Origin of the sequence: Micromonospora sp. NPDC048935, assembly GCF_043197875.1 — a bacterium.
Taxonomy (GTDB): Bacteria; Actinomycetota; Actinomycetes; order Mycobacteriales; family Micromonosporaceae; genus Micromonospora.
Window position 1 is genome coordinate 1 of the sequence record NZ_JBICTZ010000003.1, and the last position, 56,807, is coordinate 56,807.

The window sequence follows — 56,807 nt, forward strand, 5'->3', positions numbered from 1 at the left end:
CAACAAAAAATTAGTTGAACAGCTATCCCGACAACAAACAAATGTTGCCAAAGGAATCCCAACCAACCAGACACAAAGCCTGGCCAGTCCGGGGTATAAATCATAATTGGCACTGGCTTTACAAGCACCCTGTTGAGTTCTCAAAGAACAACCACACACCGACTCAAAGCCCCACCTCAGTGGAACCCGTTTCGGGGCAACCGCTCAAACCTACTTGGTCGAACTTTCATTGTCAACCTCATGTTCGAGGCGATCAATCTGGTTCGTCCGGACCCACGATGACGCACGCCGTATCCGGCGGTCGTTACTGTCGTGGGAAGCCGCAGACCGGCCGATCGCCGCTTCGCGGCTCTCCGCCCGGCTCCTGCCGGCTCCAAAACCTTACTCGGTCGGCTTCGCGTTCGCAACCCCGTATCCGGAGTGTTCCGCACCGCCCGATCCTCAGTCTCGCTCGGCGTCTCCGCCACGAGCCTGGCGCCCGTTCTCGGCCGGTTTGTCCGGCCTCCCCCGTGCAGAGAGAAAGTTACGCGGACGGCCCGGAGAAGGCAAATCAGGGTTCATCACTGGTTCGGATCGGTCGGAAGACAAGGCTGCCCGGCGGCACCCGGCGACGCGGGTCGTCTCGACGTGCCAGAGTGTCAGACATGGATGAGTCCGGGGTCGGCACCAGGGTGCTCGCCGAGGAGTCGCTACTCGGCCTTCTACTGCCGTTCTGGCAGGTGGTGATCGGTGCGGTCGTACTCGTCGTGCTGGTGCTCTCGGTGGGACGACTGGCCCGACGGGGCAAATCCCGAATGACCACCGCGCTGCTGGTGACCGCCGCGGTCATCGCCGGGTTCGCCGTGATCGGCGTCCTCCTCGAGGGCTGAGGCTCAGAGCCGCCGGTTGGCCAGGCTGGGCAATTCGGCCCGGATCGCGGCGAGCCGGTCGAGGTCTAGGTCGACGACGGACACCCCCGGGCCGTCCGGCAACTGGGTGAGGACCGTCCCCCAGGGGTCGACCACCATGCTGCGTCCGAAGCAGGTGCGACCCGGGTCGTGATCGCCGGTCTGGCCGGCCGCCGCCACGAAGCACTGGTTCTCGATGGCGCGGGCTCGCAACAGAACCTCCCAGTGATCTCGACCGGTGTGCATCATGAACGCCGCGGGGACCACCAGCAGGTGTGCGCCACCATCGGTGGCGAGCAGCCGGTACAGCTCCGGAAAGCGCAGGTCGTAGCAGATCGACAGGCCGACTCGCAGGCCCTCGATGTCCACCACCACCGGCTGGGCCCCCGGCGCGACACTCGCCGACTCGCGGTAGGAGACCCGCCCGGGGATCTCCACGTCGTACAGATGGATCTTGCGGTAGCTCGCGGCAAGGTGGCCGGCGCGGTCGAAGACAAGCGACGTGTTCCAGGTGTGCTCCGGGTCCGGGCCGGCTTCGTGGAAGGAGCCCGCCACCACCCAGATCCCGAGCCGCCGGGCGATCTCGCCGAAGAACGTGCCGACCTCACCGTCCACCGGCTCCGGCTCGGGCATCCCGGTGGCCGGGCCGAGATAGTCCACGTACTCCGGCAGGACGGCGAGGTCCGCGCCGCCGGCGGCCGCGCGGTCCAGCAGGACCTCCGCGGCGGCCAGATTGGCCTTGCGGTCTTCCCGGGCGTTCAGCTGGCAGACGGCGACGCGCATGAGCACAGGGTACGGCGGGAAGGGCCGCTCGGACAGCGTCAGAGGCTGGCCAGCACCAGCGCACCTGCGGCGAAGCCGAGCCCGGCGATCTGGACCGCGCGCAGCCGCTCCCGGTCGACGGCCAGGGCCAGCAACACGGTGCTGGTCGGGTAGAGCGCCGCGACCGCAGCGACGATGCTCAGGTGACCACGGGCGGCGGCGGCCAGGAAGAGCGCGTTGGCACCACTGTCGAGCAGACCGGCGACCGCGGCCCAACCCAGCACCCGTCGCCCGAGCCGCAGCCGCACCCCGGTGCCGACGGCCAGCGCGAGGCCGAGCGCGATGGAGCTTGCCCGCACCGCGGCCACCGGCCACATGCCGGCGCTCTCGTCGGCCTGACCGAGGAGGGTGTAGAAGACGCCGAACAGCGCCCCGGCGGCGAGGGCGAGCCCGACCAGCCGTGCCGGGACGGCGCGTCGGCCGCCGCTGTCCCCCAGGCTGACCAGGGCGATCGCCAGCACCGCGAGGCCCGCACCGGTGAGCGCCAGGGCACCCGGGAAGGACGCGGTGAAGAGGCCGGCGATGATCGGCACCACTGCGGCGGTGATCGCGGTGACCGGCGCCACCACGACCATCATCCCGCTGGCGAGAGCCCGATAGAGCAGCACGACACCGCCCGCGCCGGCGAGCCCGGCGAGAATCCCCCAGCCGATGTCGCCGACGTGCGGGGTGCCGGGCACGACCAGCACCAGAACGGCGAGCAGCGGGACACTCAGCAGTTGGGAGATCACGGTGACGGCAATCGGGTCGGCCTGCCGGGACGCCTTACCGCCGGAGAAGTCGGCCGTGCCGAACGCGACGGCGGACAGCGCGGCCAGGACAATGGGTAGCATGCATCTGTCGTACCACAATAGTGACCGCGAAGGATAGTTTAATGACCGAGGCGGGATCGGATCGAGTGGGCGCGGTGACCGCCGCGGTGGCCCGACAGGTACGCGAGCTACGGGCCCGCCGAGGCTGGTCCTTCGACGAGTTGGCCGGCCGCTCCGGGGTGAGCAAGGGCATGCTCGTGCAGATCGAGGGCGCGCGCACCAACCCGAGCGTCGGCACGCTCTGCCGGGTCGCCGACGCGTTCGGCGTCAACATCGCCCAGCTCCTCGAACCGACCGAGGAACGGGCCGTGAAGATCACCTCTGCGGACGAGGCGCCGGTGCTCTGGCAGGGCGAGCACGGCGGCACGGCCCACCTGTTGAGCGGGTTGGGCGAGCCGGACCTCGTCGAGCTGTGGGACTGGCGACTCGTGCCCGGGGAGGCGCACCGGTCCCTCGACCACCCGCGCGGCACCCGTGAGGTGCTGCACATCCTGGACGGCACGGTGATTGTCCGGGTCGACGGGCAGGACCATCCCGTCCGCTCCGGCGAGACCATCGAGATCCGCGCCGACCGAGAGCACGGCTATCGCAACGACGGCGACGAGCCGGCCCGACTGATGATGGTGGTCGTCACCCCGTCGGGCGAATGGGATCGCCGGACGCGATCACGCCGGCCGCGTCAGGAGTAGTGCCTGGGGTCGAAGCCCTCGGTCGAGCCAAGGGCTTCGACACGGGCCCTGAGCGGCCGGCGTGACGTCGGGAGGATCAGGCCGACTTCTCCTCGCGGTCCCGCCGGGCACGACGCCCGGTGAACTCGCGCGGAACGATCGTCGGGTTGACGTTTTCCAGGACCACCTCACGGGTGATCAACACCCGGGCGGCATCGGGGTTGCTCGGCACCTCGTACATCGCGGAGAGCAGCACCTCCTCGATGATGGCCCGCAGGCCACGGGCACCGGTGCCCCGCAGCATCGCCTGGTCGGCGATCGCCTCGAGCGCCGGATCGTCGAACTCCAGCTCGACCCCGTCCAGCTCGAACAGACGCTGGTATTGCCGGACCAGGGCGTTACGCGGCTCGGTGAGGATCCGCACCAGGGCGCTGCGGTCCAGGCTGCGCACGTTGGTGATCACCGGAAGCCGGCCCACGAACTCGGGAATCAACCCGAACTTGAGCATGTCTTCCGGCATGACCTGGCTGAAGATGTCGTCGGTCGACCGCTCCGACACCGACCGGAGGCGGGCACCGAAGCCGGTGCCGCCCTGCCCGGTGCGGGACTCGATGATCTGGTCGAGGCCGGCGAAGGCGCCACCGCAGATGAACAGCACGTTCGTGGTGTCGATCTGGATGAACTCCTGGTGCGGGTGCTTACGGCCGCCCTGCGGCGGCACGTTGGCGACCGTGCCCTCCAGCATCTTGAGCAGGGCCTGCTGGACCCCCTCGCCGGAGACGTCCCGCGTGATCGACGGATTCTCCGACTTACGGGCGATCTTGTCGACCTCGTCGATGTAGATGATGCCGGTCTCGGCGCGCTTGATGTCGTAGTCCGCGGCCTGGATCAGCTTGAGGAGGATATTTTCCACGTCCTCGCCGACGTAGCCCGCCTCGGTCAGTGCCGTGGCGTCGGCGATGGCGAACGGCACGTTCAACATCCGGGCGAGGGTCTGCGCCAGGTGGGTCTTGCCGCAACCCGTCGGGCCGAGCAGCAGGATGTTGGACTTGGCCAGCTCGACGGCGTCACTGCCGGAGCCGGGCGCGTTGGCCGCCTCGGCCTGGATCCGCTTGTAGTGGTTGTAGACCGCGACCGCGAGCGCCTTCTTGGCCTGGTCCTGCCCCACGACGTAGTTGTCGAGGAACTGGCAGATCTCCATCGGCTTGGGAAGCTCTTCCCACTTCACCTCGCCGGACTCGGCCAGCTCCTCTTCGATGATCTCGTTGCAGAGATCGATGCACTCGTCGCAGATGTAGACCCCTGGGCCCGCGATGAGCTTCTTGACCTGCTTCTGCGACTTGCCGCAGAAGGAGCATTTCAGTAGGTCGCCGCCGTCACCGATCCGTGCCACCTACGTTCTCCCTGCACTCATCGGCCGGAGACCCGGCCCTGACCTGCGGACGCTGCGCGCCGCCCGGCTTGGTTCGCCCCATCGGACCCACCGACGAAGCGGTACGGACCCGACGTTACCCGCTGGCGGGGCATTCTCCGACCCCCAAAACGGGTGTGTCAGAGGTCGGCCGGGAACTCCACGCCCCGGCCAACCTCTGACCCGGTACTGCTCAGCTGGCGGAGTGGGTCGCCAGCAGACCCTTCTTGCGGCTGGTCAGGATCGTGTCGACCAGCCCGTACTCCTTGGACTCCTCGGCCGTCATGATCTTGTCACGGTCGATGTCCTTGCGAACCTGCTCGATCGGGCGGTTGCAGTGGCGGGACAGCATGTCCTCCAACTGCGTCCGCATCCGCAGGATCTCCCGGGCCTGGATCTCGATGTCCGAGCCCTGCCCGTAGCCGCCCTCGGTGGCCGGCTGGTGGATGATGATCCGCGAGTTCGGAAGGGCCATCCGCTTACCCGCGGTGCCCGCCGACAGCAGGACCGCCGCCGCGCTGGCGGCCTGCCCGAGGCAGACCGTCTGGATGTCCGGACGGACGTACTGCATGGTGTCGTAGATCGCCGTCATGGCGGTGAACGAACCGCCCGGCGAGTTGATGTACATGATGATGTCGCGGTCCGGATCGGTGCCCTCGAGCGTCAGCAGCTGGGCCATCACGTCGTTTGCCGACGCGTCGTCCACCTGGACGCCGAGGAAGATGATCCGGTCCTCGAAGAGCTTGTTGTACGGGTTGGACTCCTTGACCCCGTACGACGTGCGCTCGACGAACGACGGCAGCACATAGCGGTTGTGCACGGCCGCGAACTGGGGCGGCAGGCTCAGATCGGTCATCGTCAGCTCCTCAGCTCAGGGTCCCGGCGCCATCCGGAACCTGAGCGGCCCCGATGATCACCTTGTCGATGAAGCCGTAGTCCATGGCCTCCTGGGCGGTGAACCAACGGTCCCGGTCCGAGTCGGCCTCGATCTGCGACTGGCTCTGGCCGGTGTGGTGCGCGACCCGCTCCTGGAACATCCGCTTCGTGTAGAGCATCTGCTCCGCCTGGATGGCGATGTCGGACGCCGTGCCGCCCAGACCACCGGACGGCTGGTGCATCATGATCCGGGCGTGGGGCAGGGCGTACCGCTTGCCCTTGGTGCCCGCGCAGAGCAGCAGCTGGCCCATCGAGGCAGCCATGCCCATCGCCACGGTCGACACGTCGTTGTCGATGAACTGCATGGTGTCGTAGATCGCCATGCCGGAGTAGACCGAGCCACCCGGCGAGTTGATCCACAGGTTGATGTCGCGGTCCGGGTCCTCCGCGGCGAGCAGCAGCAGCTGCGCGCAGATGCGGTTGGCGACCTGGTCGGTCACCTCACTGCCCAGGAAGATGATGCGTTCCTTGAGCAACCGGTTGTAGACCGAGTCGTCGAGGTTGCCAATGGAGTCGCCACCGCGCGCGTCAATCGCCCGGAGCGACTTCTTGGGGATGTGCATGTCGGTCATGGCAGCCCTTCGCTCTCCGTACCGTCTTTCCCGACACTAACCGCTGTGCGGGGCGGCAGAGTCCCGGTCGGGGCACTGTTCGCTCTCAGCGCAGCAGTGTCGGGGTACCCGCGGCGCGGGCTTTCGGGCGTACCCCGGCAGTGTTTGCTGCCCGGGCTCACCCGCAAAGGGAAACGGCCGCCGTCCACCGCACAGCGGCGGACGGCGGCCGCACCCGACGATCAGTGGTCGTGGTTGTGCTCCGCCTCGTTGGCGGCACGCAGCGCGTCGAGGGTGACCTCGTTGCCGGCCGAGTCCTTGATCGTGATCCGCTCCATGACGGCGGCGAGCGCCTTGCCCCGCCGCACGTCGCCGAAGACCGCGGCGGCCGCGCCGGAGCGCACCAGCTGGTCGTAGTACTGCTGGGGAGCCATCCCGGCGCGCTGCGCCCGGTGCACGATCTCGTGCCCGAACTCGTCGTCGGAGACCTGCACGTCCTCCGCGTCGGCAAGCGTGTCCAGCAGGAGCTGGACCTTGACGCCCTCGGTCGCCGCCTCGGTCAGCTCGGCGTCGATCTGCTCCTCGGTCTTGTCCTCCGCCGCGAGGTATTCCTCCATGGAGGCGCCGATCCGCTCCAGCTGGTCGACCATCGCCTGCTTGCGGCTCTCGACCTCCTCGCGGACGACACCCTCCGGCGCCGGGATGTCGGCGGCCTCGACCAGCTGGGCCAGCGCCTTGTCCCGAGCGGCGTAGATCTGCTCGACCTGCTTGCCCTGGGTGACCCGGCCACGCAGGTCGCCGCGCAGCTCCTCGATCGTGTCGAACTCGCTCGCCATCTGGGCGAACTCGTCGTTCAGCTCGGGCAGCTCCTTCTCCTTGACCGTGCGCACGGTCACCGCCACCTCGGCGTCCCGACCGGCGAAGTCGCCGCCGACCAGCTGGGTGGTGAAGGTGGTGTCCTCGCCGGCGGCGAGGCCGACGACGGCCTCGTCGAGGCCGGGCAGGAGCTGCTTGCTGCCCACCTCGTGGGAGATGTTGCTCGCCTGGCCGCCCGGCACGTCCTCGCCGTCGACGGTGGCGTTCAGGTCGATCTGGACGTAGTCACCCTCGGCCGCGGCCCGCTCGACGGTCTTGAGGGTCGCGAAACGCTCCCGCAGGTTCTTGACCTGCTCGTCGATCTCGCTCTCGTCGATCTGCAGCTCGTCGACGGTCACCTCGATGGAGGACGCGTCCGGGATGGTGATCTCCGGACGGACGTCGACCTCGGCGGTGAAGTTGAGCGAGTCACCGTCGTTGAACTCGGTGATCTCGACCTCTGGGCGCCCGAGCGTCTTGAGGTCGTGCTCGCGCACGGCGGCGAGGATGTTCTCCGGGATGGCCTCCTGCACCGCCTCGTTGAGGACGGTGCCCCGGCCCACCCGCTGGTCGATGACCGCGGTCGGCACCTTGCCCCGGCGGAAGCCCGGGACCTGGACCTGCGAACCGATCTCCCGGTACGCCTTCTTGAGGCTCGGCTCGAGCTCGACGAACGGCACCTCGATGGCGAGCCGCACGCGCGTCGGGCTCAGAGTCTCGACGGTGCTCTTCACAGGCGTACTCCTTGACGGATCTCAGTTGAGTCTGGGCGTGATTCAGCCCATCGAGTGTAGGCGAGCCGGCCTGACGCTCCGGCAGCGCCCGGGAACCGCAGTGTGCGGCACCCGGGGCGGCCCGGCCGCGGACGACAGTCGGGGTGGCGGGATTTGAACCCACGGCCCCTCGCTCCCAAAGCGAGTGCGCTACCAAGCTGCGCCACACCCCGTGGCGACGTGCAGTCTATGCCGTCGGCGCTACTCAGGCGGTGCCGGGGCACCCACCACTCGGACACTTCCCCCGAAATACCCCAAAAGTCCGCCGACCCGTCCGCCCCGGCCCCCTCGGGCGGCCTCACGAGCCTCAGGGGCCTCGCGGGCCTCGCGGGCCGCGGACCTCGCGGGTCGCGGGCCTCGCGGGTCGCGGGCCTCGCGGGTCGCGGGCCTCGCGGGTCGCGGGCCTCGCGGGTCGCGGGCCTCGCGGGTCGCGGGCCTCGCGGGTCGAGATCCACTCGACTTTCCGGAAGTCGCGGCGTCCCGGGCGCGCGGAGACCGCGACTTTCCGAATGTCGAGTGGATCTTCGCCGGGTGTAGGCGCGACGCGCGGGCAACGCGGTGCCGCCGGGCGGTGGCGTGGCTGCGCGGGCGACAACAGCATTGGGTACGCTGTCCGCGCGCCCTGTTTCGGCGGGGTGCACGCGGGCGTAGCTCAATGGTAGAGCTTCAGTCTTCCAAACTGACTACGCGGGTTCGATTCCCGTCGCCCGCTCCACGCACGAAGGCCCAGGTGAACGCATGATCGCGAGCCCGGGCCGAGCCTTCCCGTCCTCGGCGCGGGTCGCGTCCCCGAGGAACCGGCTCGCACGTGTCATGACGGGCGCGGTAGCGCGAGCCACTCCTGCCAGGTGATGTCGCGGCCCGGATAGCGGGGCTGCCGGAAGGGCCAGTCGGCGGCGATCCACCGGGGCACCAGCGCGTCGAGCGCGCGTTCCGCCTCGCCACCGACGAGGTCGTTCACCACCCACCAGGAGATCTCGGCGTCCGAGCCGATGCGTTCGGGCGGGTCGACGTAGACACAGCCGAGCAACGCCGTCTCGTTCTCATCCAACAGCGCGTAGTTGAACGACTGGTGTGCGGCGATCTCCCTCTCGTGCCGCAGCAGGTCGACGCGGTCCTCTTCGGAGGTCATCGTCGCCGGGGGCCACGCCCACGCCGGGCCGAAGATCTCCCACAGTCGTTCCCGGGAGCCCATCACGGCCGGGTAGTCGAGCGCGGTGTCCGCCTCCCGGATCGGCCGCAGGTGCAGCGTGGTGGTGGGTACGGAGACACGGACGGGGTGGACGAAGTCGTCGGGTAGCCAGCTCACCGGCCGAGGCTACCGCCGGTGCCGAATGCCCCGGGGTGGTCGTCGCGGCGGGCCTGCTCGCGGACTGTCGTCATCCAGGCAGGACTTCCTCGGCTCCGGGACTATGCCGGGCCGGACCGGATGGGTCGGCATGGATATCATCACGTGGGCAAGCGGAAGAGGTCGCACATGCAGCCAATTGGTCCGTACCAACGGATCCGGAGACTGGGCGTCTGCCAGATTGGCAGCATCTGGTCCGCCGTGGACGGTGGGCAGCAATCTCTCGTGGTGGTGGTGCTGGACGTCGGCATCGCCGGCGAGTCTCGGTGGCGGGACGCCTTCGCGGCCACCACCCACGCGATCGCTCACTCGGAGGCGGGCAGTCCGCTGTGGGTCGGCGCGGACTTCTTCGCCGCCACCCCCTGGGTCGCGTACCCGAAAGACCTCCTTCCGACGGCCGAACGCACCTTCGCCGCACTCGGGATGACCTACCAGCCGGATCCGGCCGAGCCGGACGATCCACCCGCCACACCGGAGCGCACCCCGACGACACCGGTGCCGCCGCGCCAGACGCCGCGGGCCGAGCAGACGCCCCCGGCCGAGGCCGTACACACGCCACGAACCGAGGCCGTACACACGCCACCAGCCGAGGCCACACACACGCCACGAACCGAGGCCGTACACACGCCACCGGCCGAGGCCACGCAGACGCCACCGGCGGACCGGCGGCCCCCGGCCGAGCAGGCGCCGGCTCCGCGCGCCCAGCAGACGACGTCGACGGACGACCGACCGCCGGCCGTCGAGCCGACGACACCAACGCCGACGACACCGACACCGACGGAGCAGGCTCCGATGCCGGTGTGGGCGGTCCCGTCGCGACCGCAGGACACCCGGCCTCGCCCGGCTCCCGCCACCCCGGAACCAGAGCCGGAGCCAGAGCCGGAGCCGGCGGCGACGTCGGCCCCGAAGCAATCCCGCGCCGGCCGGTGGGCGCTGCCGGTCATCGGTCTGGTCCTCGGTCTCGTCGCCGGTGGTGGTCTGGTCCTGCTGCTCGACCCGGGCACGGATCCGCCAAAACCGCAGCCCACGGCGGGCCCGTCGGGCCTGCCCGCACCGGCCCCCGCCTCCGCGCCGCTGAGCCCCGGGCTCGAACCGCCAGCTCAGGGCGAGTGGCCTGCCCTGTGGGTGCGGTTCGCCGCCACCGACCGGATTCTCACCCTCAACGAGTTGGACGGTCTGCCGTTTCCGATCAAGGTGCCGCCGAGCTGGCAGTGCACCTCCGTGGAGCGGGCCGAGGGGCTCAGCAAATATCAGTGCGGCGCGCCGGCGGGCAGCGAAGCCGAACTCGGCGGCGAGTTGGTCGTGCGCGACTGCCCGGCGCCCTGCGACGGGCCACGCCAGACCGCGATGCGTACCGCTGAGGAGGCCTGGGGGTTGCAGTGGGTGCGCAGTGGCCCCTCCTCCGCGTACGCCGAGACCAGCAGCCTCACCGTCGACGGTGAGCAGCGGTACGGCCTGGTGGTGGTCGCGTACTGGCGCAGTGACAGCGGCGACATCGACAAACAGTTGGTGCTGCGGATGACGGCACCGGTCGGTGGCGCCAACCAGCTTCGCCGGGTCGCCAATTACCTACGGGACGTCCTGATCTTCTGACCTGGTCGTCTGTTCGGGTGCGGGGCTGGGCAGCCCGGCTCGCGCGATCAAAGCGAGCGGCAGCCAGGTCAGATACCCGGCGAGGGTGACGGCCAGGTGCGATGCCTCCAGCCAGGAGACCCAGAGCAGCGCGATCAGGAACAGCGCCGGGCCCGGACTGCCGGCACCGGCAAGGAGCATCGACCGCCGCCAGACCTGGCACAGCAGCACCGTGAACAGCACGACGGCGAGCAGGCCGCCGACGGCGAGCAGGTGTACGAGCACGTTGTGCCCGTGGGTGTAGCGGCCGCCGAGTGCCGCGGCCAGGTCCGGCTGCCGCTCGAAGTATTCCGGGCCGTGGCCGGTCAGTGGCCGCTCCGCCCATCGGCTCAGCAGGGCCCGCCACGTCCGGCCCCGGTTGGTGAAGCCCGCCGGGTCGGTCGTGAGCAGTGGACTGAAGATGGTCAGACCGAGCGCGACGACAAGCGGGATGCCGATCAGCATCGACAGTTGCCGGCCGCGGCCCCGTTCGAGCCGGTCGGCCTGTCCAGCGGTGCGCCAGCGCAGCAGCCCCCAGGTCAGCAGGACGACGATGGCGGCGAGTTGGCTGGTCCGGGAGCCGGTCCAGAGCAGCGCGACAAGGATCAGTGTCAGCGTGACCCGACGCGACGTCGTGTGCCGGATGCCGAACGCGAACGGCAGGCTGAGGGCGAGGATGATCCCGAGTACGTTCGAGTGTGCGTACGGGCCGGCGAGCAACCCGCCGATCGCCCAGCCCTTGTTTCCCGCGTCGGCTCCGGTGAGCAGCCCCAGGTCGGGCCACCCGGCCGCCAGCAGCATCGCGACGACAGCGGTTGCCGCCCCGAGCACACCGATGGTGGCCAGTGCCCGCGCCCCGGGTCGGAGCACCCAGATGGCGACGACGGCGATCGGGAGGGCCAGGGACACCGGGCCGGGGGGTTGCCCGTTCAGCAGCCCGGCGAGGTGGATGGCTGCCAGCGGGGCGAGGACCACGAGGAGCGCCCACAGGCGATCCGGGCGTCGGTGCCGCAGCCCGTACGCGGTGAGGAGGAGGGCCAGGCCGATGAACGCCGCGGTGGTGACGTCTCCCAGGATGCGACCGGCCAGCGGCATCGACTCCACGGCGGAGTTGAAGGCCGGCCGCCCGTTCTGCAGGATCTGGACGGTCGGGGGGATGGTCACCCTCATCCAGGCGAGGATCAGCAGGGCGACGACGCCCGCGGTGCCGACCCACTCGGCGCTGCCCGGGTCGGCGCGGATCAGTTTGCCGGCCCGAAGGAGGGCACCCTTCGTCTGGCCGCCGGACAACGCACTCATCGGACTCCCCCGCCTGTGCCTGCTGACTGTGCTTGGGCAGCATCCCCTGCCTCGGGAGGACCGGCCCGGCGAGCCCGCCACCGCCGCCTGAGCCAGGCGTGCAGGTGACGAAGATCCGCGGCGTACGGCACGGTCACCGCCCGTAGGGACGGCACCTCCGGCAGCCTGCGCACCGACCGGGCGGCGATGCCGGCCGCCACGGCGTACCCGATCAGGCTCGCGAGGGCCGCGCCGACCGCGCCCTGCGGGGCCAGCACGACCAGCAGCAGTACGCCGGTGAGTGAGCCGACGACGAGGGCGACCGACGATCGGGCCGCCCTGTCGTTGACGAGCAGCAGGGCGCTGAAGATCTGCACGCAGGTGAACACGACGGTGGCCGCGCAGAGGATGACGGTGGGCAGCGTGGCGGGGGCGAATGCGGCGCCGAAGAACCGGGGCACCAGCAGACCCGCGCTCGCGGCGAGGACCGCGCACCCGAGCACCGCCACCGGCACGGCGACCCGGGCCACCCGCAGCACGGATTCGTGGTCGTCGCCGCCCGCCCCGCCCATCAGGACGGTCCGGGCCGCCGTCGCGACGACGGTCGGCAGTTCCGCCACGCTGACCGCCACCGCGTAGAAGCCGAGTTCGCGTGCGCCGAGCAGGGGTAGGCCGATGACCTGGTCGAGCCGGGCGCTGGAGGTCGCGGCGAGCACCCCTGGCAGGCAGGTGAGCGAGTACCGGATCAGTGAGCGGACAGGGATCGGTGCGGCCCGGTCGGCCGGCTCGGCGGGTCCGGCCGGCTCGGCGGGTATAGCCGGGTCGGCGGGTGCGGTGCGACTCGGTGGCCCTGCGCGGCGGCGGAGCCGGGGCAGCCCGACGAGCACTCCGCTGGCCGTCGCGGTCAGGAAGAGCGCGGCGGCCCAGAAGGCGCTCAGGTCGACCGTCACACAGGCGATGACCAGCAGGATCGTCCGCAGCGCCGCCGGCACGACCTTCATCAGGTTGACGCCGTTGAGGTCCGAGGCACCGGTGAGGGCTCCGATGACGAGGTTCGTCAGGATGTGCAGTGGCGCGAGTAGCGCGAGCACCAGGAACTGCTGACGGTCGACCTCCGCCCGGTCGAAGACGAGGAAGCCCAACACGCCGAGCAGCAGCACGGCGACCAGACCGAGTGGCAGGGCTGCCACCAGGCTGACCCGGGCGGCGTCCCGTCGGGACAGCCGGCGCTGGCGGAGGTGGAAGGTCAGCGCGTCCTGGAGACCGTAGGTCCCCAGCCAGCCGCAGATCACGATCGGCAGGGTGAGCGCGGCGTAGAGCCCTCGCCCCTCCGGCCCGAGTTCACGGGAGAGGAAGGGGCTGACGAGCAGTCCGCTGACCGGGATCAGGAGGTTGGCCGCGGTGGAGGCGACCAGCCGGTGGACGGCCATCACCGTGCGGGTTCGGCGCCGGCGGCGCCGCGATCGGCGAGGTAGCCATCGTCGCGCAGCGCTGTGCGGAGGCGCTCGGCGAACCGGTCCTCGGAGAACTCCCGCTGCACCAGCCGCGTCGCCGCCGCGGCCATGGCGTCGAGAGCGGCAGAGGTGGTCGCGAGGAGTTCCGCGGCCATCGCCTGTGGGTCCGCGGCGATGCGGACGGCGGGGCTCGCCGGCACACCCTCGGCGCCCACCGCCGTGGTGAAGACCGGAACCGCGTGGGCCAGCAGGGTGAGGGTCTTCAGTTTGACGCCGGCCCCACTCCACACCGGCACCACACCGGCGCGGGCGGTGGCGAGTGCGGCGCGCAGGTCGTCGACGTAGCCACGCACCCGTACCCCGGGGTGCCGGTCCAGTTCGGCGTGGACCGGCGCGGTCAGGCCCGAGCCGATGAGGGTGAGGGTGTAACCGGACCGGGCCAGCGCCGGCCAGCCCTCGGCCAGGAAGCGCCGCAGGCCGGTCAGGTTCGGCGCGTACGCGAAGCTGCTCAGCCAGACCAACTCCCGCTCCCGTGGCCGGGGCAGATGACCGGACGGGAGCGGGACGCTGCTGGGCAGCACGAACGTGGCTGCCCGGCCGTGGTGTCGCCGCAGCCGATCCGCCTCGTCGTCGCTGGTCACCGACACCGTCGCGCAGGCGGCCAGCGCCCGCCGCTCGAAGCGGGTCGAGACGGCGGTCAGGTAACGGGCGCGCAGCCGGTACGCGAGGTTGCCGGCCGCCTCGATCTCCTGCGGGACGCTGGCGGCGAGCACGTTGGCCTTGTCCCAGTGCCAGCGCAGCCCGGTCCCGTGGAAGTAGGCTCCGGCCGCCTCGCCGAGGGCTATCGCCGCACCGTCGCGTCGCCGGAGCTCGTCGTGCAGTTCGGCGCTGTAACGGCTCCGGATCCAGGGCGGCAGACCGTACGCGAGGGCCTGCGTGTATCGGCCCGCCGGGCCCAGGCGGTCGTAGCGGAATGGTGTGGCCGCGAAGGTACGGACGCGCATCGGGTCCAGCATCCGGCGCAACTGCTCCACGTGGTCGGCCGTGGTGTCCGGGCGGCGGACCACCAGCAGGGTGCAGTCCGGCACCTGGGCCAGCGCCCGCAGCGTCATCGACACCCGGACGGGATCGCCCCGGTCGAGCGGGATCGGCAGGTACGACGAGACGACGCTGAGGGTCACCGGTACCCACCTCCGGACGGCGCGGTCGGTCGGGTCGGAGTCGACCCGGCCAGGCCCCGCCAGACCGACAGCAGCCGGTCGGCCTGCACCGCCGGGGCGAACTCCGACCGGAGCCGGAGCAGCAGCGCCTGGGCACGCCGCTGGGCCGTGGCCCGCTCGGCGACCACCGTCCGGATCGCGGTGGCGAGGGCGGCCGGATCGTTCGGGGGAACGAGCCAACCGCAGTCCGGACCGACGAGTTCGGGGATGCCCGAGACGGCAGTGGTGACGACGGGGACGCCCTGACTGGCGGCCTCCATCAGGAACACCGGAATGCCGTCCAGGTCGCCGTCCGGGGCGGGCCGGCAGGGCAGCGCGGCGACCTGCGCGCCGGCGAGTGCCGCCGTGGCCACCGAGTGCGGCACCGCGCCGTGCAGCACCACGGCGTCGGCAAGCCCCGCCGAGTCGACCTGACGGCGCAGGTGATGCCGCAGTGGACCGTCGCCGTAGATGTCGTACCGGATGGCGTGCCCGGCCTGGACGAGCCGGGCCACCGCGTCGACGGCGGTGTCGATCCCCTTCTTCGGGATCAGCCGGGCGACGGTGACGATCCTCGTCGGCGTGCCCGGCGCGGGGGCGGGCACCGTCGGCGGCGCGGCCAGGAGCCGGGCGTCGACGCCGGCCCGGACGACCCGGTGGGGAATCGTCGCGATCGGCACTCCCCGGTCCGCGAGTTGACCGGCGGTCGCCGTGGAGACGACGAAGAGGTGCCGTAGTCGGGCCAGTCGCCGGCGCAGGGCAGCCGGGTCCGGGTCGAGCAGGAAGTCGGCGGCGTGCGCCGTCGCCGTCACCGGCCGACCGAGTCGACGCCCGAGCAGCAGGGCGACCGCGGTGGGCACGTTGACGAAGTGGGCGTGCACGACGTCCGGGTCGAAACGCGCGACGCTGTCCGCGAGGGCGCTGGCGGCGGTGCTGGCCAGCAGGCCCCGCGCCAACCCCCGCCCCCCGGCGGCCCGCGACGGCAGCCCGAGCAGGCGCAGGTCGGCCGGGAGCCCGGTGGGACGGCGGAGCAGGTGGACGGCGGCCCGGCGCGGCTCGGCCCGACGGTTGCCGTCCGGGTTGGCCACGAACACCTCGACCCTCGCCCCGGCCGCCCGCACGGCCTCGATCTCGGCGGGAATGAAGGTCTCGGTGAGCCCGGATGGGCGGACCTGGACGTACGCGATCCGTAGTGCCGTTGGGCTCACGCGGCGTCCCGCGCGGGGGCCGGCCGGTGGGCGCGGCGGACGGACTCGAAGAACCCGGCGTGCCGATCGACGCAGTCCGCGTCGGACAGCAGGCCCGGGGTGCCGGCGGCGCCGGTCGCCAGCTCCTGCCGCAGCCGCTGTGAGGCCACCAGGGAACGCAGCACCGAGGCGAGCGCGTCCGGCTCTCCGGGCGGGACCAGCATGCCGTTGACGCCGGAGCGGATCCACTCCCCCGGCCCACCGCCCTCGGTGGCCACCACCGGCAGCGCCCGCGCCAACCCCTGGAGCACGGTCTGGCCCAGTGGCTCGGGCCCCAGCGACGAGTGCACCAGGATGTCGATCGAGTCGAGGAACCCGTTGATGTCGTCGACGTGCCCGAGAAACGTGACCTGCTCGCCGATGCCCAGCGTGGCGGCGAGTTCCCGGAGCTGCGTCTCGTAGGCCTCCTCGCCGAAGAGCGGGGCACCGCAGAGGTACGCGCGCACGTCGGTGCCGCGCAGGCTGGCGGCGAACGCGCGGAGGAAGATGTGCTGGCCCTTCCAGTGCTGAAGCCGGCCGACCATCCCGATGGCCCTGACCTGCGGCCCGACCTCGGGGTGCGGAAGCCGCTCGGAGATCCCGCTGGGGCTCTGGATCACCGTCCGCTGGGCCGGGCCCGGCGGGACGCTGGCGAGGGTGAACCCGGAGTTGGCGATGAGCCCGTCGGCGCGTCGCATGGCCAACCCGCGGAACGCGTGCAGACCGATCGGGCCGAGGCTCTCGACGGTCAACGGGCCGCGCAGGTGCACCACGAGCGGGCGGCTCCGGGCCCGGTCGGCGAGCGCGCAGATGATCGCCGCGGCCGCGGTGTTGGCGTGCACCAGGTCGGCCTGCTGGAACAGCGGGCTGCGCCGCAGCACCCGGGCGCCGTCGCGCAGTGCCGTCAGGTAGCGGGCCGCCAGCATCGGCGCGCGACTTCGGGTGCCGCCGGTGGGCAGCGTCGGCAGATCCCGCGCCTGCGCCACCTCCTCGGCGGGAAGCTTGTCGAAGGCACCTCCGGTGGGCGGGGCGTACAGGGACGCCTGCCAGGGGTGTCGCTGACCGAGCAGGCGGGCCAGGGCCAGCTCGGCTCCACCGGGTTGCGCGGTGTGGGTGACGTGCAGCACCCGCATCGGGTCAGTCACACTCATGATCGACCCACTCGGTCACCCGGCGGGCGAAGGTCTGCGTCGAGAACCGCCCCGCCTGGACGGGCATCCGCGCCGGGTCCAGCTCGTCGAGTCGGCTGGTCGCCGCCGCGTGGTCACGGGGGTCGAGCGAGTCGACCAGGACACCGGTCTCCTCGTCGACGACGGTCTCCAGCAGCCCACCACGGCGCAGCCCGACGACCGGGGTACGACAGGCCTGCGCCTCGACCGGAACGATGCCGAAGTCCTCGTGGACCGGAAAGAGCAGGGCGCGGGCTCCCCAGTAGAGCTGCCGCAGCCGGAAGCGGTCCGGGTGGACCTCGATGGTGACCGGCACACTGGCATCGTGCGCCAGGCGCCGCAGTCGGGCCTCCTCGGGCCCGGAGCCGGCGATGACCAGGGGAAGGCCGGCCTCCTCGGCGATCGCGATGATCAGGTCGAAGTTCTTGTAGCGCACCCAACGCCCGACGCCCAGCAGGTAGTCGCGGGGTTGCGCCCGGTCGGCGGCCGGGGCGTCCGAGAAGAAGTCCACGTCGACCGGCGGGTTGATCACCCAGGCGTCGCGCCCCCAGTGCCGCTGGATCCGGTCGCGCACCTCGACGGAGTTGGCCGCGTAGCTGTGCACGTGGTGACTGAGCCCGACGTCGAGCGCCCGCATCAGTCGTCGGGGAACAGCCAGCATCGGGCCGGACGCCCGGTCGTCGACGCTCGGGTTCCACAGATAGCGGGCGGGCGCGTGGACGTAGCTGAGGTGCCGGGTGTGGTCGGGTTTCCCGAGCCGGACCGTGTGCGCGAAGGCGTGACTGGAGGAGATCACCACGTCGAAGTGGTCGCGGGTGAGGGTCCGCCAGACCAGCGGCATGAACGGCAGGGCAACCGCCTTGTTGCCGCGCAGCGGCGTCCGGGCCAGCCATGACACCCGCAGTGGTGGCGGGTCCGCGTCGTCGTCACTCCACAGGGCGAAACGCTCGGCGTTCGGGAAGACCTCGGCGAGCTGCCGAAAGACCTGTTCCGCGCCGCCGGTCGCGGTGAACCACTCGTGCACCAGCGCGACCGAGCGGCCGGTCTGGGCGGGCGGGGTCGGGCGGAGTGCGCCGGACGGCCCCGGCTGGCCCGGGATGCCCTGCCAGGTGCCGGCGTCCGCCTCGGCACCCGCGAGCGCGACAGGCGACTGCCCGGGCGGATGGTGCAGTTCGGGTGGAACAGGCTGATCCATCACCTCGTACCCCCGTAAGAGTGTGGACGATCGGCGACGCAGCCGCCGATGATAGCGAACATATTGAGCGAATTACATACCACAGCCGACACACGTCAGTATTCGGACATCCGATCGGCGCCGCCATTACCAATCGTCCACACTCTATGCTGTACGTCCATCGAGGACGTATCGTCGGGGCGCGGCTCGACCCGTCGCCGACGGGCGGAAAATTCCGGATGATGGTGAAACGCCGCTTCCCTGTTGAGGGTCCCACCATGGTGTCGCTATGACCGACGACGTGGCTCTGCTGCTACGCCGAACGGGGTTCGGACCGACCGCCAACGAGCTGGAGGCAGCGAGGCGGGCCGGCTTCACCGCCACCCTGACCGCACTGACCACCCCGACGGGGCCCGACATCGGAGCCACCCGGGCGCCGATCCCCCCGCTCGGCCCCGACCCGTACGTCGGCACGCCCGAGCCCACCGCGGCGCAGCGGGTGGAAGCCGACGGGCAGCGTCGAGCGCAGGCGACCAGCCTCACCCAGTGGTGGTTGGACCGGATGACCGTCGCCGACCACCAGGCCGTGGAGAAACTGCTCTTCTTCTGGCACGGCCACTGGGCCACCTCGATCGTCAAGGTCAAGAGCCCACAACTGATGCTGGCCCAACACCTCGCCTTACGGGAATCTCGCGACTTCCGCGACATGGCGCACCGGATGGCCGTCGACCCCGCGCTGGTCTACTGGCTGGACGGCCAACTGAACAGCCGGGAAGCACCAAACGAAAATCTCGCCCGGGAGCTTTTCGAGTTGTTCACCCTCGGCCTCGGTCGCTACACCGAGTCCGACGTGCAGAAGGCCGGCCTGGCGCTGACCGGCTGGCGGATCGACCTCGCCGGGCAGCGATCGGTCTTCGACCCTCGGCGTCACCACGACGGCGCGTCGAGCATCCTCGGCGTCACCAGACACTTCACCGTCGACAGCCTCGTCGACCTGGTGCTGGCACAGGATGCCTGCCCCCGGTTCGTGGCCGCCAGGCTCTGGCACCGCTACGCGTCCAGCACCCAACCGATCCCGGAAAAGACAAGCGAGGAGATGGTCGCCGCCTTCCCCGAGCCGCTGCCGATGCTGCGGGCACTGCTGGCCGACGAGACCTTTCCGACCACCCGAGCCACCATGGTCAAACAACCGGTCGAATGGCTGGTCGGCGCGCTGCGGCAACTCGGGTTGCGACCGGCCACCCTCCCGGCGGAGACGGTCGTCGGGCTGCTCGACGGGCTCGGTGGCCTCGGGCAACGCCTGTTCGCCCCGCCCAGTGTGGGCGGGTGGCCCGCCGGGGTGGCCTGGCTGACCTCGGCTGCCGCCCGGCTGAAGCTGTCCCTGGCCGGCAAACTCGCCAGCCAACTCAGCCCGGAACGGCTCACCCCGGAGGAGGTGGCCCACCTGCTCTGCGTGGACACCTGGACCGACCGCACGTACGAGGTGCTGCGCGGCACCACCAACTCCCGCCTGATGCTCACCCTCGGGCTGGTCAGCCCGGAATACCAGGTGACCTGAGATGGACCGACTCACCCGACGACGGTTCCTGCTCGCCTCCGGCGTGGTCGGCTGCGGTGCCGTCGCCGCCGGCGCCGGCGCGGTCACCCTGTCCCGGCTGCTCGACACCGCCGACCCCGAGCAGCCTGTCGCCCGGCGTCCGGTGGACACCGTCGTCCTGGTCACCCTCTACGGCGGCAACGACGGGCTGAACACCGTGATCCCGTACGCCGACCCCGCCTACCGGGCCTCCCGGCCCGAGCTGGCGTACCCCGAGGAGCAGATGCTGCGGTTGGACGGCGACCACGCTCTGCACCCGGCGATGCGCGGCCTACAGGGGCTCTGGTCGGCGGGCCGGCTCGCCATCGTGCACGGGGTCGGCTACCCGAAACCGGACCGCAGCCACTTCCGGTCGATGGACATCTGGCAGACCGCGGCACCGAACGGCCCGGCCGACACCGGCTGGGTCGGGCGCTGGCTGGACGAGACACGGGCCCCGGTCGAGGCCGCGGTCAGCTTCGAACCGGTGCTGCCGCCACTGCTGGTCGGCCGGCGGCGGGTGGGTGCCTGCGTCAGCTACCAGGGGTTGGAGTTGCCCGACTGGGTGGCCCCGGCGATGGTGGCGTCGCTCGGCCGGGTGCAGGCCGGTGAGTCGGCGATGCAGGCGCGGGCCGCCTCCGCGTACGCCGACCTGGTCGACATGGGCCGACTGGTCCGGGAGGCGGTGGCCCCGACCGCCAGCCCCACCGACGCGACCCCGGTCGCCACCGCCACCGGCACCGGCGGCGGTGGCGCGCTCGGCGCACAGCTCGCGCTTGTCGCCCGCTGCGTCGAGGCGGGAGTGCCCACCCGCGTGTACTCGGTGAGCCTCGGCGGCTTCGACACCCACGCCGGAGAACGCACCGCCCAAGACGTCCTGCTCGCCCAACTCGACGCGGCCGTGACCGGTTTCGTGGACCGCATGGCCGGCACCGACGCCGGCCGCCGCGTCGCCGTGGTCGTCTACAGCGAATTCGGCAGACGGGTACGCGCCAACGCCTCCGACGGCACCGACCACGGCACCGCCGGACCGGTGCTCGTCGCCGGAGCGCGGGTGGCCGGCGGCTTCCACGGCCAACCACCAAGCCTCACCGACCTGGACCAGGGCGACCTGAGAGCCACGACCGACTTCCGCGACGTGTTCGGGGCGGTGCTGGGCACGGTGCTCGAAGCGGACCCCGAGCAGTACCTACTCGGTTACCAGGGCGCGCCACTGCCGCTGTTCCGCACCGGCTGACCGGGTTTGCTCGCGACCGGAGGCCGGGGACGACATCGGAGCGAATGCCGACTCCCGGCACGCCGGCCGGAACGACCATCGCCGGCTGCCGACGCCGGCGGCCGATGCCGGCTGCGGGTGCCGGCGCTCGCGGCGAAGGTCGCCAGCTTCGAAGAAGCATCGGTGCCGCCGACGGAAAGACTCCCGCGACCAACGCTCGCGGTGGGGCGGTATCACCAAACGTCGATGATGATGTCGGGCCAGAATCCAGAATCAGCTTCCAACTCCGGGTCAATTTTGCGAAAACGGGACAGCACATAGCGACAGAGTTCTTGATAGCCGGCGTACGGGTCGACCATGTCCTGGACAGGCTGGCCCGCCTTCAAGGCCGACACCTCGGCTTCGCCGGCACGCTCCTGCTCGTCTGCCAACAACGGCAGCAGCCGGTGCCAGCGCCACGCACATTCCACGAACGCGCCCAGGGTGGAGTTGACCGGAGTGAGGCTCATCCCGGACGGGTGCAGATGGGCGAGATCCGGATGGACCTGGGAACCGGCCGGTACCGCCACGACCTGCCCGGTCCATTCGACGGCGGCAAGCCGAGAACGATCATACGAGCCGAGGACGTACCACGATCGACCGTCGACACCCTCGTGGGGCTCGGTGGACTCCTGAAGGTCACCGACGACTCCCAGGTAGTCGTCGTCTCTCGGCGCGGGCAGGCCGTAGGAACCGAGGATCACCCGCCCGTCCTCGGGTAGCCGCCAATCCGCCACCTGGGGTGCCGCGCGTCCCCGAGCATCAACCCCGAGAGCCAGATCGTCCAGGCTTGCATCGAGGATTCGGTCGACGCCTCGCCAGGTCTCCTCAGTTCCCACGCTTCTCCTTCTTTGGGCATCCGCCGACTACGAGCCGAAGACCGCTGCCCGGATCGCCGCCGCAGCATTATCTCCGCGCTCGAAACTCCAGGAGAGCGCCGCCTCGGTGAATCGAGCCATCCGACCAGCACATTCATGATCTTTCACCGTACAGAAGTTGCGTTCCGAGTAGATCGCCTTTACCGAAGTCGGATCGATGCCGAGACTGTCCAGGAAATCATCGGCATGAGCCTCGGAGCGGGCCCCCCGGACGGTGTTGGTGAAAGCCAGGTTCGCAATCTGACCATTAGGGAGTTCCACGCTGTAGATCGCCACGTTCTGGCCTGACGGGATTCCGGCCTGACGTCGGTGTTGGATTACGATCTTGCTCAGGTCGGTTGACCCATACCGCCCTGGGCCACACGGGGTCAATCCGAACGGGTCAATCAGATGAAGCGGATTGACCACGTAACCGTACGGGTTCGGACCGGGTGCAAGACCAAGAGGATCAAGACACAGGTAACGGGCGGTGCCAGAATCGTAGTATCGGAAGTAGTTGTACGAGAGGCCCGTCTCCGGATCAAAGAACTGGCCGGGAAAACGTAGCGGGCAGTCCACCCCGGCTGCGCTTCCGTGAGTCCGGATCCCCCAGAGGGTGGTGCGCTGCTGCCAGGCGATCTCGCCGCCCTGGCTGACCAGTTCCGTTGGCGAGCCGACCAGGTCACTCACGATGGCGTAGAAGCGGCGGTCGATCTCGTCCTGGTCGATCCAGGAGTCAGTCTGGCTGATCGGGCGGAGGGTGCCGGGTTGGTACTCCCAGGTACTACTGCGCGGTCCCGAGGTGTGGTGCTGGGTCTGCTCGACCAGCCGAGGCCCGTCCCAGGCGAAGTCGATGTGCTCGACCACCCCGCCGTCAGCGTCGAGCCGCTGCTTGGCCACTCGGCGGCCGAGCGCGTCGTACCGATAGCGCCAGCGGGTGCCGTCCGGGGTGGTGACGCCGGTCAGCCGATCGTCGCTGTCCCAGGCGTAACGCCAGGTCAGAGGCTTGCTTGAACGCTGCTTGACCTGCCGCAGCGTGACGCGTCCCGCATCGTCGTGCTCATAACGTACGTCCCCGGCACGCCTGATGAGGGCGCCGGTGTAATCCCATTCACCGTCAGCCGCACCGGGCCAGGTGGCGGAGGTCAGGTTGCCGGCCTCGTCGTAGGCGTACCGCTCGATCCAGTCCGCCGCCTGCACGGCGGTGACCCGGCCGGCCCGGTCCAACTCCAGCCGACGGGTGCCGGTGAATTGGTCGGCGGTTTCGGTCAGGTAGCCGTCAGCGCGGTACTGGTAGGTCCGGTGCGCAAGGAGATTCGGCACAGCACCCGGCATCGCCGGGTCATGTTCCGCGACCGGGGCGTCCACGACGAGAATCTGGGAGAGCAGCCGATGGTTGGCGTCCCAGGTCTGGGTGAGGGCGACGTCACCGACAACTCGGCGGGTTTCCCGGCCGGCAGCGTCATAGGTGAAGCCCACCGCGGCACCGCCGGTGTGCATCGCGACCGGTCGGTGACCGGCGTCGTACTCCCAACGGGTCTCCACTCCCGATGGAGTCCGGCGGTGAGTGGGACGGCCGAGCCCGTCGTAGGCGAAGGTCACTGCCTTCCCGTCCCGGATCTCGGCGAGCACCTGGCCCAGCGGGTTCCTCTCGAGACGGAGGTCGGCGTCGGGTGAGCTTGCGCGCACCAGTCGGCCAGCCGGGTCGTACTCGAAGGTGGTGGATGCCTCCGCGGTGCGCTTCTCGACCACGTTGCCGAGCGCGTCGCGGACCAGGTCGATTGTCTGTCCGGCGCCGTTGGTCCGAGTCACCACCTGCCCTACGGCGTCGAGGCGATAGCTTTGCGTACGCCCGTTGAAGTCGGTCTCGGCGACCAACCGCCCGGCCGGGTCGTAGTCGTAGCGCCAGACCAGACCCTGCGCGTTTGTTACCGATGTCAGCCGCAGTTCGGTGTCGTAACCGAAGGCCAGCCGGGCACCGTCCGGGCCGACCCGGGCCACCGGCAGGTCGAAGGGGCCAACCTCGATCTCGGTGGTCGCGCCGGCCGGGTCGGTGTGTTTGACCAGGTTGCCTTCCGGGTCGTAGGCCCACTCCTCGCTCGCCCCGTCCGGGGTGCGCCGCCAACTGATCAGACCCTCCGGGGTCCAGCCAACGCGAGTGGTGCCGCCAACCGGGTCATGCACCTCGGACACGCGGCCTGCCCGGTCCCGCCGGTAGCTGGTGATCGCGCCAGTGGGATCGACGACCCGGCTGACAAGACCGGCCGCGTCCGTGTCGGTCCGCATGCTGTTGCCCAAGGCGTCGATCACCTCGGCGAGATGGCCCGACGCCTCCCGCCGGTAGCGGGTGACAGCACCAACCGGGTCGACGGCCACTGTCAGGTTGCCGCGCTCGTCATAGTCGTATCGCCAGGTCGCGCCGTCGACGTCGGTGACCAGGACCGGCTGACGCAGGTCGTTGTACGACGCTGTCGCCCGGCTGCCGTCCGGGCGGGTGACCTCGACCAGGTTGCCGTCGTCATCGTAGGACCAACGAGTCGTCCGGCCGAGAGCATCGGTCTCGGACAGCTTCCGATCGAAAGCGTCCCAGGTGAAGGCCGTGACATGGCCCAGCGGGTCGGTGACCCGTTCGGTCTGCCCGCGCTCGGTCAGCTCGTAGACCGTGGTGTGGCCGAGCGAGTCGTCCACCGCGGTCTTTCGGTCGGCCGGGTCGTAGTGCAGCCGCGCGGACAGGAAGCCGCCCGAGCCGGTCGCGGCGACGCAACGGCCCTGTTCGTCGTAGGTGTAGTGATACTCCTGCTCGTTGCGATCCTGCCAGCGGACCAACCGGCCGTCGTCGTCGTACGCGAACCGCAACGGCAACCCCGATGCGTTGACCACCTCCGTGAGGTGACCGGCCTCGTCGTAGCCGAACCGCACGAGCGTCCGGGCCTCACCGGCAGGTTCCGCATCGAGCAGGCTCAGGGCCGCTACCTGGCCGTGCAGGGTGTCGACGGCGATCCGGTAGCCACCACTGTGCCGGATCTCGGTGACTGCCCCGTCGCGCCAGTCCAGGTCGATCCGGTGACCGTTGCGGTCGGTAACGGCAACCAGGGGCAGCACCCGAACGGGGCCGCCCTCGCCCGCCGGCTCCGGCAGGCCAGGCACCGCCTGGAAATGCAGCGCACGACCGACCTCCGGCTGGTCGACCCGGAATCCCTCCACGGTCGGGGTGAGCGGCCATCGGGGACCCGTCTCCGGCATCGTCGGCGCGTCGACATCGGCCGGAGTCGGGTAGGTGAGGACCATGCCGTCGTCGGCGACGAAGCAGGTCCCCTGCTCGTCGATCTCGACCCGCTGATCCAGGGTGGACGCCCAGGACGGCCCGAAACACCGACCAATCTGGTACGACGACAGGTGACTACGGCTCAGGACCAGCGGGAGCAGGCCGGGCAGTTGGGCGTCGGTCTGGGTGAGCACCACCTCGCCGCTGGCCACGTCGATCGGGTCAGCCGCGCACTTGCGCGCGCCCGCGGGAATGCTCGGGCGGGGCATCCGCGGCAGCGCCGCACGCACCTTGGGAAGGGCTCGGGCGAGGGCGGGCAACCCCCGCTTGGCGAGGGCCAGGACCGGTCTGCCGAGCGCCGCGAGCCGGCCGATCGGCACGACGGTGAGCACCGTGTCGATCAACAAACTGGTCAGACTGCCCTTACCCGTCGCCGCATACAACGACGCGTCGATCAGCAACGCCGCCGCACCAGCCGCGATGGCGATCGGCCCCATGATCGGCGCAAGGATCGGAATGAACGACAGCAGACCCGCGACCAGGGAAACGATCTTCAACGCGCTCGACAGTTGCGCCAACAACTCCTGGTTGTCGCGCACGAAGTTGGTGAACTGACCCTTCAGATCCCACCACTTCGGATTTTCCTTGAACCGCAAACCCTTCGCGTCGTTCACGGCCCGCACGCAGTCACGCACCGCCGTGGCCAACTCACCCCGCAACGCACCCGCCTGCGCCACGCACTCGTCCCAATCGCGCTGCGCCTGCGACAACGCCGAACCCGCCGCACCCGCATCCGACCGATACGAATCCGGCTCCGGCTCCGCGTCCGGCGGCCGGTCGGCGACCTCCCGCTCATGACGCTCATCAGCCTGCTTCGCCCGATCAGCCCGCCCCCGCGCCGCCTGCAACGCCGCCCACAAACCCGGAGCACGCTGCCCCAACGGACGCATCCGATCCTGCAACGACGACAACGACCCCGCGAACGCCACCAACCCCGACGACACCCGACCAAACGCATCACCGGTCACCCGCAAATGCCCCGGCATCTGCGCGTTCAGACCCTCCCGGAACAGATCACCCTCCGGACCCACGAACTGACTCGTGTCCAAACCCGTGATCTGCCCCGCCGCCTGCGACGCCGCCGAACCAAAACCCTGCCACCGCCCCGCCGACGACCTAATCGCCGACGGATCACCATCCATCCTGAACAAGTGCGCCGGAAACTCAGCCATCGCGCCGGACCTCCCCGTGTCCACGCCAACCAGCCTGTAGCCCTCGCAACACCCGATGTGGGGCAGCTATCCGCCCGGCACCGCGTAGCACGACGACGCGCCCGGACTTCGATCGATGCCCGGACGCGGTCGCACGAATGGATCAGCCCTGCAGAGTCCCCCGCACCTGACCGCGCATCTCCTGCACGGACGTCGTGGTCTGACCCAGGGCACCCTTCACCGAGTCGAGGATCTGCTTGACGGTGTCCGCCGCAGTGTTCCACTGCGTCTGGATACCGTTGTAGATCTCCATTTCGTCGCCCTCCCAGTTGGCCTTGACCCGGGTGACGAAATTGGTCAGATCATCGAGACTTGCCTGGACCCCGTTGGCGACCGACGCAATGTCGCCCTGTGCCGACCCGGCGGTCGACTCGTCGTAACTGAAGACGTCACCCATGATCCCCGTAACCTTCCCGTCAGCCCCGGAACTTCGCGCTGTCCCAGTTGGCCGACCCCATGGTCGACTGCAACTGGCTGGTCTGCTCCGAGTGGTAGGTGTCGTAGAGCTGCCCCGCCGAACCGACCCGGCTCGTGATGTCGGTCAACGCCTTGTTGAGATCGGCCATCGCCGTGTTCCAGCGCTGGGTCAGCTGGTCCCAACTCTGGAACGCAGAACCCTTCCAGACCGCCGGCAGCGGCTCGATCGCACTGATGAACGACCGCGCCTGACTGTTGAGCGCGGCGACCGAAGTGTCTAGGTTTGACGAGTGTTGGTTGACCGCATTGTCGGTGATCGAAAACTTCGCGCCCATCCGGAGCCCTCCCGTGAACTCGACCCACAGTTATTCGAACATAGACACGCAACTACCTTTGTGCGCTAGCTGAGTCGCATATCTCGCACAATCTGCGCGGCAAGGTCGAGAATGATCTCCTGCGTGCCGCTCGCGAGATCGGCCCAGCGCAGCGCGTCGGCGGTCCGCAGCGCCGGGTCGTACGGCAGGACGAAGGTCGGCAGGTCACCGGGTGACCGCTCGACAGCGGCATCGGCCGGCTGCACGTCCTGGCCGACCAGCACCTGCACGCCGACCTGGTCGAACGGCTCGCGCAACAGGGGGGCGATCCAGGACCGGCAGTCGGCGAGCCAGCGGGGGCCGCGCTCGTCGTTCGGGGCCACGAGCACCACCCGGTCGGCCCGGGTCAGCACCGCCGGCACGACCGGATCGTCGGTCAGCGGCGGGGTGTCGACGACCCGCACGGGAAACCACCGGCTGAGGGTGGCCGAGACCGTGCCGTACTCGGCTGCCGTCACCGGCGGCTCGGCGTCGTCCGGGGGGCTGGCCAGCAGCATCGCCCGCTCGGCCAGCGCGAGGCGCTCCCGCAGCCACCGTTGACCCACCGCCGGCCGGCGACCGGCGGTGGCACCGCGCAGCCCGAGACCGGCGAGCACCACCTCGGTGGACCCACCGGCCCGGATCGCCAGCCGGGCGTGCAGGCCGCCGCCGCGGCCGGTGTCCACGGCAAGCACCCTACCGCCCTGGTGGCGGGCCAGTGCCGAGGTCAGCAGGGCGGCCACGGTCGAGCGGCCGGTGCCCGAGCCCGGCCCGACCACGGCGATCACCCCCGGCCGGAGCCGGGCGCCAAGAATCTCGTCGCGCTCCCGCTCGGCCCGCAGCCGTGCGGTGATGCGGGGGTCGAGGGCTCGCACCATCGTCCGGCCGATCTGTCGGTACTCGGTCATCGGGGTCCCCCCGCATAGACGTGAGTTGTTAGCCTTGATGAGCGATGACGGGGAGGCGGAATGACGTACGTTCAGTATCCTTATGCGACGCTTGTCAGCCTAGGTGGAAACTTGACCACCCTCGCCGACCAGTTGGAGACCGATCATCGCGGGGTGGTCGACTGCGATGGTCTGACCGATGATCATTCCGATATTCAGGGCGCGATCTCCGATTTCCGCGACGAGTGGAAGACCAGCCTGCTCGAGCTGATGAACAACATCGGCGAGTGGGGCGGGCTCTCCAGCGCGATCGGCAAGATGGTCTCCGACTTCGACACCCAGACCGCCGCCGCGCTGCGTCCGACCGAATCGTAGGGGTGCCGCGTGAGCGACGTCTCCATGCTCGACCCGCTGCCCTCCCACGACCTGAAGCTCAACCCCCATGCCCCGCACCCGGATTTCCCGTGGTTCATCGGGGTTCCCTCGGACTGGGCGCTGCTCGACACCAATCCGGATTCCTGGCAGCGCAGCGCCGCCCGGATGGTCGACGACCGGTTCTTCGGGCAGCGCCTGCGCGCCGCCGAGCGCCGGGGGGTTCTCCAGTTCGTCGAGCAGCTCGTCGCGGACTGTCAACGGGCCGGCGCGTCGCTGAGCCTGGTGCAGCTGGGGCGGATGTCCACCGGTGCGGTCGGCAGCGCCGGCCTGCACCTGGGCTGGTTCAACTCGGCGCCCCAACCGGCCGGTCTCGCGTTGGTCCGGCAGACGCTGCCGCGCACCGGCACGACGGAGGAGGTCGAGACGCCGATCGGGCCGGGGGTGCTGCACCGTGACGTCGCGTCCACGGTGCCGCCGGGCGGCCTGACCCGGGTCCGTTCGATGGTGTTGCAGCTGTTCCTGCCGTTGCCCGGCACCACCTGGACGGCCCTGCTCAGTGCCGCGACACCGCACCCCGAGATGGAGCAGGTGCTCGCCGACGTGATCGTGGCGGTGGCGCAGAGCATCAGGCCAGCCGATGCGGACGACGTGGCCGCCGCCACCGAGGCCACGCGCGACAACGAGGCCAACCGGGCCGACGACCATGACTGACCACCGGGGCGGGCGCGGCCATGACTGACGACGGGGCCGGGTCGGGCCGTGGCTGACGGACGGGACCGGGTGGTGGTCGAGGCGCACGCACTGCGCACCGCCACCGCCAAGGCCGCGCTCCTGCACGGGTCCCGGCGGGGTCCACGCGACCTGCGCCGTCCCTACGCGACGGTGATCGCGAGCCTGGTCGTCGGTGCCCTGCTGCTGGTCGCGGTCTGGGCGATCACCAGCATCGGCGGGCTGCTCGCCCAGCAACGCCAGAAACGCGGGCTGGCCCCACCCGTCGCCACGCAACAGGCATCGGACCTGGCGCGCCCCATCCTCGTCCGGTCGACCGGGCCGGCGGACCGGTCCGGGCCGACCACGGCGATCGTGCCCCGCAGCACACGGATCGGCTGATCAGCGGATGCGCTCGGCCCTCGGGTCAGCGGGCCGCCCAGTCGAAGCCACCGAAGACCGCGATCACCAGTGGCGCGAGACTGACCACCGCGAGCACCTCGGCCAGGTCGAAGAGCTGCCGCAACCGGGCGGCACCGACGTCGTCCAGCCGGGGACGGCCGGCCCAGAGCACCGCACCCGCCACCACCAGGACACCGACCACGGCCAGCCAGGCCCGCACCGCCTCGTCGGCGTCGGTGAGGCGGACGGCATCGAGCACCGCCACGGTGGCCGCCGTCACCGGCGGGACGAGCATGGGCAGCACCTGACCGAAACGGGTGAAGACCCGCGACCGCAGCGCGAACACCAGCCCCAGCACCGCACCGAGCAGCACGCCGATGCCGGCCGGGCCGGTCAGCAGCACGACGCACGCGGCCGTGGCAGCCAGCGCGACGCCGACCACGGCACCGGACAGCACGGTCTGACCCCGGCGGACCGCCGCCGCGACCAGGTGTCGGCCGACCCACTGGCTCTCCTCCTGCCGGCGCAGCAGATCGACGAGGCGGGCCGAGCTGAGCGCGAGCTGCGGCGCGAGCCCCACCGCGAAGACGACCACGACCGAGCCCACGGCCGCCGTCCGCTGCGGATCGAGCCCGGCGACGAGCAGCGCGGTGCCGAGCCCGCCGAGGACCGTCACCGCGAGACCGCCGGCGGCAACGCCATACCACCGTTCGCCCGCCAGGACGAACAGGGCAGCACCGAGACCGGCGCCCAGTGCGCCGGCGGTGAGAAGGGCCGGCTCGGGCCAACCGGCCGCCCGGGCGACCGCGACGCCGGCAACCAACCAGGCCGGCACGGCGGCGGCGATCAGCAGCGTGCCACCGGGCGCGCCGAGCATGCGGCCGGCCAGCACCGCCAGTGCGGCCACGGTGAACAGCATGGCCGGGGCCGCGGCCACCGGCACCGACATGGTGGTGAGCGCGTACGTGAGGGTCAGCACCACGACACCGGCCAGTGCCGCGCTGCCCGTCATCCGGGCGGCGTCACGCCATTCGCTGCCGTTGTCGTCCAGAGTGGTCTGCACCTCGTCGACCACGTCATCGACGAACGGCGGCAGGGGCGCCTGCTCGGGCGGGGTCAGGTAGAGCGTCTCGGCGTCGATGATGCCGGCCTCGTCCAGGGAGCGGCGTGGGTCCAACCCGCCGGCCGCCACTGTGGACAGCTTCCAGCGGCCGGCGGCCTCGGGCGTGAGCGAGAGCAACTCGCAGACCTGCGGCACGAACTCCAGCACCGGCCGGGCCGCCGGCAGGCTGATATCGAGGCTCCGCCCGCCGGCCACCACTGTCACTCGGGTGAATCGGGTTGCCATGACCCTCCGTCCCCGCACGGTCGGCTCAGTGTGTCGACCGGTACTACTCTAGGCAGTCGGAGCACTACCGGTAACCCGGCCGAGGCACTGATCGGTTCGGCCCGGAGGGGGTCGCGATGACGCAGCGGGTGATTCACCGACCAGCCCGGGTCCCACCACCGGAGCCGGAGTCGACCGCGCTCGACGTGGTCTCACCACCGGCGGTGCCCGACGGCGGCGGTGGGTTCGCGGGCGTCATGCAGGTCTTCCTCCCGATCATGGGCGGGGCCGGCATGTTGCTCATGATGATGGCCAACCAAAACCCGATCATGATGATCGCCGGGCTCGGCATGCTTGTCGCCACGGTGTTCGGCGGCATCGCCGCGTACGTCACCCAGCGCACCGGCGCGGCCCGCCGCTTCTCCCGACAGCGGCAGCGCTACCTGGAGTACATCGACCGGATCCGCGACCAGATCCGGGCGGACGCGGTCACCCAGCGGGCCGCGGCCCAGCACCGGCACCCGGCCCCGGAGGTGCTGCCGGACCTGCTCCGTGACCCGCACCGGCGGTGGGAGCGACGGCTGGCCGACCCGGACTTCCTGGTGCTGCGCGTCGGGCACGGGCAGGATCGCCTGTGGCGCCGGGTCACCCTCCAGGCCGACGAGAACAACCCCATGGTCGACCTGGACCCGGTCACCCTGGCCGCCGCCCGGTTGGTGGTCGACCGGGACCGCCTGCTCGACGGCATGCCGGTCGCGGTGCCGGTCACCGGTGTGGTCTCGGTGGTGGGCAGCCCAGGCGCCACCCGCAACCTGGTGCGGGTGCTGGTGGCGCAGCTCGCCACCCTGCACGCCCCGGACGACGTACGTCTCGCGTGGCTGCTCGGCGGCACCGCCGGGCCGGAGTTCGACTGGTTGAAGTGGCTTCCGCACTGCCTGCACCCGAGCGAGTTCGACGGGCCGGCCCCGCAGCGGCTGGTGGCGGCCGAGCCGATGGCACTGGCGGCGCTGCTCACCGCGGAGCTGTCCCGGCGCGTCGGTGAGGTCAACCGGGCCCGGCGACTGGGCGATCCCCAGCACCGGTTCCGGGGCAGCCGGTTGGTCGTCGTGGTCGACCAGATCTCCGCCGGGCGGGCCGACCCACTCGGTCACCTTGAGGCCGGTCTCGCCCCCGAGGACCTGGGCATGGCGGTGGTGGTGCTCGTCGACGACCGGCAGCACGAGCCGTCCCACGTGGACGTGCGGGTGCTCTGCGAGGACGACCGGGTCACCGTGCAGGACCTGCGCAAGGTCACCGACACCCGGGCACAGGTGATCCTGGCCGAGCGCGAGCGGCTGCGCGGCGCGTCCACCGGCACTGTCGACAAGCTCGACCTATCGGAGATGGAGTCGCTGGCCCGGCGGGTCTCGCCGCTGCGGCTGGTGGCCGACACGGTGGAGGACGCCCCGCTGGAGGCGACCGTCGACCTGCGGGGGCTGCTCGGCATCGTCGACGAGGCGAGCTACGACGTGCGTTCCCTGTGGGCGCCCCGGATGCTTCCCGACTTCCTCACGGTGCCGTTCGGGGTGGGCCCGGACGGCAACCCGGTGCACCTGGACATCAAGGAGGCCGCGTTGGGCGGGATGGGCCCGCACGGGCTCTGCGTCGGCGCGACCGGCTCCGGCAAGTCCGAGGTCCTGCGGACGCTGGTGCTCACCCTGGCGATGACGCACCCGCCCGAGCGGCTGAGCCTGGTGCTCGTCGACTACAAGGGCGGTGCCACCTTCGCCGGGTTGGAACACCTGCCGCACACCTCGGCGATGATCTCGAACCTGTCCGACGACGCCGGCCTGGTAGACCGGCTGCACGACGCGATCCAGGGGGAGATGAAGCGCCGCCAGCAGATCCTGCTCGACGCCGGGCAGTTGGCCAACATCACCGAGTACAACAGGCGGCGGGACGCGGGCCGGCCGTTGCCGCCACTGCCCAACCTGATGGTGATCATCGACGAGTTCAGTGAGCTGCTAACCGCCAAACCGGACTTCATCGAGCTGTTCATCGCCATCGGCCGGATCGGCCGGTCGATCGGGATCCACCAGATGCTCGCCTCGCAGCGGTTGGAGGAGGGCCGGCTGCGCGGGCTGGAGTCGTTCCTGTCGTACCGGCTGGGGTTGCGCACCTTCAACGAGCAGGAGAGCCGCACCGTGCTGGGGGTGCCCGACGCGTACCGGCTGCCACCGCTGCCCGGGTCGGGTTACCTGAAGGTCGACACCACTGTCTTCGAACGGTTCAAGGCGGCGTACGTGTCCGGCACGTATCGCCCGCCGGCCGGCGAGGAGGTGGTGGACGCCGCACCCGATCCGACGGTCTTCCTGATGTACAACGTGGCCCGACACCTGCCGAAGCCGTTGACGACCGAGGAGTCGGCGGAGGCCGACGAGAGCGTCTCCGCGCCGAGCACCCTGGACGTGGTGGTCGACCGGCTACGCGAGCACGGACGGCAGGCACACCGGATCTGGCTGCCCCCGCTACCGGCCTCGCTGCCGCTGGACTCCGTCGTCGGCCCGTTGGAGACAGATCCGGCATACGGCCTGGTGGCCCCGGTGGAGCGGCGCGGTCGGCTGCGGATCCCGCTCGGCCTGCTCGACCGGCCCACCGAACAGAAACAGGAACCGTTCGTGCTGGACATCTCCGGCGCGGGTGGACACGTCTGCGTGCTCGGTGCGCCGCAGACCGGCAAGTCGACGCTGCTGCGCAGCCTGGTGGCCGGTGCCGCGCTGACCCACACGCCGCAGGACATCGCGTTCTACTGCGTCGACGTCGGTGGCGGTGCGCTCAACGCGCTGGCCGGGCTCCCGCACGTCGGCGGGGTTGCCGGTCGACTGGACCCGGACCGGATCCGCCGGACGGTGACCGAGGTCAGCATGCTGATGACCGAACGGGAGGAGCTGTTCGCCGCACACGGCATCGACTCGATCGACACGATGCGGCAGATGCACCGGGAGGGGCGGCTGCCCGAGCTGGCCGCCGCCGACGTCGTGCTGGTGATCGACAACTATCCGGTGTTGAAGACGGAGTTCGAGGATCTCGCCGATCTCGTCCAGGACATCGGTGCCCGGGGGCTCGGGTACGCCGTACACCTGGTGCTGACCGCCGGCCGTTGGTCGGACCTGCGGATGCAGCTCCAGGCGGTGATCGGCTCGAAGATCGAGTTCCGGTTGAACGACCCACTGGACTCGGCGATCAAGCGGCAGGCCGCGGAGAACCTGCGCGCCGACACCCCGGGCCGTTGCCTGACCCAGGACGCCCTGACCGCGCACATCGCACTGCCCCGCATCGACGGCAGCGACGACGTTCGCACCCTGCCGAAGGGCCTGGACGACCTGGTGTCCCGGGTGGCGACGGCCTGGACCGGCCCGTCGGCCCCGGCCATCCGGATGCTGCCCAGCATGATCGGGTACGACGAGGTGGCCACCGGGCTCCCCGCCGACGGGCGGGTTCGGCTCGGGCTCGACGAGGCGGAGTTGCGACCCACCATGCTCGACCTGTTCGGCACCGACCCGCACCTGCTCGTCTTCGGTGACTCGGCCAGCGGCAAGACCTCGCTGCTTCGCCTGCTGGTCCGGGACCTGACCGCCCAGTTCACCGACGACGAGTTGGTCTTCGCGGTCATCGACCTGCGACGCACCATGTTGGACGCCGTACCCGACGCCTATCTCGCCGCGTACGCGGGCACCGCCACCGCCGCCCAGGGGTTGGTGGCGGGCGTTGCCGGCGAGATCCGCAACCGGCTACCTCCGGACACCCTGACCGTCGACCAGCTCCGCAGCCGGTCGTGGTGGAAGGGTCCGGAGGTCGTGGTGCTCTGCGACGACTACGACCTGCTCTCCGGTGGCGGCGCCGGGCCGTTGGCGCCGTTCCTGGAGTTCCTGCCGCAGTCGAAGGACCTCGGCTTCCACCTGGTGCTGGCGCGACGCAGTGGCGGTGCCGGCCGGGCGGTCCACGAGCCGGTGCCGCAGCGGATGAAGGAGGTCGGCTGCGCGGGGCTGCTGCTGTCCGGCGAGCGGCAGGAGGGCCAACTCTGGCCGCAGGCCCACCTCTCCGTCCAACCACCCGGCCGGGGGCGGCTGGTGCGTCGTGGCCGTCGCACCACCCTCGTGCAGTTGGCGTACGTCGAGTAGGACGCGGCGAGCGACCCCGCCCGGGCCGGAGCCCGGGCGGGGACGGGTCACCGCAGGTGGAACCGGTCGTCGACCGCGAGGGCCGCCAACTGCCGCACGGAGAACGGCAACCTCTTCAACGACGGCCGGGTCTCGTCGAGCTTCGCGCCCTGCGCCACGTAGACCACCACGCCATCCGGGTGCCGGTACGCCGACCACTGGTCGAGCCGGTCGTCGCTGCCCGGTCGGACCACCACGCCGACCTGCGCCGCCCCGACGGTCTCGACCCGGCATTCGCCCTGCATGCCCCAGAAGCTGCGGGCCAGGGCGCACGGCTCGGTCGGCAACTGGTTGCCGGCGTCGTGCACCTCGACGATCACCCGTCCGGTGCCGATGCCCTGGGCCACGGCGACCGTGGTCAGGTAACTCCACCTGTCGACGCCGTTCACCTTCTCCTCGAACTGCGCCTGCTGGGTCCGCAACATCCGCTGGTCGGCGGGCTGGTCCGCCGGATCCTCCGGAGCGGTGTAGCCGGCGGGCACGACGGCGACGACTTCGTTGAGCAGTCGGACCCCCCGGTCGTACTGGGAACCGGCCCGGGCCGTCCGGTCCTCCTGCGGTTGACCGTCGGGACCGGTCGGCCAGGGTTCCTTCGTGTCCGTCGACGAATCCGGAGAGATGGGGAACCCTCCGCCCGCCGGTTGGTAGACGGGGTCCTGCGGGCTGCCGACGGCCGCGAAGCCGGCGACCGCCAACACCACAGCCGCCGATCCGAGCGACGCCCACACCGCTCGGCGGCGAAAACGCGCCCGGCGCGCCGCACCGAGCGCGGCCTGCGTACTCAGTGGTGGTGGCGGGGTGGTGCTCGCCATCTCGGTGCGCAACGCGTCGCGCAGTTCTTGTCCGTTCATCGCTCCCCCATCTCGGTCCCGCTGTAGGTGGGTGCCAGGAGGCCGCGCAGAGTGTCGAGCCCGCGTGCCGCCTGGCTCTTCACCGTCCCTGGAGAGCACTCCAGCAGCGCGGCGACGTCCTCGATCGACTGGTCCTCCCAGTAGCGCAGGACCAGCACGGCCCGTTGGCGCGGTGCGACGCGGGCCAGGGCCTGGAGCAGGACCAGCCTGCTCTCCGGCGAGTCGGGAACGGCCGTCTGCTCGGCGTCCTCGCCCCCCACCCGTTCGCGCCGCCACCAGCCGCGACGCCGCTCGTCGAGGAAGGTGCGGATCAGGATCTGGCGGACGTAGCTGTCGAGCACCTCGTGCCGCGAGATCCGGTGCCAGACCCGGTAGAGCTTGACGAAAGTGGTCTGTACCAGGTCTTCCGCCCGATGCCAGTCGCCGCACAGCAGGTACGCGGTGGCGCGCATGGCAGCGGACCGCGCCGCGAAGTACTCGGCGAACGCCTCGTCGCGATCGCTCATTCAGGCCTCCGATCCCCGTTTCGAGATAGTCACGCGGGGTCCGACCCGGAGGGTTGCTCCGAAACTCGCGTACGTTCCCGGGGGGATCAACGCCGTACGGCGTCCGGAGGCGACAAACCGCTCACGCCGTCGGCGTGGCGGCGTCCACCGCGAGAAGCGAGCCCTTGCCGGCCACCAGCAGGACACCCGGCGTCGACACGCGCAGCCCGCTGATCTGCTGGTCGACCAGGCGGCGCTCGCGGGGCCGGCCGGTATCGTCGACGAGCAGCAGCAGGCCGGGTCGCCCGGTGGCCAGCACGTGCCCGGTGGCGGCCGGGACGACCTGGTCCACCGAGTCCGGCCCGGCGCTGACCCGCCAACGGAACGCACCGGTGGTCAGGTCCAGCGCGACGGCACCGCCCCGGCGCTCGCGCGCCCACACCACCGCGCCGACGGTGCTGATGCCCGTGTCGGCCAGGTCGCGGTCGTGCCGGAAGAACTCGCCGGCTGTGCCCGCGTCCGGACGGACCTGCCACAGCGTCCGTGCCCCACAGCGCAGCAGGAACCGATCCGGGCCGGCCGCCACGAACGCCTGCCACTGTCCGTCGCCGCCCATCAGGGGTTCCGGCAGGCTCCAGCGGCATACCTCGGCGCCGTCGCGCACGTCGAGCAGCCGCACCGACGTGCCGCCCCCGACGAGCACCCGTTCGCCGACAGCGGTCGGCAGCACGGTTGCCGTCCGCTGCCGGTCGGCCCAGAGCGGGGTGCCGGTCCACCGATCGAACGCCCGCAGGCCCGTGTAGCCCCGCCAACCGCCCACCAGCACCCGATCGCCGACCACGACGATGTGAGCCGTGAGGTGGGGCAGGTCGACGCTCCAGCGGACCGCACCGCTGCGCACGTCGAGGCAGCGCAGCTCGTTGCGGACCTGGCTGATCACCCAGCACTGCGACCCGTCGGCCACGACCGCGCGGGGCCAGGTGCCGATGGGTACGTCCCACCGGGCCACGCCGTCGGCCGGGTCGAGACAGACCAGACGGGTGGCGCGCTCGTGCACCAGGACGCCGTCCGGGGTGCTCACTGTCGTGGTTGGGTCGGCCCGTTGGTGCAGCGGGCGACGCCAACGAATTTCGAAGGTCACGGATCCTCACCCACTTCGGTGCTCGGCAGCGCTGTCGGCTCAGGCGAAGTCGCGGCGCTTCGACTTGGCCCGCCGACCGTCCAGGTCGCGTGGAACGTCGAACCGCTCGGCATCGGCGTGCGGTACGAGCTGGTGGCCCCGTACCCCCTCGGGGTTGCCGTCGACGTGCTTGCGGCCGTCGGGGTCGCGGAGAAAAAGCGTGGGAATCTTCTTCACCCGGGCATGGTCCCATCGGCCCGAAACGATTTACCGCGCCTGACCGCGCCGAAACTGGCGTGCTGGATGCGCGAGACGGACCGGTCCCGCACGGATGAACCGTGGCCAGCGGGGTATGCGGCGGCCCTGTCTGGTGGAGGAGACGACCGGCCTCGCGGTGCGCCGCGGGGCCGACGCCCGGGCGGGCGGCGTTCGCCGGCCGCCCGGGCGTCCCTCCGACTCTCAGTTCGAGGAGATCCAGTTCCAGGCCGAGACGACCCACTCGGTCTGCTGGAGCCACGCCACGCCGAGGCCGACGAGGAACACCGCGGTCGCCAGGTGGGCACCTCGGGCGCTGCGCCGCACCCGTCCGAGCTGCCGCTCCCACACCATCCGGCCGACCAGCCGGGACAGGGCGAACAGGCCGACCGCCACCAGCAGGCTGAGCACCAGCACCAGCAGCGGGCCGCTCAGGTCACCCTGACCGGAGAGCGCCCAGATCCCCCAGCACACGAACGCGAAGAGACCTGCGGCAGCACTCCACTCACCGCCGCGACGGAGCTGCGCCATCCGCCAACTCAGCGGCCGACGCGGGGCCGGCTCACCGGGCCAGCCGGTGCCGGTCGGCTCCTGCTCGACCACCGGGAATGGCTCGGTCCGCGGGCTGCGTGGCTGTCCCACCGGCGCCACGCCCCGGCGGAACCCGTCACGCTGCGGCGGCACCCCGACGCCGGCCTGCGGTGGCACCTCCACGGTCCGCTCCGCCCACGGCTGCGTCTGGTCTGCCATCTCGTCCTCCCCCTGACCGACGGCACCACCACCGCCTGAATTCGAGGGTAACCAGCCGGCAAACCGGTCGCCGACCCCGCCCGGGACGCGGACCGGCACGAGAGTGCCGAATCGCACGCCGGGCAGGGTACGGTCGGCTGATGGGTGACCCCGACCGACGACGGCGACGGCTGCGCCACCACCATCCCGACCCGGAGACGGCCGGTCGTAGCACCGACAGCCCGACGGCCAGCACCACTGGTGTGCACGACGGTGACGACCCGCCCCCGCGCCGCCGGAACTCCGGCGGCGACGAGCGCGACGGCGAGCGGGGGCTGCGCGGGTTGGTCGGTTCCGGTTCGTCCCAGGTGGGGCTCAGTGCCGCGCTACGGGCCCGGGACGCGGCCCGCCCCACCGACGACGACCTGGCCAAGGCCGAGGCCCGGGTGGTGGTCGTCCGACGTAACTGGGTGCCCCGCGAGGAGCTGCCCCGCCCGCCGCGCTGACCCCACGGTCAGGGCAGTACGGGCAACTGCCGGGTCTTCTCGTACTCGGCCACCTGGGCGATCCGACGGGCATGCCGCTCGTTGCCGGAGAACGGCGTGTTCAGGAACGCCTCGACGATGCCGGTGGCGTCGTCCAGGGTGTGCTGACGGGCACCGATCGCGACCACGTTCGCGTCGTTGTGCTGGCGGGCCAACTGGGCGGTCTCCACGCTCCAGGCCAGCGCCGCGCGGACCCCGGCGACCTTGTTCGCGGCGATCTGCTCGCCGTTGCCGGACCCACCGATGACCACTCCGAGGCCCGTCTCGTCGGCCACCACCTGGTCGCCGGTATGCAGGCAGAACGTCGGGTAGTCGTCGTCCGGGTCGTAACCGTGCGGGCCGACGTCGACCACGTCGTACCCCTGCTTGGCCAGGTGGTTGGCCAGGTGCACCTTCAACTCGAAACCGGCATGATCGGATCCCAGGTAGACGCGCATACCGCGCAGTCTCTCAGGCCGCGCTCTCCGACGTCGCGCGGGCGGCGTCGGAGAGCCGGGTTCGTCACACGCTCGGGTGCGTGACCGCTCAGCGGGGCAGCTCCGCGACGACCAGACCGCCACGTGCCTTCGGGGTGAACCAGGTGCTCTTGCGGGGCATCTTCTCCCGGGCCAGGTTCACCGCGACGAAGTCCGCCACGGTCACCGGGGCGATCAGGATCGCCAGCTCGGCCCGCCCGGCGTCGACCTCACCGGTGAGCCAGCTCGCCGGGTAGTCACCGCCGACGTAGGTGATCCGCTTGTCGCCCGGGTCCAGACCGAGCGCGTCGCGCAGCAGCAGCCGCTCGACAAGCGCGTGGTCCAGGTTTTCCAGGTCGCCCGCGGCCGTGGCGGGCAGGCGTACCGCGTACCCCTGATCGCCGAGGCGGAGGTGCACGGTGCCGCCGGCCGCCGGGACCTCGACCGGGCCGTCGATCGGCGTGACCTCGGCGCCCGCCGCCCGCAGCCGGTCGAGCAGTTCGGCCGGCGTGGTGGTCAGCTCGCTGACCAGCCGGTTGTAGGGCTGGATGGCCACCGACGCGGGCGTGGTGACCACGGCCAGGAAGCGCGGCAGCCCGCCGGTCTGGGCGGCCAGGCTGCGGTGGTTGCCGTCGGCGACGACCAGCTCCCCACCACCGGCGAGGTCGGTCAGCGTGGTCTGCTCCGGGCCGGGGCCGAGCAGCCAGATGGCGTGGGTGCGGCCCGCCTGGTCGGTGTCCGTCGCGGCGGGCGCGCCGGCCGACTCGGTCGCCGCCGCGAGGGCGGCGTGCAGCTCGTCGCCCCGACCGGTCTGGAGCAGGAGTACGGGGGAGAGCAGGTGACCCAGCGTCTCGGCCAGCGCCACCCGCTCGCGCACCTTGGCGATGAAGACGTCCTCGTTGCGGATGACCAGGCCCGGCTCGTCGGCCCGGGTGGAGATCTGGTCGGTGTCCACCATCGCGAACAGCCCGTATGCCGGCTCGTCGCCGGGCGCGCTGATCCGGTAGAGCACCACCACCTGCTCGGCGGGGGTGTAACTGCCGTCGGCCTTGGCCTCGGCGAGGCGGGCCGCCGCGGCCGGCAGCGCGTCGAGGAACGACGTGCCCAGGCTCTGCGGGGCGCGATGCGGCATCTCGATGCCGAGAGCACTGTGCGGGTTCGCCTCGATGATCGCGGTGATCTCCGCGTCGTCGGCGAACTCGTCGTAGTTTTGCGCGCCGGTGCCACCAGTGGTGACCCACGCCCGGGAGATCGGATGCACGACCGTCATGCCCACTGACGCTACCGGCGGCGGTGTCGCCACTGTCGGGGACCCATGCCGGGTCCACCAGATGAAAGTGCCGAGCCGGTCAGCTGGCGCGGTCTGATGCGCCCCGCCGGTGCCGGCCCGCCGCCGCCGGTCCGGCGTTGCCCCGTCGACCGGCCGCGGCCGGCCCGGTGTTCACGGCGCGGCGAGGTGATGCCGGCGGCCCCGGCACCGGGCGATCGGGCGGCGGCGCCGGGACGGGCCGCGGGCTCAGGGGCGGCGTCGGCACCGGACGCGGGGCGGCCGGGGCCGGTGGGGGTGGCGCGGGCTGGGCCGGCGCGGCGGCCGACGGAAGGACCGGAACCGACGCCACGGCGGCGGCTGGCACGGGCTCGATCGCCGCGACGACCGGCGGCGCGGGATCGGCGAGCAGCGGTGCCACGGGCACGACGGAGGTCAGGCGGGAGGTCACCGGCACCCGGGCCACGCCGACCACGATGGGCGGGGCGAGCAGATCCGCCACGTGGGCGGGGAGGTCGGGGCGGACCGCCGGCCAGCGGGAGTCGTCGACCGACCAGTAGGCCGCGCCGGGTGTCTCGATCACCCCCGGCCGGGTCAGTTGATCGTCACCGGACGCGCGGTGCTTGGCCATCGGGATTGCCTCCACGAACTGCGGGGTGCGGCCCTCCTGCGGGTCGCTGCGGCGGACATGCAGGCCAACGAGCCCGGCGGTCTCCCGGTGACGGGGCAGCCGCCGCCGACCCGCGACACGCCGAGCGAGCCGTACGCCGTCCGGAGCGCTCCCCCGCCAACGCCCGGCGTCGGCAGGGGAGCCCCGCGTCTCTCAGTCGAAGATCGGGCCCTGCTCGCGGGTGCGCTTGAGCTCGTAGAAGCCCGGGGTGCCGGCGACCAGCAGCACACCGTCCCAGAGTCGACCGGCGGCCTCCCCCTTCGGGGCCGGGGTGATCACCGGGCCGAAGAACGCGACAGGGCTGCCGTCCGGGCCGGGCGCGTGCACGACCGGCGTGCCGACGTCCTGCCCGACCGGGCGCATGCCGGCCTCGTGGCTGGCCCGCAGCGCCTCGTCGTAGTCGGTGCTCTCGGCGGCCGCGGCCAGCGCCGGGTCCAGGCCGGCATCGGTCAACGCGGCGACGTAGAGCTCGTGGCGCCGCTCCTCCTTGCCCAGGTGGATCCGGGTGCCGAGCGCGGTGTAGAGCGGGCGCAGGGCCTCGTTGCCGTACCGCTGCTCGGCGGCGATGCAGACCCGCACCGGGCCCCAGGCGGTCTTCAGGAACTCCTTGTAGTCCTCGGACAGCTCGTCCCGGCCGTCGTTGAGCACGGACAGGCTCATCACGTGGAAGCGGATGTCCACGTCCCGGATCCGCTCGACCTCAAGCAGCCAACGGGAGGTGATCCACGCCCACGGGCAGGCCGGGTCGAACCACATGTCGGCGGTGACACGTTCGGTCACGGTGAGATCCCTTCGCGACGGGGTGGCGCCGGCGGCGGTCGGCGTCTCGGGAGAATCTTCACCCCGCGGCGCATCGACCGGCACCCGAATGAGAGCGTGACGTCGGCCACCGCGGGCTGCCCGTACATGGAACACTCGGATCGGGCCAGCCGCCACGAGCGGTAGGCGAACGGGCGCCGCCGGGCGTACGGCGACATGTGGGATGGAGACAAACAGTGCCGGGAGTGCGCAACCTGACGCAGGTCGAGGCGACCGAGCGGGCCCGCCTGCTCAACGTGACGGGGTATGACATCAGTCTGGACCTGTCCACCGCCGTGCTGGCGGCCGACGGTCGCACGTTCCGGTCGACGACCGAGGTCCGGTTCCGCTGCTCCGAACCGGGTGCGAGCACCTTCATCGAGTTGGCCGCCGAGTCGGTGCGGTCCGCGACGCTCAACGGCACTCCTGTCGACCTCTCCGACTGGTCCGCCGAGAAGGGCCTGGTCCTGTCCGGTCTGGCCAGCGACAACACCCTGGTGGTCGACGCCGACTTCGCCTACTCCAACAGTGGGCAGGGCCTGCACCGCACGGTGGACCCGGTGGACGGTGAGACCTACCTCTACAGCCAGTTCGAGACCGCCGACGCGCAGCGGGTGTTCGCCTGCTTCGACCAGCCCGACCTGAAGAGCGTCTACACCTGGCACGCCACCGTGCCGGCGCACTGGCGGGCCGTGTCCAACATGCCGGTGCAGCGGGAGGAGCCCGCGGGTGAGGCGCTCAAGACGCTGCACTTCACCGAGTCGCCCCGGATGAGCACCTACATCACGGCGATGTGCGCCGGGCCGTACCACGAGGTGCGCGACAGCCACGACGGCATCGACCTCGGATACTTCTGCCGCGCGAGCATGGCCGCCCATCTCGACGCCGAGGATCTCAACCTGATCACCAAGCAGGGCTTCGACTTCTTCCACGAGAAGTTCGGCGTGCGCTACCCGCTGCCGAAGTACGACCAGCTCTGGGTGCCCGACTTCAACGCCGGCGCGATGGAGAATTTCGGCTGCGTGACGCACGCCGAGTCGCACTACCTGTTCCGCTCGCAGGTCACCGACTTCGAGTACGAGCAGCGGGCCAACACGATCCTGCACGAGCTGGCCCACATGTGGTTCGGTGACCTGGTCACCATGCGCTGGTGGAACGACCTGTGGCTGAACGAGTCGTTCGCCGAGTGGGCCAGCCACTGGTGCAACACCAACGCGACCCGGTTCACCGAGGCGTGGACGACGTTCCTGTCCATCCGCAAGAACTGGGGCTACCGGCAGGACCAGCTCTCCTCCACCCACCCGGTCTACACCGAGATGCCGGACATGGAGGCCGTCGAGGTCAACTTCGACGGCATCACCTACGCCAAGGGCGCGAGCGTGCTCAAGCAGCTCGTCGCGTACGTGGGTGAGGAGCCGTTCGTGGCCGGGCTGCGGGCCTACTTCGGCAAGCACGCCTGGGGCAACGCCACCTTCGACGACCTGCTCACCGAGTTGGAGGCCGCGTCCGGCCGGGAGTTGCGCAAGTTCGCCGCGCAGTGGTTGGAGACCGCCCAGGTCAACACGCTGCGGCCGGAGGTGACCATCGGCGCGGACGGCACGTACGAGCAGGTGGTGGTGCGGCAGGAGGCGCCGACGGCGTACCCGACGCTACGCACTCACCGGATCGGCGTGGGCCTGTACGACCTGACCGACGGGCGGCTGGTGCGCCGCGAGCGGCACGAGGTGGACGTGACCGGCGAGCGGACCGACCTCGCCGAGCTGCGCGGTGTCCGGGCCGCCGACGTGCTGCTGCTCAACGACGACGACCTGAGCTACACCAAGCTGCGCCTCGACGACAGTTCGATGGCCACGGTGGTGCAGCACATCGGTGGCTTCGAGTCGTCGCTGGCGCGGGCGCTCTGCTGGACCGCCGCATGGGACATGATCCGCGACGCGGAGCTGTCCGCCCGCGACTACGTGGCGCTCACGCTGAGCGGGCTGCCCGCCGAGACCGACATCAACCTGGTCACCGCCACCCTGCGGCAGGCGACCACCGCGCTCACCCTCTACGCCGACCCGTCCTGGGCGCCGACCGGCTGGGCCGACCTGGCCCGTACCGCCCGGGACTCGCTCGCCAACGCGGAGCCCGGCAGCGGGTTCCAGCTCGCCTGGGCCCGTGCGTTCACCTCGGCGGCCCGCTCCGAGGAGGACCTGGCCACGCTGCGCGGCTGGCTGGACGGCACCGGTGCGCCGGCCGGGCTGACCGTGGACACCGAGCTGCGCTGGTCGGTGCTCGCCGCGCTGGTGGCCAACGGTGCGGCCGGTTCCGCCGAGATCGAAGCCGAACTGGCCGGTGACCGCACCGCCAGCGGCGAGCGCGAGGCGGCGTACGCACACGCGCTGGTGCCGACGGCAGACAACAAGGCGGCTGTCTGGGCGTTGCTGACCGGCCCGGACGCCCTGCCCAACTGGCGGCACCGGGCACTGTTGCAGGGCCTCGCCCACCCGGCGCAGGTGGACCTCGTCGCGCCCTACCGGGAGCGGTACTTCGCGGCGGTCAGCCAGGTGTGGGCCACCCGGGACAGCGAGCCCGCGCAGGAGTTCGCGCAACTGGCGTACCCGACCTACCTGGTGGAGGACGACACGGTGGCGGCCACCGACGCGTGGCTGGCCGGTGACGGCCACCCCGGCCCGCTGCGCCGGCTGGTCGCCGAGGGCCGCGACGGCGTCGTGCGGGCGCTCAAGGCCCGTGCGAAGGACGTCCAGAGCGCCTGAGCAGGGAGTACGCGGCCCGGGCCAGCGTGGGTGCGAGCCCGTGCCGGCCCGGGCCATTATGGTGGCGAGAGGAGGTGGACGCGATGGCACAGCCGACTGACGAGTGGCGACCCCCCGCGCGCGCCTGGCGCGAGCAGGACCTGTTCAACCTTCCCGCGGATGGAAACCGCTACGAGATCATCGACGGGAGCCTGCATGTGACCCCACCGGCCGACGACGATCACCACGAACTGGCCGACAGCATCCGGACGGCCATGGGGACTGCGGCACCGGAAGGGTGGCGGATAATTCGTGAGATCGGGCTGGGGCTGCCGGCGGGCAATCTGATCCCGGATATCACGGTGCTCAAGCCAGGCACCCCACGTGGTGTGCGTTGGCATCAACCGGAGGGCGTCAGTCTCGTTGTCGAGGTGGAGTCGCCGACAAGCCGCCGGCATGACCGCTTCACCAAACCCGCTCTCTACGCTGAAGCGGGCATTCCGCACTACTGGCGGGTGGAGCGAGGCGACTTCGGCCCGATCATCTACCGCTACCGCCTCATAAAGGAAGTGCACTACGACTTGGTCGGCACCATCGGTCCGGACGACGCGGTGACCGTGGACGAGCCGTGGACGATGAGGTTGGATCCGAGCGCCTGGCCGCGCTGACTTCCACACCAGCTCACACACGCCTGCACCGGACCATCAGTGTGGAAGATCGTGCTCGAACGTGGAAATCAACGCCGTTGCGTTAGGGCTGTGGACCTTGGAAGGAAAGTGCCCCTGGAGGGGCCGAAATCTTCCAAGATCTCCGCGGGGAGGGTGCTGCGACGGGTCAACCCGCTGCTGACTAACGGGGCTTGTAGATCAAGACGCGGCGAGCAGGAGAATCGCGCCGATCTTGCACATTCTGTCGCTGATTCAAGCGGAAATGCCCCTAATGTCGGGGCAGAAAGTGCAAGATCGGCGCGATGCAGGCTCGGTTGACGAACAGTCATTCCGCCTAACGCAACGGCGTTGACGTGGAAACAGGGGCCTCAGCCGTAGCCGAGGCCCCTGTTTCCTGGATCGAGGGCGATCTTGCGAGTCGTACGGGAAGCAGCTCAGCCCTTGCCGGCGTGGCTGGCGAGCTGGTCGAGGCCGTTGATGATGCCGCCGGCCAGGTCGCCGCCGCTGAACGCACCCGCCATCGAGAGCGCGGCCAGCTTGGCGTACGTGTCGGGGATGCGCTTGCGCGCGTACCGCCCGGTGATGATCTCCAACTGGCGCTGGTTGGGCGACACGGCGATCAGCACCGACTTGTCGGGGTCGGCGAGCTGACGGTGCAGCCGCTGGGCGTGCTCGCGGATCGGCTCGTCGAGACCGCCGACGAAGACCGAGAAGACCAGCCCGGTGCCCTTGTCGGCCAGGCGCAGGGCCTCGTCGATGCGCAGGAGCTGGCGGGTCGAGAAGGGCCCGTCCAGCACCTCGGGCGGATTTCCCGCCTCGGCCTGCTTCTCACCAACGGTCACTTGCGCCTCCGGTTCCACCGGCCGGCGCCTCGACGCTGGCCTGTTCGAGCTTGTGGCTGGTCAGGGCGGGCGCCTGCGCCCCCGCCTCCAGCGCGGTGCCGGCCGAGTCGGCCAGCTGCTCCGGGCGGCCCAGGAACCAGACCGGAGTGAAGTCGAAGGGCCGGCCCGGCCGGTAGCGCTTGGCGCCACCGCCACCGCCGGTGGCACCACCGTGGCTACCGGCGTACGACAGGCCGGCGATGACCAGCACCGCGGCCAACGGGATGCCGACGAAGACCAGCAACGTCTCGGTAACAGACAATCCCAACGCCCCCAGGCGGAAGAAGGACGACCTCGAACAACCGGGTCGGATGGACGATCATGATGTCGACCGCCCGACGCCGTCACCATTCACGTTAGCGGAGTCGACGGCCCGCCAGATTGCGGGGTGCCGATCCCATCCGTCACTGAGGTGTTCCAGTTGCGCAGCGGTCGCGATGAGCCGCGTGTCGTCGCCGTACCGACCGGTGAGCAGCACACCGACGGGCAGGCCGTCGGTCGTGGTGCCAAGCGGCAGGGAGACGCTGGGATCGCCGGTGACGTTGAAGATGGCGCAGTAGGGCGAGAACCGGCGTTGCCTGTCGAAGTCGGCCGCCGGGTCACCATCGGCGGTGAACCAGCCGACGGGTGCCTGCGGGGCGGCCAGGGTGGGACAGAGCAGCAGGTCGCATCCGGCGGTGCGCCGGGCACCGAGGCGGACCTGCGCCTGCAACTCCCCGAGAGTGGCGGCCAGGGTGCCGGCGGAGATCTCGGCGCCCCGGGCCCGCAGCAGCCGGGTCAGCGGCAGCAGGTCCGCCTCCCGCTGTGGCGGGACCGGGGTGAGCGCCAGCACGTACCACAGGATCTCGAACAGCGGCCACGCCGCCGGCCCGAGCGGCGGTGTCACCTCGACCACCTCGTGCCCGGCCGCGGTGAGCAGCGCGGCGGCCCGGTCCACGGCGGCCACGCAGTCGGGGTGCACCGGCTCGTCGGCGAGCATGGGCGTGGTGAACCGGCCGATCCGCAGCCGGCCGGGCTCGGCGCGGCGCGCGGCGGCCAGGTAGCCGCCCGGCGGCGCGCTCGGCGGCAGGTAGGGCTCGCCGGGGACCGGCACGGCCATGACGTCGAGCAGCGCGGCGACGTCGGTGACGGTCCGCCCGAGCGGGCCGCTGGTGGGCAGGCCGAACGCGCCGAAGCCGAGCGGCCCACCGGAGACCAGGCCACGGCTGGGCTTGTAGCCGACGAGGCCGCAGAGCGACGCCGGGATGCGCAGGGAGCCGCCGCCGTCGGAGCCCTGGGCGACCGGGACCAGGCCGGCCGCGACCGCCGCCGCCGCGCCGCCGCTGGACCCACCGGCGGTGTACGCCAGTTGCCACGGGTTGCGGGCCGGGGGCGCGACCCGGCCCTCGGAGTAGAGCGAGCAGCCCAACTCGGAGGTGGTCGTCTTACCGAGGCTGACCAGGCCGGCGGCCTTGATGAACCGGACCACGTCGGCGTCGACCGGCGGGACGAAGTCGACGAACGCGGCCGACCCGAAGGTGGTGCGGATCTCGGCGGTGAGCGTCAGGTCCTTGATCGCGGTCGGCACGCCGTGCAGCGGGCCGCGCTCCTCTGCCGGAACGGCGTCGGCGGCGCGGGCGGCCTGCCGGGCGAGGCCCTCGGTGACGGTGACGAACGCGCCAACGGTGTCGCCGAGCGCCGCCACCCGGCGCAGAGCGTGCTCGACCAGGTCGACGCTGGACAGTTCGCCGCGGGACATCGCGGCGGCCTGCTCCAACGCGGTCAGGTCGTGCGGCTCGGCCATCCCGCCATCCTGCCGGTCGCCGGCCCTCGGCGCAGCCGACACGCGCTGCCCACCGAGAACCGGCGGTCCTCAGCCGCGCAGGAAGCGCAGGGCGTTACCGCCGAGGATCTTGTCGCGTTGGTCGTCGGTGAGGAAGTCGGCCGCGTGCACCACCGCGCCGGCCGGGCGTTCGCCCAACGGGTACGGATAGTCGCTGCCGACCAGCACCCGGTCCTCCCCCAGGGTGTCGACGAGCAGCCGCAGTGCGGGCGGCGCGAAGACCACCGAGTCGACACTGAACCTGTCGACATAGCTGCTGGGCGGGGCGACCGACGCGCCCCGGACCAGGTCGCCGCGGCGGTGCCAGGCGTTGTCGGCACGACCGAGCCAGAACGGGAAGCTGCCACCGCCGTGCGCGAAGCAGATCCGCAGGGTCTCCGGCACCCGGTCGAAGACGCCACCCAGGATCATCGCCAGCACCGACAGGTGCGTCTCGGCGGGCATCCCGGTGAGCCACCGGGCCATCCACCGGTCCAGGCGCGGGCCGCCAGGCATGTCCCACGGGTGGACGAACACCGGCGCGCCCACCTCGGCGCAGTGTTGCAGGAAGGTGACCACCCCGGCGTCGTCCAGGTCCCGGTCGCCGACATGGTTGCCGATCTCCACGCCGACGTGCCCGGCGGCCAGGCTGCGATCCAACTCGACGCAGGCGGCGTCCGGATCCTGGAGCGGCACCTGGCAGAACGGCACCAGTCGGTCGCCCCCGGCCGCGGTGACCTCCAGGGTCAGGTCGTTGAAGATCCGCGCGACCTTCACCGCCTGGTCGGCCGGGCGGTCGTAGCTGAAGAAGACAGGCGTCGGCGAGACCACCTGCACGTCCACGCCGTCGGCGTCCATGTCGGCCAGTCGGCGCGACGCGTCCCAACACTCGGCGCCGACCGGGCGGAACTCCGTCTCCCCCAGCATGATCATGGCGGCGCGCTCCGAGTCGACCCGCAACCAGGGCCAACCCGACCCGCCGCACGCCGCGCCGAGGTCCGGCCATCCCTTCGGTACGACGTGCGTGTGCACGTCCACCACACCTGCGGGCATCAGCCCCTGCCCGGGTGCAGGGTGCCGCAGTTGGCGCAGGTGCGGGCGGCCTCGTCGGCGTAGAACGCCTGGAACACCGGCGGCAGGTCGGCCGCGATGTCGCGGACCTGCAACTCCACCTCGTGCACCTTGTGCCCGCACTCGGGGCAGTACCACTGGAAGGTCTCCAGGGTGCCCTCCTCACGGACCCGCTCCACGACCATGCCGATCGAGCCGGCCTCCGGGCGCTGCGGCGAGTGCGGGGTGTTGCGCGGCAACATCCACATCTGCCCCTCGCGCACGTGCACCGTACGCGGACCCTCCGGGGTCATCAGGTTGATGTGCATGTTGCCCTTGACCTGGTAGAAGAACTCCTCGTACGGGTCCACGTGGAAGTCGGTGCGCTGGTTGGGCCCACCCACCACCATCACGATGAAGTCGTCCCCGCCGGGGAACATCTCCCTGTTGCCCACCGGTGGCTTCAACAGGTGCTGGTTGTCCGCGATCCAACCCGGAAAGCTGAACGGCTCGGCGATCTCACTCACGACTGACCTCCGGAGGGGAGAAGGGCCACGGCCTGGATTTCGATGAGCAGGTGCGGGTGCGGCAACTGGTGCACCGCCACCGTCGTGCGGGTCGGCCCGGACGCGTCGAAGAACTCCGCCCACACCTCGTTGTAACCACCGAAGTCGTTCATGTTGACCAGGTACGACGTCACCTGCACGAGGTCGCCGAGGTCCGCGCCGACCGACCGCAGCAGGTCGCCGATGTTCTCGATGACGGCCCGGGTCTGCACCCGGATGTCGAGGTTCGTCGTACCGAACCCGTCGACCGACACACCGGCGAACGTGTTGTCCGCCCGCCGCGACGACGTACCGGAGACAAAGACGAACCCACCCGCCACCTTGACGTGCGGAAAAGCCCCCCGAGGAGTCGCCTTCCCGGCAACAATCCGAGCAACGCCGCTCATGACCACCCACCCCCAGCCGGCACCGGCGCGACGACAGAGACCAGGTCAGGGGTTCCGGGCAGCCCGACCGGCGCAGGGATCAAGCCTGACCGCCCGGAGCCGGTCGGGCTGCCCGGAACCCCCACGCCGATCACCGGCACGCTCGCAAAGACGCCGTGCCGAGTTTCTCGACGACCGCGCGGACATGGGCACCGGGACGCAGCGGCACCGCCGCGGTCGCGGCACCGGCCAGGAAGACCCAGCCGGACTCCAACCGCACCCCGTGCCGGCCCGCCAGCCGGATGCCCTCGTCGAGCGCCCGGCGCGGATCGCCGAGGATCGCCGCCGTCGAGCCGACCTGCGCCACCCGACCGTCGACCTCCAGCAGCACGCCCAGGTTGTCCAGGCCGTCGGGCACCGGCGACCATGGGCCGATCACGAACGCGGCGGCCGAGGTGTTGTCGGCGATCACGTCCGGCAGCGAGAAGCGGAAGTCCGCGTACCGGGAGTCGATCAGCTCGATGGCCGGGGCGACCGCGCGGACCGCGCTGGCGAAGTCGCCGACCGGCTCACCCGGATCGGGCAGCCGGTCCAGCAGGAACGCCACCTCCGGCTCGACCCGGGGATGGATGTACGCGGCCGGGTCGACCACACCGCCGTCGGACACCCGCATCGCGTCGGTGAGCCGCCCCCAGATCACCTCGTCCACGCCGACCTGGGCCATCTTCGCCCTGCTGGTCAGCCCCATCTTCAGCCCGACCAGCCGCTCACCGCGTTCCAACCGGCGCTGCACAAGCGCGGCCTGCACGCCGTACGCGGTGTCCACGTCGAGGCCGGTCTCGGCGGCGAGCTGCGGGATCGCGGTGGCCGTGTCGGCCGCCGCGCCCAGCCTGTCGGCGATCCCCGTGACGTCCGGTCCGATCATGCTGAGCCACCTTCCGTTCGCGACTGCGGGGCTCGCAAACCCGGCTCACTCCTCGCGCTCACAGCCTGCTCCTTGCCGGCCAGGTCGAGTGCCACGTCCACGATCATGTCCTCCTGGCCGCCGACCATCCGGCGTCGGCCCAGCTCGACCAGGATCGACCGGACGTCCACGCCGTACTTCGCGGAGGCCCGTTCGGCGTGCCGCAGGAAGCTGGAGTAGACCCCGGCGTACCCCAGGGAGAGCGTCTCCCGGTCCACCTGGACCGGCCGGTCCTGCAACGGGCGGACGATGTCGTCGGCGGCGTCCATCAGCGCGAACACGTCGCAGCCGTGCTTCCAGCCGTGCAGCTCGGCGACCGCCACGAAGACCTCCAGCGGCGCGTTGCCGGCTCCCGCGCCCATGCCGGCGAGGGAGGCGTCGACGCGGACGGTCCGGCCGTGGGGTGCGTCCGGGCCGACCGGCGCGGACCCGGTGATGCGGCCGTGTTCGACCGCGAGCACGCTGTTGGCCACGCCGAGCGACAGGTTGTGGTGCGCGTGGATGCCGATCTGCGTGTCCGGGTCGAGGACCTGCCGGTACGCGTCGACCCGCTGCGCCACGTCGGACATCAGCAGCCGGCCGCCGGAGTCGGTGACGTAGACGCAGTGCGCCCCGTACGACTCCATGAGCTTGGCCTGCCCGGCGAGCCCGGCCGGATCGTTCATGTGCGACATCATCAGGAACCCGGAGACGTCCATGCCGTTCTCCCGGGCCCAGGAGATGTGTTGGGCGGAGATGTCCGCCTCGGTGCAGTGGGTGGCGATGCGGACGCTTGTCACCCCGAGCGCCTTCGCCGCCCTCAGGTCGGCGATGGTGCCGATGCCGGGCAGCAGCAGGGTGGTCAGTTTCGCGTTCGTCATCACCTCGGCGGCGGCGGAGATCCACTCGGCGTCGCTGGCGGCGCCGTGGCCGTAGTTGACGCTGGAACCGGCGAGCCCGTCGCCGTGTGCCACCTCGATGGCGGCCACCCCGGCGGCGTCCAGCGCGGCGGCGATGGTGCGCACCTGCCCGACGGTGTACCGGTGGGCGATGGCGTGCATGCCGTCGCGCAGCGTCACGTCCTGGATGTACAGGTCGGTCATGGCGCGACCACCTCCGGAGAACGCCTGGCGACCAGCCGCTCCGCGGTGCGCAGCGCGGCGGAGGTCATGATGTCCAGATTGCCGGCGTACGCCGGCAGGTAGTGCCCGGCTCCGGAAACCTCCAGGAAGACCGACACCTGCAACGCGGTGAGCTGCCGCCCGAGCGTCGGCAGGTACGCCTCGACCCGGTCGAACTGCACGTCCTGCTTGAGGCGGTAGCCGGGAACGTACTCCTGGACCGTCGCCACCATGTCCACCACCGAGGCGGCGATGGCGGCGCGGTCGGCGTCGGCGTCGGGGCAGAGGCAGTAGACGGTGTCGCGCATCAGCAGCGGCGGGTCCGCCGGGTTCAGCACGATGATCGCCTTGCCCCGTTCGGCCCCGCCGACCACCTCGATGGCCCGCGCCGTGGTCTCGGTGAACTCGTCGATGTTGGCCCGGGTGCCCGGCCCGGCCGAGCGGGAGGCGATGGACGCGACGATCTCCCCGTACGCCACCGGGGTGACCCGGCGCACGGCCGCGACGATCGGCACCGTGGCCTGCCCGCCGCAGGTCACCATGTTGACGTTCGGTTCGTGCAGGTGCTCGTCGAGGTTGACCGGCGGCACCACGTACGGGCCGAGCGCGGCCGGGGTCAGGTCGATCACCGTCCGGCCGTGCGCGCGCAGCACCTCGTCGTGGCGTCGGTGCGCGCCGGCCGAGGTGGCGTCGAAGACCAGCTCGACGTCGGCGAACTCGGGCATCGCCACGAGCCCGTCCACGCCGTCCGCGGTGGTGGCCACGCCGAGGCGGCGGGCCCGGGCCAGGCCGTCGGAGGCCGGGTCGATGCCGGCCATCGCCACCATCCGCAGGCTGTCGCTCAGCCGCAACACCTTGACCATCAGGTCGGTGCCGATGTTGCCGGAACCGAGCACCGCCACGCCGACGCTCATGCCGACACTCCGCTTCGCTCCATGCCGCCCTGAGCGTTCACAAACCTGCGCCAATGATTCACTCGCTGACGCTCACTCATGCCGACTCCCCTCGGGTGAAGGCGGTCCGCACCGAGCCGAGCCCGGAGATCCGCGCCTCGTACGCGGCGCCCGGGGTGACCGGCACCATCGGGCCGAGCGCCCCGGAGAGCACCACGTCCCCGGCGCGCAGCGGGTCACCGGCGCGGGCGAGCGTGTCGGCCAGCCAGTGCAGGGCGTGCAGGGGGTTGCCCAGGCAGGCCGCGCCCGCACCCACCGAGACCGGCTCACCGGCGTGCTCCAGCACCATCCCGCACAGTCGCAGGTCCACGTCGGCGAGTCGGCGCGGGGTGGTGCCGAGCACGAAGAGCCCGCTCGACGCGTTGTCCGCGATGGTGTCCACGATGGAGATGTCCCAGGCCGCGATCCGCGAGTCGACGATCTCGATGGCCGGCAGCACGTGGTCGACCGCGCGGATCAGGTCGACCGTGGTGAGCTGCGGATTCGGGAGATCCTTGTCGAGCACGAACGCGATCTCCGCCTCGACCCGCGGTTGGAGCAGCCGGTCGATGGCCACCTCGACGCCGTCGCCGACCGCCATGGCGTCGGTCAGCATGCCGAAGTCGGGCTGGAACACCCCGAAGGTCTCCTGCACCGCCCGCGACGTCAGCCCGATCTTCGCGCCGACCCGGCGTTCGCCCCGGCCCTGCCAGGCCCGCGCCTGGAGCTGCTGCACACGGTACGCGGACTCGACGTCGCCCTCCGGCAGCAGCCGCCCGCGCAGCGGCGGGCACGGTCTGCCGGTGCTGCGGGCGTCGGCCAGCTCCCGGTTGGCGGCCTCGATGTCAGCGTCCATGCCCGCTCCCTCGCTGCGGCTGATCACGACAGGTCCACGCAGACGTTCGTGAGTTCGGAGTAGAAGTTCAGCGAGTGCACGCCGCCCTCCCTTCCGATGCCGGACGCCTTCACCCCGCCGAACGGGGTGCGCAGGTCCCGCAGGAACCACGTGTTGACCCAGACGATGCCGGCGTCCAGCCGGGCACCGGCCCGGTGCGCGACGCCCACGTCCCGGGTCCACACGCTGGCGGCGAGGCCGTACTCGGTGCCGTCGGCCAGGGCGTACGCCTCGTCCTCGGTGTCGAACGGCGCCACGTGCACCACCGGGCCGAAGATCTCCTCGCGGTTGGTGCGGGCGTCCGGGCCGAGCCCGGTGAGCACCGTCGGCTGCACGTACGATCCGCCGTCGCGGGCGTCGCCGAAGGTGGGCGTGCCGCCACCGGTCAACACCTCGGCGCCCTCGGCGCGGGCCAGCTCGTACGCGCCGAGCACCTTCGCCCGGTGCTGGTGGGAGATCAGCGGCATGGTGGCGGTGGCCTCGTCGGTCGGCCACCCGTACGCCAGCTCACCGGCCCGCTTCGCGAGCCGGGTGGTGAACTCCGCGAAGACCGGACGCTGCACGTAGATGCGTTCGGTGCAGAGGCACACCTGCCCGCCGTTGGTGAAGCTGGACCGCATCGACCCGGCCACCGCCGCGTCCAGGTCGGCGTCGGCGAACACCAGGCCGGCGTTCTTGCCGCCCAGCTCGAAGCTCACCGCCTTCACGCCGTCGGCGGCGGCCCGCATGATCGCGCCGCCGGTGGCCGACTCGCCGGTGAAGGTGATCGCGTCCACGCCCGGGTGCCGGGTGAGAAACTCGCCGGCCGAGTCCGGCCCGAACCCGTGCACCAGGTTGAACACCCCGGCCGGTACACCGGCGGCGGCCATCACCTCGGCGAGCAGCGTCGCCGAGGCGGGCGTCTCCTCGCTGGGCTTGACCACCACGGCGTTGCCGCAGGCCAGGGCCGGGGCGACCTTCCAGGTGAGCAGCAGCAGCGGCAGGTTCCACGGCACGATGACCGCGACCACACCGACCGGCTTGCGCAGCGCGTAGTTGAGCGCCCGACCGCCGGTCGGGGTGACAGTCGTGAACGACTCGGTGGGCGCGGTCGCCACGATCTCCGCGAACGCCCGGAAGTTCGCCGCCCCGCGCGGGATGTCCAGGGTGCGGGCCTGGGCGATGGACTTGCCGGTGTCCGCGACCTCGGCGGTGACCAGGTCGTCGAAGCGGCGCTCCAACTCGTCGGCGACCCGGCGCAGCACCTCGGCGCGTTCCCGCTCGCCCATCCGGCCCCACGGCCCGCGCAGCGCGGCCCGCGCGGCGGCCACCGCATCGTCCACGGTGGACCTCGACGCCTCGACCACCTCGAAGACCTGCTCCCCGGTCACCGGGCTGGCCTTGGGAAACGTCGGACCACCGTCGACGAACTCGCCGCCGACGAAGTTGCGCAACCGCTGCGGGCCGGCCGGCGCGTGGCCGGTCATCAGTCGCGGATCCCACCGACCGGTCATGCGCGCCTCCCTCGACTCACGGCAGCACCGATCGCGCCGACCAGCAGCAGCGCGGCCCCGCCGGCGACCGCCCCGAGCACTCGGTGCTGTCGACGCACCCGGCGGCGCACCTCCGCGTACGGAGTGGTGGAGAAGGACACCAGCTCGTACTGCGAAACGTACCGGCCCGGCAGTGCTCGCTCCAGCGCGTGCTCCACCCGCCGCCGCGCCTGGAAGACCGGTGAGGCCACCCTGTCCCGCATCTCCACGAAGTTGGTGAGCGCCATCGTCGCGATGGCCTCGGCGTTCTCCTGGCGGCGTCGCTGGAACAGCGGCAGCGCGGCCAACCAGTCGTCGGCGCACTCGTCCAGGCAGCGGTCCAGCTCGACCACGTCCTCGAAGGCGCAGTTGGCGCCCTGACCGTAGAACGGCACGATCGCGTGCGCCGCGTCGCCGAGCAGGCCGACCTTCCCGAACACCTGCCACGGGGTGCAGCGAACCGTGCCGAGCACGCCCACCGGGTTGTGCCGGTAGTCGTCGACCAGGTTCGGTGCCAGCGGGATGACGTCCGGGTAGTGCCTGGCGAAGTGCTCCTCGATCGCCGCCGGGTCGTCCAGGGCCGCGAAACTCCCGGCGCCCTCGTTGGGCCAGAACAGCGTGCAGGTGAAGGAGCGGTCCGGGTTGGGCAGGGCGATCATCATCGAGGTGCCGCGCGGCCAGATGTGCAGCGCGTCCTCCTCCAGCGCGAAGTCCCCGCCCAGCGGCGGGATCGTCAGCTCCTTGTAGCCGTAGTCGAGGTAGTCCACGCTCTCGTCGAGCAGCCCGTACGCGAGCAGTTGCCCGCGTACCGCCGAGCCGGCGCCGTCGGCGCCCAGCACGACCGACGCCTTGGCGGCGACCGGGCCCTGCGGGGTCTCGAAGCTCAGGGTGCCGTCGGTCGGGTCGAGCCCGACCAGCCGGTGGTCGAAGACGACCCGCACCCCGGGCAGCGCCGCCGCCTCGTCCAGCAGGGCGTTGTTCAGCGCTCCCCGGCTGATCGAGTTGATCGCCCGGTCACCGGCCGCGCTGTACGACTGGAACTGCTGCTCCCCCTCGACCGGGTGGATCATCCGGCCGCGCATCGGCAGTGCGTCGGTC

General features: G+C 71.1%; 52 protein-coding genes and 2 tRNA genes (1 of these 54 running past the window's edge). 13 read left to right on the plus strand and 41 right to left on the minus strand.

All coding sequences use genetic code 11. The features are described 5' to 3' along the window. Positions 1-644: 644 nt before the first annotated feature. Entirely contained in the window at positions 645-869 is a 225-nt protein-coding gene (locus ACGFIW_RS10600) for a hypothetical protein (RefSeq protein WP_393312815.1), read from the plus strand. Positions 870-872: 3 nt separating this feature from the next. Here ACGFIW_RS10600 and ACGFIW_RS10605 read toward each other — a convergent pair whose 3' ends face one another. Both ACGFIW_RS10605 and ACGFIW_RS10610 read right to left on the minus strand, forming a co-directional pair. Continuing rightward, positions 873-1,670: a carbon-nitrogen hydrolase family protein gene (locus ACGFIW_RS10605; protein ID WP_393312817.1), complete on the minus strand. Its 798-nt coding sequence runs from the start codon at positions 1,668-1,670 to the stop codon at positions 873-875. A 38-nt stretch (positions 1,671-1,708) separates the two neighbouring features. Beyond that, entirely contained in the window at positions 1,709-2,542 is an 834-nt protein-coding gene (locus tag ACGFIW_RS10610; RefSeq protein ID WP_393312819.1) for an EamA family transporter, read from the minus strand. A gap of 41 nt (positions 2,543-2,583) precedes the next feature. Here ACGFIW_RS10610 and ACGFIW_RS10615 point away from each other — a divergent pair, with 41 nt between their 5' ends. Continuing rightward, positions 2,584-3,210: a helix-turn-helix domain-containing protein gene (locus ACGFIW_RS10615; RefSeq protein ID WP_393312821.1), complete on the plus strand. Its 627-nt coding sequence runs from the start codon at positions 2,584-2,586 to the stop codon at positions 3,208-3,210. A gap of 76 nt (positions 3,211-3,286) precedes the next feature. On the opposite strand, the gene clpX is transcribed toward ACGFIW_RS10615, so the two are convergent. From clpX to ACGFIW_RS10640, 5 genes are all read right to left on the minus strand, one after another. Beyond that, the gene (gene clpX, locus ACGFIW_RS10620; protein WP_357373406.1) at positions 3,287-4,582 is read right to left on the minus strand and encodes an ATP-dependent Clp protease ATP-binding subunit ClpX; all 1,296 of its coding nucleotides are present in this window, start codon (positions 4,580-4,582) and stop codon (positions 3,287-3,289) included. A gap of 211 nt (positions 4,583-4,793) precedes the next feature. Next, positions 4,794-5,456, minus strand: coding sequence for an ATP-dependent Clp protease proteolytic subunit (locus ACGFIW_RS10625; protein WP_007464109.1), 663 nt, complete (start codon positions 5,454-5,456; stop codon positions 4,794-4,796). 10 nt (positions 5,457-5,466) lie between these two features. Beyond that, positions 5,467-6,108: an ATP-dependent Clp protease proteolytic subunit gene (locus ACGFIW_RS10630; protein ID WP_007464111.1), complete on the minus strand. Its 642-nt coding sequence runs from the start codon at positions 6,106-6,108 to the stop codon at positions 5,467-5,469. 221 nt (positions 6,109-6,329) lie between these two features. Then, positions 6,330-7,676: a trigger factor gene (gene tig, locus ACGFIW_RS10635; RefSeq protein ID WP_393312823.1), complete on the minus strand. Its 1,347-nt coding sequence runs from the start codon at positions 7,674-7,676 to the stop codon at positions 6,330-6,332. A gap of 138 nt (positions 7,677-7,814) precedes the next feature. Next, positions 7,815-7,888, minus strand: a tRNA-Pro gene (locus ACGFIW_RS10640). Between the two features lie 468 nt (positions 7,889-8,356). On the opposite strand from ACGFIW_RS10640, the gene ACGFIW_RS10645 reads away from it, so the two are divergent. Further along, positions 8,357-8,430, plus strand: a tRNA-Gly gene (locus ACGFIW_RS10645). A 96-nt stretch (positions 8,431-8,526) separates the two neighbouring features. Here ACGFIW_RS10645 and ACGFIW_RS10650 read toward each other — a convergent pair. Continuing rightward, the gene (locus ACGFIW_RS10650; protein ID WP_393312825.1) at positions 8,527-9,024 is read right to left on the minus strand and encodes a GNAT family N-acetyltransferase; all 498 of its coding nucleotides are present in this window, start codon (positions 9,022-9,024) and stop codon (positions 8,527-8,529) included. 168 nt (positions 9,025-9,192) lie between these two features. Between ACGFIW_RS10650 and ACGFIW_RS10655 the strand changes: the two genes are divergently transcribed. Further along, on the plus strand, positions 9,193-10,656 hold the full coding sequence (locus ACGFIW_RS10655) for a hypothetical protein (RefSeq protein ID WP_393312827.1): 1,464 nt from the start codon (positions 9,193-9,195) through the stop codon (positions 10,654-10,656). Here the strand turns inward: ACGFIW_RS10655 and ACGFIW_RS10660 are convergent. The 6 genes from ACGFIW_RS10660 to ACGFIW_RS10685 are packed head-to-tail and all read right to left on the minus strand — an operon-like array spanning position 10,633 to position 18,195. Next, complete coding sequence (locus ACGFIW_RS10660; protein WP_393312829.1) at positions 10,633-11,973, minus strand: O-antigen ligase family protein; 1,341 nt, start codon at positions 11,971-11,973, stop codon at positions 10,633-10,635. The two genes, ACGFIW_RS10655 and ACGFIW_RS10660, sit on opposite strands and share 24 nt — an antisense overlap. Beyond that, complete coding sequence (locus ACGFIW_RS10665; RefSeq protein ID WP_393312831.1) at positions 11,970-13,382, minus strand: lipopolysaccharide biosynthesis protein; 1,413 nt, start codon at positions 13,380-13,382, stop codon at positions 11,970-11,972. The genes ACGFIW_RS10660 and ACGFIW_RS10665 overlap by 4 nt, the downstream gene beginning before the upstream one ends. After that, entirely contained in the window at positions 13,382-14,587 is a 1,206-nt protein-coding gene (locus ACGFIW_RS10670; protein WP_393312833.1) for a glycosyltransferase, read from the minus strand. Before ACGFIW_RS10670 ends, ACGFIW_RS10665 begins: the two co-directional genes overlap by 1 nt. Beyond that, positions 14,584-15,813, minus strand: coding sequence for a glycosyltransferase family 4 protein (locus ACGFIW_RS10675; RefSeq protein ID WP_393312835.1), 1,230 nt, complete (start codon positions 15,811-15,813; stop codon positions 14,584-14,586). The genes ACGFIW_RS10670 and ACGFIW_RS10675 overlap by 4 nt, the downstream gene beginning before the upstream one ends. Next, positions 15,810-16,982: a glycosyltransferase family 4 protein gene (locus ACGFIW_RS10680; protein ID WP_393312837.1), complete on the minus strand. Its 1,173-nt coding sequence runs from the start codon at positions 16,980-16,982 to the stop codon at positions 15,810-15,812. The genes ACGFIW_RS10675 and ACGFIW_RS10680 overlap by 4 nt, the downstream gene beginning before the upstream one ends. After that, positions 16,969-18,195 carry a glycosyltransferase gene (locus tag ACGFIW_RS10685; protein WP_393312839.1) on the minus strand — a complete coding sequence of 409 codons (1,227 nt, stop codon included), beginning with the start codon at positions 18,193-18,195 and terminating at the stop codon, positions 16,969-16,971. The genes ACGFIW_RS10680 and ACGFIW_RS10685 overlap by 14 nt, the downstream gene beginning before the upstream one ends. A gap of 268 nt (positions 18,196-18,463) precedes the next feature. Here ACGFIW_RS10685 and ACGFIW_RS10690 point away from each other — a divergent pair, with 268 nt between their 5' ends. Then, complete coding sequence (locus ACGFIW_RS10690) at positions 18,464-19,732, plus strand: DUF1800 family protein (protein ID WP_393312841.1); 1,269 nt, start codon at positions 18,464-18,466, stop codon at positions 19,730-19,732. A 1-nt stretch (position 19,733) separates the two neighbouring features. After that, positions 19,734-20,987, plus strand: a complete 1,254-nt coding sequence (locus tag ACGFIW_RS10695) for a DUF1501 domain-containing protein (RefSeq protein ID WP_393312843.1) — start codon at positions 19,734-19,736, stop codon at positions 20,985-20,987. A gap of 212 nt (positions 20,988-21,199) precedes the next feature. On the opposite strand, the gene ACGFIW_RS10700 is transcribed toward ACGFIW_RS10695, so the two are convergent. The 5 genes from ACGFIW_RS10700 to ACGFIW_RS10720 all read right to left on the minus strand — a co-directional run bounded on the left by ACGFIW_RS10700 (position 21,200) and on the right by ACGFIW_RS10720 (position 28,076). After that, positions 21,200-21,844, minus strand: coding sequence for an SUKH-4 family immunity protein (locus ACGFIW_RS10700; RefSeq protein ID WP_393312845.1), 645 nt, complete (start codon positions 21,842-21,844; stop codon positions 21,200-21,202). A gap of 27 nt (positions 21,845-21,871) precedes the next feature. After that, on the minus strand, positions 21,872-26,359 hold the full coding sequence (locus ACGFIW_RS10705; protein WP_393312847.1) for a DUF6531 domain-containing protein: 4,488 nt from the start codon (positions 26,357-26,359) through the stop codon (positions 21,872-21,874). 142 nt (positions 26,360-26,501) lie between these two features. Then, positions 26,502-26,795 carry a WXG100 family type VII secretion target gene (locus tag ACGFIW_RS10710; protein ID WP_357812971.1) on the minus strand — a complete coding sequence of 98 codons (294 nt, stop codon included), beginning with the start codon at positions 26,793-26,795 and terminating at the stop codon, positions 26,502-26,504. Between the two features lie 19 nt (positions 26,796-26,814). Next, a complete protein-coding gene (locus ACGFIW_RS10715) occupies positions 26,815-27,150 on the minus strand; it encodes a WXG100 family type VII secretion target (RefSeq protein ID WP_357080014.1) in 336 nt (111 codons plus the stop codon). 65 nt (positions 27,151-27,215) lie between these two features. Further along, the gene (locus ACGFIW_RS10720) at positions 27,216-28,076 is read right to left on the minus strand and encodes a hypothetical protein (RefSeq protein ID WP_393312849.1); all 861 of its coding nucleotides are present in this window, start codon (positions 28,074-28,076) and stop codon (positions 27,216-27,218) included. Positions 28,077-28,187: 111 nt separating this feature from the next. Here ACGFIW_RS10720 and ACGFIW_RS10725 point away from each other — a divergent pair, with 111 nt between their 5' ends. Genes ACGFIW_RS10725 through ACGFIW_RS10735 form a run of 3 tightly spaced genes read left to right on the plus strand, consistent with a single transcriptional unit; the run spans position 28,188 to position 29,540 of the window. Further along, positions 28,188-28,430 (plus strand): hypothetical protein, encoded by a 243-nt coding sequence (locus ACGFIW_RS10725; RefSeq protein WP_393312851.1) that lies wholly within the window; start codon positions 28,188-28,190, stop codon positions 28,428-28,430. A gap of 9 nt (positions 28,431-28,439) precedes the next feature. After that, complete coding sequence (locus ACGFIW_RS10730; RefSeq protein ID WP_393312853.1) at positions 28,440-29,141, plus strand: hypothetical protein; 702 nt, start codon at positions 28,440-28,442, stop codon at positions 29,139-29,141. Positions 29,142-29,189: 48 nt separating this feature from the next. Further along, a complete protein-coding gene (locus tag ACGFIW_RS10735; RefSeq protein WP_393312855.1) occupies positions 29,190-29,540 on the plus strand; it encodes a hypothetical protein in 351 nt (116 codons plus the stop codon). Between the two features lie 25 nt (positions 29,541-29,565). On the opposite strand, the gene eccD is transcribed toward ACGFIW_RS10735, so the two are convergent. Continuing rightward, positions 29,566-30,888 (minus strand): type VII secretion integral membrane protein EccD, encoded by a 1,323-nt coding sequence (gene eccD, locus ACGFIW_RS10740; protein ID WP_393312857.1) that lies wholly within the window; start codon positions 30,886-30,888, stop codon positions 29,566-29,568. 116 nt (positions 30,889-31,004) lie between these two features. On the opposite strand from eccD, the gene eccCa reads away from it, so the two are divergent. Beyond that, the gene (gene eccCa / locus ACGFIW_RS10745; protein WP_393312859.1) at positions 31,005-35,027 is read left to right on the plus strand and encodes a type VII secretion protein EccCa; all 4,023 of its coding nucleotides are present in this window, start codon (positions 31,005-31,007) and stop codon (positions 35,025-35,027) included. Positions 35,028-35,074: 47 nt separating this feature from the next. Here eccCa and ACGFIW_RS10750 read toward each other — a convergent pair whose 3' ends face one another. The 5 genes from ACGFIW_RS10750 to ACGFIW_RS10770 all read right to left on the minus strand — a co-directional run bounded on the left by ACGFIW_RS10750 (position 35,075) and on the right by ACGFIW_RS10770 (position 38,527). Then, positions 35,075-35,917, minus strand: coding sequence for a hypothetical protein (locus ACGFIW_RS10750; protein ID WP_393312861.1), 843 nt, complete (start codon positions 35,915-35,917; stop codon positions 35,075-35,077). Next, positions 35,914-36,423 (minus strand): SigE family RNA polymerase sigma factor, encoded by a 510-nt coding sequence (locus ACGFIW_RS10755; RefSeq protein ID WP_393312863.1) that lies wholly within the window; start codon positions 36,421-36,423, stop codon positions 35,914-35,916. The genes ACGFIW_RS10750 and ACGFIW_RS10755 overlap by 4 nt, the downstream gene beginning before the upstream one ends. A 121-nt stretch (positions 36,424-36,544) precedes the next feature. Further along, positions 36,545-37,543, minus strand: a complete 999-nt coding sequence (locus tag ACGFIW_RS10760; RefSeq protein ID WP_393312865.1) for a PQQ-binding-like beta-propeller repeat protein — start codon at positions 37,541-37,543, stop codon at positions 36,545-36,547. Positions 37,544-37,582: 39 nt separating this feature from the next. Beyond that, entirely contained in the window at positions 37,583-37,759 is a 177-nt protein-coding gene (locus ACGFIW_RS10765) for a hypothetical protein (protein WP_393312867.1), read from the minus strand. Between the two features lie 222 nt (positions 37,760-37,981). Next, positions 37,982-38,527, minus strand: a complete 546-nt coding sequence (locus tag ACGFIW_RS10770; protein ID WP_357525417.1) for a hypothetical protein — start codon at positions 38,525-38,527, stop codon at positions 37,982-37,984. A 140-nt stretch (positions 38,528-38,667) separates the two neighbouring features. On the opposite strand from ACGFIW_RS10770, the gene ACGFIW_RS10775 reads away from it, so the two are divergent. Then, positions 38,668-39,012 carry a hypothetical protein gene (locus tag ACGFIW_RS10775; protein WP_393312869.1) on the plus strand — a complete coding sequence of 115 codons (345 nt, stop codon included), beginning with the start codon at positions 38,668-38,670 and terminating at the stop codon, positions 39,010-39,012. 8 nt (positions 39,013-39,020) lie between these two features. Here ACGFIW_RS10775 and ACGFIW_RS10780 read toward each other — a convergent pair whose 3' ends face one another. The 4 genes from ACGFIW_RS10780 to ACGFIW_RS10795 form a co-directional block, all read right to left on the minus strand. Continuing rightward, the gene (locus ACGFIW_RS10780) at positions 39,021-39,488 is read right to left on the minus strand and encodes a ribose-5-phosphate isomerase (RefSeq protein ID WP_393312871.1); all 468 of its coding nucleotides are present in this window, start codon (positions 39,486-39,488) and stop codon (positions 39,021-39,023) included. Between the two features lie 88 nt (positions 39,489-39,576). Beyond that, the gene (locus ACGFIW_RS10785) at positions 39,577-40,776 is read right to left on the minus strand and encodes a DUF1015 family protein (RefSeq protein ID WP_393312873.1); all 1,200 of its coding nucleotides are present in this window, start codon (positions 40,774-40,776) and stop codon (positions 39,577-39,579) included. 79 nt (positions 40,777-40,855) lie between these two features. Beyond that, complete coding sequence (locus ACGFIW_RS10790) at positions 40,856-41,404, minus strand: hypothetical protein (RefSeq protein ID WP_393312875.1); 549 nt, start codon at positions 41,402-41,404, stop codon at positions 40,856-40,858. A gap of 192 nt (positions 41,405-41,596) precedes the next feature. Further along, positions 41,597-42,223: a disulfide bond formation protein DsbA gene (locus ACGFIW_RS10795; protein WP_393312877.1), complete on the minus strand. Its 627-nt coding sequence runs from the start codon at positions 42,221-42,223 to the stop codon at positions 41,597-41,599. A 224-nt stretch (positions 42,224-42,447) separates the two neighbouring features. On the opposite strand from ACGFIW_RS10795, the gene pepN reads away from it, so the two are divergent. After that, entirely contained in the window at positions 42,448-44,997 is a 2,550-nt protein-coding gene (pepN, locus tag ACGFIW_RS10800; RefSeq protein ID WP_393312879.1) for an aminopeptidase N, read from the plus strand. Between the two features lie 83 nt (positions 44,998-45,080). Beyond that, entirely contained in the window at positions 45,081-45,644 is a 564-nt protein-coding gene (locus tag ACGFIW_RS10805; RefSeq protein ID WP_393312881.1) for a Uma2 family endonuclease, read from the plus strand. 434 nt (positions 45,645-46,078) lie between these two features. Here the strand turns inward: ACGFIW_RS10805 and ACGFIW_RS10810 are convergent, their stop codons facing one another. The 12 genes from ACGFIW_RS10810 to ACGFIW_RS10865 form a co-directional block, all read right to left on the minus strand. Further along, the gene (locus tag ACGFIW_RS10810; protein ID WP_393312883.1) at positions 46,079-46,486 is read right to left on the minus strand and encodes a DUF5130 family protein; all 408 of its coding nucleotides are present in this window, start codon (positions 46,484-46,486) and stop codon (positions 46,079-46,081) included. Beyond that, positions 46,473-46,769, minus strand: coding sequence for a hypothetical protein (locus ACGFIW_RS10815; protein WP_357559739.1), 297 nt, complete (start codon positions 46,767-46,769; stop codon positions 46,473-46,475). Before ACGFIW_RS10815 ends, ACGFIW_RS10810 begins: the two co-directional genes overlap by 14 nt. Before the next feature lie 75 nt (positions 46,770-46,844). After that, positions 46,845-48,308, minus strand: coding sequence for an amidase (locus ACGFIW_RS10820; RefSeq protein ID WP_393312885.1), 1,464 nt, complete (start codon positions 48,306-48,308; stop codon positions 46,845-46,847). Positions 48,309-48,377: 69 nt separating this feature from the next. Then, on the minus strand, positions 48,378-49,379 hold the full coding sequence (locus ACGFIW_RS10825) for an amidohydrolase family protein (RefSeq protein WP_393312887.1): 1,002 nt from the start codon (positions 49,377-49,379) through the stop codon (positions 48,378-48,380). Next, positions 49,379-49,903 (minus strand): 3-hydroxyanthranilate 3,4-dioxygenase, encoded by a 525-nt coding sequence (locus tag ACGFIW_RS10830; RefSeq protein ID WP_393312889.1) that lies wholly within the window; start codon positions 49,901-49,903, stop codon positions 49,379-49,381. Before ACGFIW_RS10830 ends, ACGFIW_RS10825 begins: the two co-directional genes overlap by 1 nt. After that, the gene (locus ACGFIW_RS10835) at positions 49,900-50,328 is read right to left on the minus strand and encodes a RidA family protein (protein WP_393312891.1); all 429 of its coding nucleotides are present in this window, start codon (positions 50,326-50,328) and stop codon (positions 49,900-49,902) included. Before ACGFIW_RS10835 ends, ACGFIW_RS10830 begins: the two co-directional genes overlap by 4 nt. A gap of 130 nt (positions 50,329-50,458) precedes the next feature. Further along, on the minus strand, positions 50,459-51,232 hold the full coding sequence (locus tag ACGFIW_RS10840) for a 2-keto-4-pentenoate hydratase (protein WP_393312893.1): 774 nt from the start codon (positions 51,230-51,232) through the stop codon (positions 50,459-50,461). Continuing rightward, on the minus strand, positions 51,229-52,353 hold the full coding sequence (gene dmpG, locus ACGFIW_RS10845) for a 4-hydroxy-2-oxovalerate aldolase (RefSeq protein WP_393312895.1): 1,125 nt from the start codon (positions 52,351-52,353) through the stop codon (positions 51,229-51,231). Before dmpG ends, ACGFIW_RS10840 begins: the two co-directional genes overlap by 4 nt. Continuing rightward, positions 52,350-53,285: an acetaldehyde dehydrogenase (acetylating) gene (locus ACGFIW_RS10850; RefSeq protein WP_393312897.1), complete on the minus strand. Its 936-nt coding sequence runs from the start codon at positions 53,283-53,285 to the stop codon at positions 52,350-52,352. Before ACGFIW_RS10850 ends, dmpG begins: the two co-directional genes overlap by 4 nt. Before the next feature lie 76 nt (positions 53,286-53,361). After that, positions 53,362-54,159, minus strand: a complete 798-nt coding sequence (locus tag ACGFIW_RS10855) for a 2-keto-4-pentenoate hydratase (RefSeq protein WP_393312899.1) — start codon at positions 54,157-54,159, stop codon at positions 53,362-53,364. A gap of 23 nt (positions 54,160-54,182) precedes the next feature. Then, the gene (locus ACGFIW_RS10860; protein WP_393313994.1) at positions 54,183-55,664 is read right to left on the minus strand and encodes a 2-hydroxymuconic semialdehyde dehydrogenase; all 1,482 of its coding nucleotides are present in this window, start codon (positions 55,662-55,664) and stop codon (positions 54,183-54,185) included. A 23-nt stretch (positions 55,665-55,687) separates the two neighbouring features. After that, on the minus strand, positions 55,688-56,807 hold the 3' portion of the coding sequence (locus tag ACGFIW_RS10865) for an FAD-dependent oxidoreductase (RefSeq protein WP_393312901.1). The gene runs 218 nt beyond the window's last position; only the last 1,120 of its 1,338 coding nucleotides appear in the window; its start codon lies beyond the right edge, outside the window; it ends in the stop codon at positions 55,688-55,690.

Bases quoted from the DNA above. Each gene is read 5' to 3' on its own strand.
- ACGFIW_RS10600 (WP_393312815.1), top strand. From the start codon at position 645: ATGGATGAGTCCGGGGTCGGCACCAGGGTGCTCGCCGAGGAGTCGCTA.
- ACGFIW_RS10605 (WP_393312817.1), bottom strand. From the start codon at position 1,670: ATGCGCGTCGCCGTCTGCCAGCTGAACGCCCGGGAAGACCGCAAGGCC.
- ACGFIW_RS10610 (WP_393312819.1), bottom strand. From the start codon at position 2,542: ATGCTACCCATTGTCCTGGCCGCGCTGTCCGCCGTCGCGTTCGGCACG.
- ACGFIW_RS10615 (WP_393312821.1), top strand. From the start codon at position 2,584: ATGACCGAGGCGGGATCGGATCGAGTGGGCGCGGTGACCGCCGCGGTG.
- ACGFIW_RS10625 (WP_007464109.1), bottom strand. From the start codon at position 5,456: ATGACCGATCTGAGCCTGCCGCCCCAGTTCGCGGCCGTGCACAACCGC.
- ACGFIW_RS10630 (WP_007464111.1), bottom strand. From the start codon at position 6,108: ATGACCGACATGCACATCCCCAAGAAGTCGCTCCGGGCGATTGACGCG.
- ACGFIW_RS10655 (WP_393312827.1), top strand. From the start codon at position 9,193: ATGCAGCCAATTGGTCCGTACCAACGGATCCGGAGACTGGGCGTCTGC.
- ACGFIW_RS10660 (WP_393312829.1), bottom strand. From the start codon at position 11,973: ATGAGTGCGTTGTCCGGCGGCCAGACGAAGGGTGCCCTCCTTCGGGCC.
- ACGFIW_RS10665 (WP_393312831.1), bottom strand. From the start codon at position 13,382: ATGGCCGTCCACCGGCTGGTCGCCTCCACCGCGGCCAACCTCCTGATC.
- ACGFIW_RS10680 (WP_393312837.1), bottom strand. From the start codon at position 16,982: ATGAGTGTGACTGACCCGATGCGGGTGCTGCACGTCACCCACACCGCG.
- ACGFIW_RS10685 (WP_393312839.1), bottom strand. From the start codon at position 18,195: ATGGATCAGCCTGTTCCACCCGAACTGCACCATCCGCCCGGGCAGTCG.
- ACGFIW_RS10690 (WP_393312841.1), top strand. From the start codon at position 18,464: ATGACCGACGACGTGGCTCTGCTGCTACGCCGAACGGGGTTCGGACCG.
- ACGFIW_RS10695 (WP_393312843.1), top strand. From the start codon at position 19,734: ATGGACCGACTCACCCGACGACGGTTCCTGCTCGCCTCCGGCGTGGTC.
- ACGFIW_RS10705 (WP_393312847.1), bottom strand. From the start codon at position 26,359: ATGGCTGAGTTTCCGGCGCACTTGTTCAGGATGGATGGTGATCCGTCG.
- ACGFIW_RS10710 (WP_357812971.1), bottom strand. From the start codon at position 26,795: ATGGGTGACGTCTTCAGTTACGACGAGTCGACCGCCGGGTCGGCACAG.
- ACGFIW_RS10715 (WP_357080014.1), bottom strand. From the start codon at position 27,150: ATGGGCGCGAAGTTTTCGATCACCGACAATGCGGTCAACCAACACTCG.
- ACGFIW_RS10720 (WP_393312849.1), bottom strand. From the start codon at position 28,076: ATGACCGAGTACCGACAGATCGGCCGGACGATGGTGCGAGCCCTCGAC.
- eccD (WP_393312857.1), bottom strand. From the start codon at position 30,888: ATGGCAACCCGATTCACCCGAGTGACAGTGGTGGCCGGCGGGCGGAGC.
- eccCa (WP_393312859.1), top strand. From the start codon at position 31,005: ATGACGCAGCGGGTGATTCACCGACCAGCCCGGGTCCCACCACCGGAG.
- ACGFIW_RS10750 (WP_393312861.1), bottom strand. From the start codon at position 35,917: ATGAACGGACAAGAACTGCGCGACGCGTTGCGCACCGAGATGGCGAGC.
- ACGFIW_RS10755 (WP_393312863.1), bottom strand. From the start codon at position 36,423: ATGAGCGATCGCGACGAGGCGTTCGCCGAGTACTTCGCGGCGCGGTCC.
- ACGFIW_RS10770 (WP_357525417.1), bottom strand. From the start codon at position 38,527: ATGGCAGACCAGACGCAGCCGTGGGCGGAGCGGACCGTGGAGGTGCCA.
- ACGFIW_RS10775 (WP_393312869.1), top strand. From the start codon at position 38,668: ATGGGTGACCCCGACCGACGACGGCGACGGCTGCGCCACCACCATCCC.
- ACGFIW_RS10780 (WP_393312871.1), bottom strand. From the start codon at position 39,488: ATGCGCGTCTACCTGGGATCCGATCATGCCGGTTTCGAGTTGAAGGTG.
- ACGFIW_RS10785 (WP_393312873.1), bottom strand. From the start codon at position 40,776: ATGACGGTCGTGCATCCGATCTCCCGGGCGTGGGTCACCACTGGTGGC.
- ACGFIW_RS10790 (WP_393312875.1), bottom strand. From the start codon at position 41,404: ATGGCCAAGCACCGCGCGTCCGGTGACGATCAACTGACCCGGCCGGGG.
- ACGFIW_RS10805 (WP_393312881.1), top strand. From the start codon at position 45,081: ATGGCACAGCCGACTGACGAGTGGCGACCCCCCGCGCGCGCCTGGCGC.
- ACGFIW_RS10820 (WP_393312885.1), bottom strand. From the start codon at position 48,308: ATGGCCGAGCCGCACGACCTGACCGCGTTGGAGCAGGCCGCCGCGATG.
- ACGFIW_RS10825 (WP_393312887.1), bottom strand. From the start codon at position 49,379: ATGCCCGCAGGTGTGGTGGACGTGCACACGCACGTCGTACCGAAGGGA.
- ACGFIW_RS10835 (WP_393312891.1), bottom strand. From the start codon at position 50,328: ATGAGCGGCGTTGCTCGGATTGTTGCCGGGAAGGCGACTCCTCGGGGG.
- ACGFIW_RS10840 (WP_393312893.1), bottom strand. From the start codon at position 51,232: ATGATCGGACCGGACGTCACGGGGATCGCCGACAGGCTGGGCGCGGCG.
- dmpG (WP_393312895.1), bottom strand. From the start codon at position 52,353: ATGACCGACCTGTACATCCAGGACGTGACGCTGCGCGACGGCATGCAC.
- ACGFIW_RS10850 (WP_393312897.1), bottom strand. From the start codon at position 53,285: ATGAGCGTCGGCGTGGCGGTGCTCGGTTCCGGCAACATCGGCACCGAC.
- ACGFIW_RS10855 (WP_393312899.1), bottom strand. From the start codon at position 54,159: ATGGACGCTGACATCGAGGCCGCCAACCGGGAGCTGGCCGACGCCCGC.
- ACGFIW_RS10860 (WP_393313994.1), bottom strand. From the start codon at position 55,664: ATGACCGGCCACGCGCCGGCCGGCCCGCAGCGGTTGCGCAACTTCGTC.